Source organism: Allobosea sp. TAF32 (assembly GCF_052113585.1).
Lineage (GTDB): Bacteria > Pseudomonadota > Alphaproteobacteria > Rhizobiales > Beijerinckiaceae > Allobosea.
This window is the reverse complement of record NZ_JBFRDM010000007.1, coordinates 220,029-275,162: the sequence shown is the minus strand read 5'-3', so window position 1 is coordinate 275,162 and position 55,134 is coordinate 220,029. Positions and strand designations below refer to the sequence as shown.

Here is a 55,134-nt window from a genome sequence, read left to right as displayed (position 1 = left end):
CTTTCTGGAGACCTATCTCGCCGCCGTCTTCTTCATCGAACTGCCCTTCGGCCTGCTCTCGCCGGGCTCGACAGTGCTGTTCTCGGGCAAGCTCGCGATCATCCTGCTCTTCTATATCCGGGAAGACGCCGAGACGGTGCGGCAGCCGATCTACGGACTGCTGATCGGCAATTTCCTGATGGTCGCGCTGGTGGCGACCCTCAGGCTCTACGGCCCGCCGGTCACGCTGCCCGGCTACAATCCGGACCTCGTGCTGATCGATCAGATGGGCGCGCTGATGGTCTGGGGCACGACGCTGCTCTTCATCGATTCCATCGCGCTGATCCTGCTCTATGAGAGGTTGCGCCTGCTGCTGCCGCGATCGCTGGTTCTGCGCTCCTGCCTGAGCCTCGCGATCATCCTGACCTTCGATCAGGTCGGATTCTTCATAGGGCTGCATATGGTGACCGGCACGCCGCTCGGCGCGCTGTTCGGCGGCTGGGTGGCAAAGATGGGCGCAGCCGCGACCTATGCGATGCTGATGGGCCTCTATCTCAACCTGTTCGAACGCCGGACACCGGAACTCGCGCCGCAGCCGCTTTCAGACGTCTTCCACAAGCTGACCTACCGGCACAAATATGAGGAGCTGCTCGGCAAAAGCGGCCGCGATGCCCTCACAGGCGCGCTGACCCGTGAACGCTTCGAGACGCTCGGCCAGACCATTCTGGCGCGAGGCATCGCAACGCAGCGGCCCGTCAGCTTGGCGATCCTCGATGTCGATCACTTCAAGAGCATCAACGATCGCTACGGCCATGTCGTTGGCGACGAGGTACTCCGGCGCGTCGTGGAGTGCCTGCGCGCGGAAATCCGCAGCGACGATCTCATCTTCCGCTATGGCGGCGAGGAATTCGTCGTGCTTTGCGAGAACATGTCGCATCCCGCAGCGATGGTGTCAGCCGAGCGGATGCGGATCGCCGTCCACCGCACCTTGGCGCAGGAATTCGCAGGCGCCCCGACGATCAGCGTCGGCGTCGCCACCTTCCCCGACGACGCCAAGGATATTCGCGGCCTCGTCGCCCATGCCGATGCGCATCTCTACGAAGCCAAGCGGCAGGGACGCGACCGCGTGGTCGGCAACGAGACGCCGCCACAGGAGCTGAGCGCCTAGCGCCTGCGGAAACGGCAGCGCGTATGCCCGCCGCCCCCGTTTCTTATCGGAGCGTCAAAGAAACCGTCGCCAGCGGCGAGAGCTTCGTCACGACCTCGCCCTTTCCGGGCGAGAGCACGCCGCCGCAGAGGCTGCCGGTGGTGATGATCTGCCCGGCGCGCAGACTGCCGAGGTTATCGTGCTGGCGATTGGCCCAGGCCAGGAAGGGCACCATCGGATCGCCGTTGCCGTGGACGGCGGGCTGGTCATAGATCGTCACCCCGTTGAGCGAGATGAAGCAGCCGAGACCGGTGAGGTCATCGAGCGTCTTGATGTCGACCTCCGGGCCGAGGAAATAGCCGCCATGGCCCATCGCGTCGGCGAGCCAGAGCGGAAAGGCGACCTTGCCGTGCCAGTTGGCGAGGCGGCTCTCGACGATCTCGATGCCGAGAAAGGCCTTGTCGCAGCAGGCGAGCAGCTCCGCCCGCGAATAGGGCTGGGCCGGGCGGAAAGGCACGTCACGCACGAGCCGGAGCGCCAGTTCGATCTCGACGCGAAGCTCCGCCCCGATGGCGCCCTCGTAGACGTCGCCCGGCGCGAGATAGGGGCCGGGCATCAGGCCCGCGATCGCCGTGCCGTCCTCGGCGATGCCGACCTTCCACCCGGCATCCGGCAGGTTGAGCGCCCGAATGACGGCCGCCTGCGTCACGTGTCCATCAGCGATCGAATCCGGCACCGGCAGGGCTGCCGTCTCGATCAGGGAGCGGTCGCGGCGGGCCCGGACGAGCGCATCGCGCACGGTCTCGACAGTGGTCGGCATTGAATTCCCTCAGCATCGGGCAAGGCGGAGCGCCTTCGCCCTGCTAACGCAGCACCCAGAACGCGACAAGGCGCGCTGCGAAAAGGGGCCTATGCGATGGAACCTCCGGCCTTCTTCCCGGTTGCCGAAATATGACCTTGAAGCATCACCGTTTTCCGGGAGCGTTTGCGCTCGGCCTTGCCGGACTGGCGCTGGTCTCCAGTGGAATCGTCCGCGCTCAGCAGCCGATTCCCGCGCAGGACTTCGTCACGCAGACGGCGGTCGCCAACATGTTCGGCATGGAGTCCGCGACGCTCGCCCTGCACAAAACCAATTCCGCGGCTATCAAGGATTTCGCCCATCGCCTCGCCGACGATCATGCCGCGGCGACGAGCAGCCTGCGCCGCATCATTTCCAAGCGTTCCGACATCGCCCTGCCCGATCGCCCCGACGGCAAGCATCTCGACCTGTTGCGTGACCTCTCCGACAAACAGGGCGCCGATTTCGACAGGGCCTATGTCGATGCCCAACGCAGCGCGCACCGTGAATCGACCGTCTTGATGGAACGCTACGCCGGCGAGGGTGCCGACCCGGAACTGAAGAGCTTCGCCGCCCAGACGCTGCCGGTGTTCCGCGAACTTGAACGAAAGGCGAGAGAACTTCCGGCGCCATAGAATGGCCCGGCGTATCCGTCAGGCCTTGGATCGTTGGGCCGCATCGCGTTCGTAGACCGCGAGGAAGGCCTTGCCCATCAAGGAGCTTTCCGTCCCGATCAGAGTCCGAAGCACCTCGGCCCGGATCGCCTGAATCCGCCCGTTGTCCGGCGCGGCAGCGCCGGCAAGTTCAGCCAGTTCGACGGCCAGCCGTGTCTGCCCTTGCCCCGCAAGAACTTGGGCTCGCGCGGCCAATTTGTCCGCGCCTCCAGCGAGACCGGCCAGTTCGGCTGCCAGTTCCGCCGCGGGGGCGGGTTTGAGATGCGCCGCGCTCCCGTCAAACCAGCCTGCATAGAAGTGATAGATGCCCCGGACGAGGAACTCGGGATCGTCGTATTTCGCGAGGAGATAGGGCTTCGTGAGATATTCCGCAGGAACCTTCACGCCATGCAGGATCTCGTCGAGCGTGGCCCCCCGGTTCAGCAGCGCGAGCGTTTCGCGCACCAGGTGCTCAAGCGCTTCGGCACCGTCCTGGAGCATCTGCCTGGCCCGCTCCGCGCCGAAGACCACCGGCCCGTGCCCGGGGATCAGGATGTCGGGCTCGAGCTGCTCCATCCGCCGCAAGGCCGAGGCCCATTCTGCCGCATAGCGCTGGACCTTTCGCGGATTGCCGGCATTGGGGAAAACCCAGATCACGAAATCGCCGCTCGCCAGAACCCGGCGCTCGGGCAGCCAGACGAAGGTGGCGTCGTCCGTCTCCCCCCGGCCGTGGAAGAGCTCGATCCGCTCTCCGCCGATCGCGAGGGACAGCCTGTCGTCATAGACCTCGTCGGGACGGCGCTGGCCGATCGGATAGACGTAGCCGGGCTTGTCGAATTGCTGGCCCTGAACGAGGCTGTTGAAGCCGTGAGTGTCCTCGTAACGCTGCATGCGCCGCGCGACGTTGCGGTGGGCGACGATCCGCGGGCGCGGCCATCCTCGCGCATCCGCCTCCTCATCGATGACCTTGATGCCGCTGGTATGATCGATATGGCCGTGGGTGAAGATCACGGTATGGATTGGGCCATCGTCCCAGGAGCGGATGACATCCAAGGTCTGTTTGGCGGTGTCGGGCTTGGCGGTGTCGATCAGCACGAGGCCCTCCGCCGTGCGGATAGCCGTGACGCTACCGCAGAAATAGGTGGTGTGGACGGTGATGATGTTGTCGTCCACCTGCGTGATCGCGCCATGCGAAACCGCAGCGGTCCACTCTTCCATCGCGGCGGAGCCGTCCCAGAGGCGCTCGAACAACGGGTCCTGTTTCATGCGGGTTCCTCCGGCACAGCCATTCCTGTTTAGCACCATCGACCCGAGGCGACAGGCCGCCGGCGCCCCCTGCTGACAACCAGCGTCAGCGGCCCTCCTGACACCATCCCCGGCAAAGCGGAAACGCCTGCCCCACCCGGCCTCTTCGCCTCTGGACATCCCGGCCCAAAGCCCTGCAAGAAGCGAGCGGACGCCGCGGCTTGAAGATCGCGCGTGTGATGAGAAACGTTCGGGAGAAGCAGACAATGAAATCGCTCTGGGTCATGGCCGCACTCGGCGCCGCCCTCAGCCTGCCCGCGCAGGCGCAGGACAAGGTCAAGCTGGTCGACGTCATCGAATTGTCGGGCGCGGGCGCCGCCGCCGGCACCAACTGGAAGAACGGCGCCGACATGGCCGCCGCCGACATCAACGCCAAGGGCGGCATCCTCGGCAAGCAGGTCGAGATCGTCCATTACGACACGCAGACCAATCCGGGGAATACCCGCGCCGCCGTGCAGCGCGCCATCGACGAGAACGCCTATGCCATCCTCGGCCCGATCTTCTCGGGCCCGATCGGCGCCTCCATGCAGATCTCGCAGCGCGCCGAGATCGCCCAGATCGTCGGCGGCGAGGCGGCTGGGTTCACCCGCCAGGGCAACCCCTACATCTTCCGCACCTCGATCAGCCAGGCGGCGGCGATGCCGAAGATCGCCAAATACCTGAAGGACACCGTCAAGGCGGGCTCGATCGCCGTGGTCTGGGTCAATAATGACTTCGGCAAGGGCGGGCGCGACACCATCCTGCCCGAGCTGGAAAAGGCCGGCATCAAGGTCGCCGTCGACGTCTCGACCGAGCAGGGCCAGGCCGATTTCACCGCCGACGCGATCAAGGTGAAGAACGCCAATGCCGATGCCGTCTTCGTCTATCTGAACGAAGAGGAGAGCGCCCGCTTCCTGCGCGCCGCCAAACAACAGGGCATCACCAAGCCGATGATCGGCGAGACCACCCTGCTCGGCGCGAAGGTGCTGGAGCTGGCGGGTGACGCCGCCAACGGCGCGAAGGGCCATGTCGGCCTTTCCACCGACGCGCCGATCCCCGCATTGCATGAATTCGGCAAGCGCTACCGCGAGAAATACGGCTTCTCCTCCGACCATAACGGCGTGAAGGGCTACATGGCCGTGTTCATGGTGAAATGGGCTACCGAGAAGCAGAAGAAGCTCGACAAGAAGGGCGTAGCCGACACGCTGCGTGGCGCGACCATCAAGGCGAGCGAGGAGCCGGGCATCCTGATGGATACCGTCATCGAGCAGAACGGCGACCTCGACCGCGAGAGCTTCCTCGCCGAAGTCGTGAACGGCAAGCAGGTGATCAACACCACCCTGCCGCGGATCAAGCCGTAGCCACCGAACGTCATTCCCGGGCGGCGCGCTACGCCGACCCGGGAATCTCGTGACGAGAAGACTGGTTTCCGAGATGGCCGGGTCAAGCCCGGCCATGACGTTGCAGACCCGAACCCAGATCAGCCATGGCCGAATTCATCGCCTATCTCATCGCCGGCATCGCCACGGGCTCGATCTACGCGCTCGCCGCGATCGGCTTCACGCTGGTCTGGCAGACCTCGCAGACGATCAACTTCGCGCAGGGCGAGTTCGTCATGCTGCCGGCCGTTCTAATCCTGCTCGCGGTCAAGCTCTTCGGCCTGCCGCTCTGGGCCGGCGGCCTCATCGGCATCGCAGTCTTCCTGCTGGTCTTCGGTGCGGGCTTCAAGCTCGTCGTCGTCGATCCGATGATCAAGCATGGCGTGCTGCCGCTCGCCATCGCCACCATGGCGCTCTCGATCATCATGAAGGAAGGCGCCAAGGATGGTTTCTCGGCGGAGGCGCAGAGCTTCCCCTCGCTGGTCCCCACGGACATGATCAACCTGCTCAGCGTATCGATCTCGCTGCAGCATCTCGCGATCATCGTCGTCGCCTTCGCCGCCATCGGCCTGCTGCAATGGTTCGTCGGCAGCACGAAGCTCGGCCGGCAGATGCAGGCGACGGCGCAGAACCCGACCGTCGCGCGCATTCTCGGCATTCCCGTCGAGCGGATGGTGCTGCTCACCTTCCTCCTCAACGCAGGGCTGGCCGTCGTCGCCTCGCTGCTGATCTCGCCGATTTATCTGGCGAAGTTCTCGAATGGCGAGACCATCGGCCTCTTCGCCTTCATCGCGGCCATCGTCGGCGGCTTCAACCAGGTGCGCGGCGCGCTGGTCGGCGGGCTGCTGATCGGCGTCGCGGATTCGCTCGCGGCAGCCTACATCTCGACGCAGTATCGGCTGGCCGTGCCGCTCGTACTGCTCGTCATCATCATCCTGGTGAAGCCGGAAGGATTGATGGGCCGCAAGGAGGAGCGCCGCGTATGAGCGCCCCCGCCGTCCAGAATTCCGCGGCTTCGCGTCGCCCGGCCCGCCGGATCGATGCCGCGCTGATCGCGCTCGTCCTCGGCGCCGTCATCCTCTGGTTCGCCCCGGTCGGGATGGGCCGCTACGGCACCTATGTGCTCTCGCTCTGGCTGGTGATGAGCATCGGCGTGATGGGGCTCAACCTGACGCTCGGCTATGCCGGGCAGAGCTCACTGGCGCAGGCCGCCTTCATGGGGCTCGGCGCCTATGCCACAGCGATCCTGACCACGAAATACGGCGTGAGCTGGTACGCCGCCTTCGCGTTGTCGGGCCTGCTGACCTTCGCGGTCGGCCTCCTGCTCGGCTTCCCGGCGCTGCGGGTGCGGACACATTACCTCGCCTTCGTGACGCTCGCCTTCTCGACGCTGATCTGGCTGCTCATCCGCAACGAACAGTGGCTGACCGGCGGCGTCTACGGCATCTCCAACATCAACCGGCCTGATTTCTTCGGCATCAAGCTGTTCGGCGCGCTGGAATTCCACCGCTTCGTCGTGGTCGTCACGCTGATCTTGTCGCTGAAGCTGTGGTGGCTGGTGCGCTCGCCGTGGGGCCGCGCCTTCACGGCGCTCCGCGAGAATCCGGTCCGCGCCGCGAGTCTGGGCATCGATACGCGCGCCTATACGCTGCTCGCCTTCGCCATCGGCTCGGCCTATGGCGGCTTCGCCGGTTCGCTCTATGCGCCGCTGGTCGAGTTCATCGACCCCTCGCCCTTCTCGCTGTCGCAGAGCCTGTTCCTGCTGCTGATGGTCGTTGCGGGCGGCTCCGGCTATCTGTTCGGGCCCTTCGTGGGTGCGCTGCTCGGCGTCGTGCTGCCGGAATGGCTGCGCTTCGCCGGCTCGCTCTACCTCATCATCTTCGCGACGATCGTGCTCGCATTGCTGGTCATCTGCCCGCAGGGCGTCTGCGGCCTCATCGAGCGCGGCTGGCTCGCATTGCGGCGCAATACGGGAGGCGCCCAATGAGCCCGGTCCTCGAAGTCCGCGACCTGCACAAGGCCTTCGGCGGCATCAAGGCCGTGAACGGCGTCTCCTTCTCGGTCAGGGAAGGCGAAATCCTCGGCATCATCGGGCCGAATGGCTGCGGCAAGTCGACCCTGTTCAACTGCATCCTCGGCCAGCTCGAACCGACGCAAGGCGCCGTGAAGCTCGACGGTCTGGACGTCACCAACATGCGCCCGTCCGCGCTCAACCGGCTCGGCGTCAGCCGCACCTTCCAGCTGCTGCAGGTCTTCCCCGAATTGTCGGTGCGCGAGAACCTGATCCTCGCCGGGCAGGAGCATCAGGGCTCGATGCTCGGCCGCCTGTTCGGTGCGCACGATGCAGGTCTCTCCGACAAGGCCCAGCAGATGATCGGCTTCTTCAAGCTCGGGCATCTCGCCGAGGCCAAGGCGGGCGGACTATCCTATGGCCAGCAGAAGCTGCTCGACGCGGCGATGGCCTTCATGGCGGGACCGCGCCTCGTGCTGCTCGACGAGCCCGCCGGCGGCGTCAACCTCACCATGCTGGGCGACCTCAAGGAGCGCCTGCGCGCGATCAATGCCGAACAAGGCGCGACCTTCGTGGTGATCGAGCACAACATGGATTTCGTGATGAGCCTGTGCTCGCGCGTGATCGTGCTGGCCGAAGGCAAGGTGCTGGCGGAGGGCACCCCGGCCGAGGTGCGAGCCAACCCGGCCGTGATCGAAGCCTATCTGGGACACTAGGGAACGTCATGCTCGGGCTTGATCCGAGCATCTCCTGCAAGAGATGCTCGGGTCTGCGCTGCGCTTCACCCGAGAATGACGCGGAAGAGGGCGACAAGGAATGACCACCCCCATCCTCGAACTCGACGGCGTAGTCGGCGGCTATGGCGCCATGACCATCCTGAACGGCACCAGCTTCGCGGTGAAGCGGGGCGCGATCACGACCGTGATCGGGCCGAACGGTGCCGGTAAGTCGACCGTGTTCAAGGCGATCTTCGGGCTGCTCAAGCTGCGCGAGGGCCACATCCGCTTCGGCGGCCGCGACATCACCGGCTGGAACCAGCGCAAGCTGCTCGAAGCCGGCATCTGCTATGTTCCGCAGGGCCGCAATATCTTCCCGGAGCTGTCGGTGCGCCACAATATCGAGCTCGGCGCGGTCGCCGCCGGCTCCGGCATCATCGATATGCCGCAACGGCTGGAGGCAGCGCTCGACCGCTTTCCGGCGCTCAGGCGCAAGGCCGATGCGCAGGCCTCGACGCTCTCCGGCGGCGAGCAGAAGCAGCTGGAAATCGTGCGCGGCCTGCTGCTCGACCCCCAGCTCGTGCTGATCGACGAGCCCTCGATCGGCCTCTCCCCGCTGATGGTGCAGGAGACCTTCGGCATCCTCAGGGAGTTGCGCGCCAAGGGCGTCTCGATCCTCATGGTCGAGCAGAACGCCCGCTCGGCGCTGGAGATTTCCGACGAGGGGTTGGTGCTCGAACTCGGTCGCACGCGCATGCAGGGACCAGCGGCCGAAATCCTGGCGGATCCACGTATTGGCCAGCTCTTCCTCGGCGGCACGCTGAGCGAAGTGGCCTGAACGGCGCCCGAATATCCTCCTCGTCATTGCGAGCGCAGCGAAGCAATCCAGGGGGAGCGAAAGCGGCACTTTGACAGCGGCGCCCTCTCCTGTCGGGATGGCGCCGGATCACGAGACCGGAGCTTGCGCCATGAAGATTCGCGCCGCCGTCCTGAACGCGAGCCCGGTTGCGGCGCCTTATGCGCAAAGCCGCCCGCTTGGCATCGAGGAGCTCGACCTCGCCCCGCCCGGCCGCGACGAGGTGCTGGTCAGGGTCCGTGCTGCCGGGCTCTGCCATTCTGATCTCTCGGTCATCAACGGCAACCGCCCGCGCCCGGTGCCGATGGTGCTCGGCCATGAGGCCGCAGGCGAGGTCGTCGAGACCGGCGAAGGCGTCGATGACCTCAAACCCGGCGACCGGGTGGTGATGGTGTTCGTGCCTTCCTGTGGCCATTGCGCGCCCTGCGCCGAAGGCCGCCCTGCCCTCTGCGAGCCCGGCAATGCCGCCAATGGGCGCGGCGAGATGCTCGGCGGCGGGCGCCGGCTCTCGGCTCATGGCCAGCCGGTGCATCACCATATCGGCGTTTCCGCCTTCGCAGAGCATGCGGTGATCTCGCGCCGTTCGCTGGTCAAGGTCGAGGCCGATATCCCGCATGAGATCGCCGCGCTGTTCGGCTGCGCCGTTTTGACCGGGGTCGGCGCCGCCGTGAATACGGCGCGGATCAAGGCGGGCGAGACGGTTGCGGTTGTCGGTCTCGGCGGCGTCGGGCTCTCCGCGCTGCTCGGCGCCATCGCCTGCGGCGCCTCGCGCGTCGTCGCCATCGATCTCGCGCAGGACAAGCTCGATCTCGCACTGGCGCTGGGCGCAACCGATGCCTTCAAGGCCGATACGCCGGATGTGGTCGAGGCGATCAAACAAGCGACCAAGGGCGGCGTGGATCACGGGCTGGAGATGGCGGGCTCGGTCAGGGCGCTCGACCTCGCCTACCAGATCACGCGGCGCGGCGGCACGACCACGACCGCTGGCCTCGCCAATCCCGCCCATACGCTCGCGCTCTCGCCGGTGCGGCTGGTTGCGGAGGAGCGGACGCTGAAGGGCTCCTATGTCGGCTCCTGCGTACCTTCGCGCGACATCCCGCGCTTCATCGAGCTCTACCAGAGCGGAAGGCTGCCGGTGGACAAGCTCTGGACCAGTTCGGGCAGTCTCGACGAGATCAACGAGGGTTTCGACGCGCTGAACGAAGGCCGGACGATCCGGCACATTGTGAGGATGTAACGGGTCACTGCCGTCATGCTCGGGCTGGACCCGAGCATCTCTTGAAGGAGGAGGCTCCCGCGCCGTCCTCGGCCTGAGATTCTCGGGTCGAAGCTGCGCTTCGCCCGAGAATGACGGCTAGCCTCAGCCGTGCTTGTGCACGATGGTCTTGGTCACCGCGAACTCCTCGAGCGCGATGAAGCCCTTCTCGCGACCGTGCCCGCTCTTGCCGGTGCCGCCGAAGGGCAGTTCGATGCCGCCGCCGGCGCCATAGCCGTTGATGAAGACCTGACCAGCGCGGACGCGCTTCGAAACGCGCTGCTGGCGCCCGCCATCCTTGGTCCAGACCGCGGCGACGAGGCCGTAATCGGTGCCGTTGGCGGCCTTGATCGCATCTTCCTCGTCATCGAAGGGGAAGGCCGCGAGCACGGGGCCGAAGACCTCGTCCTGCTCAAGCCGGTTGCCGCGCGGCACCGGGCCGAACAGGGTCGGCTGCACATAGAAGCCGCCATTCGGCACGCCCTGCGCGATCTGGCCCTGCGCGATCACCGGGATGCCGGCCTCGCGGCTCTGGTCGATGAAGCTCTGGACGCGGCCGCGCTGCTTGGCGTTGATCACCGGGCCACAGTCGAGGTCCATCTCCGGCGTGCCGGCCCGGAGTTTGGAAAATTCCTTGGCGACCGCGGAGATGACGTCGTCATAGATCGACTTCTGCACCAGCAGGCGGCTACCGGCCGAGCAGGTCTGCCCGGTGTTCTGGACGATCGCCTTGCAGGCGATCGGCACCAGCGCGTCGAGATCGGCATCCTCGAAGACGATCTGAGGCGACTTGCCGCCGAGTTCCAGCGTGCAGGGGATGAGATGCTCGGCGCAGGCATGCTGCACCATCTTGCCGACCTCGGGCGACCCGGTGAAGGACATGAAGCCGATGCCGTGATGGGCGGAGAGCGCCGCACCCGCCTCATGGCCGCGGCCCGCAACGATGTTGATGGCGCCGTCGGGGAAGCCGACCTCGCTCGCCAGCTCCGCGAGGCGGAAGGCGGTGGCACAGGCATCCTCGGCCGGCTTCAGAACCACCGCATTGCCCATGGCGAGCGAGGCGGTGAGCGAGCGGCCGATCATCTGCGCCGGATAGTTCCAGGGCAGGATGTGGCCGGTAACACCATGCGGCTCATGGATGACGCTGACATGATATCCGTTCAGGAAGGGAATGACGTGGCCGTGTACCTTGTCGGCGGCGCCGCCATAGAACTCGAAATAGCGAATGGTGGCGTCGATATCGGCACGGGCCTGGCTCATCGGCTTGCCGGTATCGCGTGCTTCCAGCTTGGCGAGCTCGTCGAAATGATCCTGCACCTTGAGCGCAAGCTTCGAGATCAGGCGCCCACGCTCGGCTGCCGTCAGCTTGCCCCAGGCGCCGTCGAAGGCGGCGCGCGCCGCCGTGACCGCGGCGTCAATATCCGCGGCGTTTCCGCAGGCGATGCGGGCGAACTCCTCGCCGGTCGCGGGGTTCAGCTTGGCGATGGTTTCGCCAGTCTGGCCAGGCACATAGCGGCCATTGATGAAATGTTGATTCATGTTCGTTCCCGATCGCTCTGGCCGAAGGCGCAGCCCCGGCGGAATCGGCAGGCAAGCTGCCGGCTGGCGGCCTCCGACGCAAGGCGGTAGCGATCCGGGCTCCCCCGCGACAGGCGCAGGGCCGGGCTGCCAAGGCAGATTTGACAGCGCCGCAGGGCATCGTTCTCCTCTGCGCGCAATCGAAGGATGAGGTCCGGATCGACCATGACACAGGCGCTCGAAGGTATCGTGGTGGTCGCGCTGGAGCAGGCGGTGGCCGCCCCCACGGCGACCTGCAAGCTCGCCGATGCCGGGGCGCGCGTGATCAAGCTCGAACGCCCCGAGGGCGATTTCGCGCGCGGCTATGACGGCTTCGCCAAGGGGCAATCCTCCTATTTCGTCTGGATCAACCGCGGCAAGGAATCGTGCCGCGTCGACCTGCGACGACCAGAGGATCTGGCGCTGGTGGGGGCGATGATCGCCGGCGCCGACGTCTTCATCCAGAACCTTGCTCCCGGCGCTGCGGAGCGTCTTGGCCTCGGCAGCGCGACGCTCCGCCAGCGTCACCCGCGGCTGATCACTTGCGACATCTCCGGCTATGCGCCGGGCACGCCGCACGAGCTTCGCAAGGCCTACGACCTGCTGATACAGGCCGAATCGGGGCTCGCTGCGATCACCGGCACGGCCGATTCCGGTCCCTCAAGGATCGGCATCTCGATCGCCGACATCGCCACCGGCCAGGCGGCCTATGCCGCCATCCTGGAGGCGCTGCTGCGGCGGGCCCGCACCGGCGAGGGTTCCGCGATCGCGCTGTCACTCTTCGACACGCTCGCGGAGCTGATGAACGTGCCCTACATCACGCGCCGGCATGGCGGGATCGAGCCTGCGCGCATCGGCCTCGCCCATCCCTCCATTGCGCCGTACGGCGTCTTTTCGCTGCTCGATGGGGAGGTGCTGATTTCGATCCAGAGCGAGCGGGAATGGCGCGTCTTCGCCCGCGACGTGCTGGAGAGCCCGGAGCTTGCGAGTGATCCGCGCTATGCTTCCAACGTCCTGCGGGTCGGGGCTCGCGCCGCGCTCGACGGCGAGGTTCAGATACGCCTCGGCCAGCGCCGTTTCGCGGACGTCACCGCCGCGCTCGACCGGCATGCGATCGCCTATGGCACGGTCTCGACGGTCGGCGGTCTGATCGCGCATCCGGCAGCCACGGCTGTGCCGGTTCCGACCCCGAACGGCTCCATCGAGATGCTGGCACCGCCGGTCATCGTCGACGGCCGGCGCATCGCGATGCGGCGGGTTCCCGCGCTCGGCGAGCATGATGCGGCGCTGCGGGCGGAATTCGCCGGCGCCGTGACGGCGACCGCCATCTGATCCGCCGCTTTCAAGCGGGCGGGACGAAAGGCTGCGAAACGTCCCGCAACACCGGCAACACTTCGAGCGCGGCGGCATGCGCCGCCAGTGCCGGGATATCCTCCTCCGCGACCAAGCCCGGATGCGCCTCCCTGATGAAGCGCAACGAGACAGCGACGGCGATGTCGGCATGGCTCATCGAACCGCCGAACCAACAGGGAGAAGTGCGGCTCGCCCGGTCACGCTCGAGCGCAGCGAGCGTCGAGAGGATCTGGCCGCGGCAACGATCCGCCCAGACGGCCGAGACCTCCTCGTGAAGCCGCAACTCATAGAACAGGCTGACGGCCTTCTCGGCTGCGCCCATGGCGAGCGCGACGACGCCGAGAATGTGGCGGCGCCTCGGACCGGCACGCGGGCAAAGCGCGCGTTCCTCCCCGGCCAGCTCATCGAGGCAGTCGATGATGCTGACGCTGTCGAACAGGACCTCGCCATCATCGAGCGCCAGCGTGGGCACCCGCATCAGCGGGTTGAAGGCGCGGACCCGGTCGCCTTCGCCGAAAACGGACCAGGGCCGATGCTCGAAGGCGAGGCCATAGAGCGCCAGCGTGATGCCGACACGGCGAACGAAAGGCGAGTCGTACTGGCCGATCAGGATCATGGCGGGCCTCGTTCATCATGTTCCGAAACGACGACGGGGCCTGCATCTTTCCCCTGTCATGGGCTTGCCGCAATGCTACCGTCCTGCTCCGTTGCGCGAAGCGGGAGCAGGGCATGGCACAAGGTCGTCGGGCGCGAGGTCACTATCTCAACCGGCGCGAGACGCTGAAGGCCGGAGCCGCAATCGTCGCGAGCGCCGCCCTGCCCGCTTCCGCCCAGACGCCGGCGCGGCTCAAACTGCGGGTGCTTGAAACCACCGATCTCCACGTCAATGTCGTGCCCTACGACTATTTTCGCGACGGGCCGGACGACACCGTCGGCCTCGCCAAGACCGCGAGCCTGATCAAGGTGGCGCAGGGCGAGGCCAAGAACAGCCTGCTCTTCGACAACGGGGATTTCCTACAAGGCTCCTCGCTCGGCGACTATGTCGCCTACAAGAAGGGGCTGAAGGCCGGCGAGACCCATCCGATGCTCGCCGCGATGAACGCCCTGCCCTATCTCTGCGGCACCCTCGGCAACCACGAATTCAACTACGGGCTGGAGTTCCTCGATCACGGCCTCGCCAAGGCCGAATTCCCGCTGGTCTGTGCCAATGTCGAGCGGGTCGGCGGCGGGACACTGGCCGATGCCTGGCGCCTGTTCGAGCAGAGCTTCGAGGACGAGGCCGGAAACCGGCATGTGCTGCAGATCGGCGTGATCGGCTTCGTGCCGCCGCAGATCATGCAATGGGACAAGGCGAATATCGACGGCAAGCTCGTCGCGACCGACATCGTCGATGCGGCCGAGAAGCATATGCCGGACCTGCTCGATGCCCAGCCCGACCTCGTCATCGCCCTCTGCCACTCCGGCATCGCCGGTGGCGAGCGGCGCGGCATGGAGGAGAACGCGGCGCTGCATCTTTCGAAGGTCGAGGGCATCGACGTCATCCTGACCGGCCATCAGCATCTGGTCTTCCCCGGCGGCAAGGCCTTCGACGACATTGCGGGCGTGGATAACGTCAAGGGCGCGCTGAACGGCAAGCCGGCATGCCAGCCGGGCTTCTGGGGCTCGCATCTCGGCATCGTCGATCTCGAACTGGAGAAGCGCGGCGAGCGCTGGAGAATCGCGGATTTCAAGGTCGAGGCAAAGCCGATCTACGAGCGCACGCCGGACCGCAAGATCGTGCCCAAGGCCAGTGCGGAGCCGGCGATCCTGGCGACGGTGAAGGCCGACCACGAGGCGACGCTCGCCTATATGCGCGAACCGGTCGGCAGCACCGCCTCCCCGATCAACTCCTACTTCGCCCTGGTGACGGACGACCCGTCGATCCAGATCGTCGCCGAGGCGCAGATCGCCTATGCCAAGCCATTGATGGCGCAGACGCGTTGGAAGGACCTGCCGATCCTTTCGGCGGCGGCTCCGTTCAAATCGGGCGGGCGCGCCGGTCCGTCCTTCTACACCGACATCCCAGTCGGGCCGCTGGCCCTGAAGAACATCGCCGACATCTACCTCTACCCGAATACGGTGCAGATCGTGAAAGTCACCGGCACCGAGATCAGGGAATGGCTGGAACGCTCGGCCGGAATCTTCAACCGCGTCGATCCTGCGAAGACCGAGGAACAACCGCTGATCAACCCGGCCTTCCCGGCCTTCAACTTCGATGTCATCGACGGCGTCGCCTATCGGATCGACGTCACGCAGCCCTCCCGCTACGACAATGACGGCAAGCTCGTCGCACCGAATGCGCACCGCATCATCGATCTCGCCTTCGCGGGTCAGCCGATCGACGAGCAGGCCAGTTTCCTCGTCGTCACCAACAATTACCGCGCCTCGGGCGGCGGCAATTTCCCGGGCACAAGGACAACGGTCGTTCTGGAAGCGCCGGACCTCAACCGCGACGTCATCGTCCGCCACATCGTCGGGCAGAAGGCGATCGAGCCGAAGGCGGACGGCAACTGGTCGCTGGCGCCGCTGCCGGCGGGCGTCAACGTCACATTCACGACCTCGCCGGCAGCCGCCGGCAAACTGCCGGCGAGCCTGAAGGCCGAGCCCGCGGGTGAAAGTGCGGAAGGTTTCATGAAGTACCGACTGGAAGCAAAAGCCTGAATACTAAGCGTAATTTGCATAAATTATCGGCGAACCCGCAGAAATCACATACCGTTCCTTAATAGGTTTTTATCGAGAATGGAGCGTTCGTCGGGTCAATTCGGACCTGATGACAGGGCGCTCCCATGATCGTTGATGTTCATGAAAACGACATCGCGATGAAATCCGAACTGGTGGCAGCGCTTTACGCGACACCGGGCACGATTCTCATCGGCACCGTGACCGTCACGGCGGTCATGATCGCGGCCGGGCTTTTGACCGGCAACGACCCCACCTTCTATGCGATGGCCGCCGCCATGGTTGGTATCGGCTGCTTCCGCCACATTTCGCACCACCACTACAAATCCATCCACCTCGCATCTGCGAGCGTCGGCGATATCGACCGCCTCGAGAAGCTCGCGATGGCCGGTGCCTGGTCGACGGCCGCCTTGATCGCAGCCTTCGGTGCCTACGCGATCCTGCGCTACACCCATGATCCCGTCGCGGTGCTAGCGATCGCACAAACCATCGGTTATCTCGCCGGCATATCGGGGCGGAACAGCTCACGGCCGATGATCCCCCGCGTTCAGGTTCTCGCGGTTGCAGTGCCGTTCACGCTGGCCCTGCTCTGGACGAAGGACCCGGCCTATCTGGTCATCGCGCTATCGGTGGCGCTGACCGCCGTGCTGACGTTCTCCAGCGCGCAAGTGATCCATCGGATCTTCCTTGCCCGGCTGCGCTCGATGCGCGAGCTGGAGCATCTCGCCGTCAACGACACGATCACCAGCCTCTACAATCGCCGCGGCTTCATGCGCGAGATCCGGACCATGGCGGCGGCCGGCGGTCCCGTGACGTTGATCTCGATCGATATAGATCGCTTCAAGGGCATCAACGACAGCCTTGGCCACGATGTCGGCGACGCGCTGCTGAAGGCGGTCAGCGAGACGCTGATCGCGGAATTCGAACCCTGCGACATCGCAGCCCGCACCGGGGGCGACGAATTCATGGTCGCGACCACGCGCAGCATCGACGGCGCGACGGCGCTGGCGGCCAGGCTCGTCATGCTGCTCGCGAGCCAACGCTTCATCGGCGGGCGCTACATCACGGCGACGGCCAGCATGGGGATTGCGCCCGCCGGTTGCGCGCCCTCGATCGAGGAGGCGCTGAAATGCGTCGATATCGCGCTCTATCGCGCCAAGCTCGACGGCAGGAACCGCTTCGTCGTGTATACCGCCGCCATTCGCGACGAGCATGAGGACAGCCTGGCGCTCGAAACCGAACTGCGGGAGGGGCTGCGCCGCGGCGAGTTCGAGCTGCAATTCCAGCCGATCTACAATCCGCGCTCCGGCTCGGCGACGCTGGTCGAGGCGCTGCTGCGCTGGAACCATCCTCACCGCGGCATGGTGCGCCCCGATATCTTCATTCCGTTGGCCGAACGGACGGGCCTTATCACCGTGCTCGGTTCCTGGGCGCTCGGAGAAGCCATGCGGACCGCCCAGTCATGGCCGCGCAGCGTCGGGGTCAGCGTCAACGTCTCGGCGCGTCAGTTCGATCATGGCCACGATCTCGTCGGCACGGTCGAGGCGCTGATCCGGATGAACGGCATCGAGCCGGCGCGCCTGACCATCGAGATCACCGAGAGCTCGCTGATCGACGACCCCGCCCATGTCGTCTCCCGCCTGATCGCGCTGCGGAAGCTCGGTGTGCGGATCGCGCTCGACGATTTCGGCACCGGCTACTCCTCGCTGAGCTATCTGGCGCATCTGCCGATCGACACCATCAAGATCGACCAGGCCTTCACGCAGGAAGTAGGCACCTCGCGCAAGGCCGATTCGCTGATGAACGCGATCACCCAGCTCGCACACGACCTCGAACTGCGCCTGATCGTCGAGGGCGTGGAAACGCAGGAGCAGCTCGAAATCATCAAAAAGCATGCCGTCCATGGCATTCAGGGGTTTGTTTTCGCTCGGCCGATGACAGCGGAGGAATTGCTGCCCATGATCGGCACTCGTGTAGCGACGGGACGGACGAGGGCAGGACGCTCACGCTCCGGCTGGCGCAAGCCGGATCGCTTCAGCCAGTTTGCCTGAAACGCTCCGGCTGCAGACGCCCGCGCGAGCCGGAGGCCTTGGATGCAGCGCCCGAACTATCCGAGCGGGAAGGATCTGCTGAGCGCCGACGCCGTTTCGCGCTTCGACCTCGACGACATCATCGAACGCGCCGAGCGGCATCTGCGCGAGGAGGAGATGGAAAAGGGAGGGCTTCCGCTTCCAGAGCAGCCACCGGCGCCGCGGAGACGCCCGAAGGTGATCGCCACCCTGTTCGACCAGCGCAGCACGCGCACGCGGCTCGGCTTCCAGGCAGCGGCCGCCCGGCTCGGCCACCAGTCGATCGACGCCTACGACACCGATCGCAGCCGCATCGGCAACACCACCGGCGAATCCATCGAGGACCATATCCGCACCGTCGAGCTCTATAGCGACCTGCTCGTGGTCCGCTCGCATCTGGAGGACATGCCCTATCGCGTCGGGCGGCTGAGCTACCTGCCCGTCATCAACGCCGGCAACGGCGCCGACGAGCATCCGAGCCAGGCCCTCGTCGACATCTTTTCCATCCGGCAGATGCGCGGCGACATCGAGACGCTGAGCATCGCCCTGTCGAGCGATACGCGGGCGCGCTTCGCCGTCTCCTTCGTCAAGATGCTGCGGATCTGCCCGCCCAGGCGCTTCACCCTGTGCTGCCTGCCCGACGTGCCGATCAATCCGGCGATGCGCGAGGCGATGACCGTGCTCTCCGACCTCGGTACCGCGGTCGGCACCGTTCACGACATCCGCCACACGCTCGATCATGACGTTCTCAGCATCCAGATGCAGGATATGAGCAAATTCGCGCATGCCTCGCTCGGCACTGAGGCCGTCGATAAGGAAAAAGAGAGCGAGCCCTTCACCCTCACCGCCCGCAAGATCCTGGATGCCCGCTCTGACACTCTGATCCTCAACCCTCTCCCGCGCTTCTCGGAGCTCGACCCCTCATGCGACAGCCTTCCGAACGCAGGCTATTTCCGCCAGGTTCAGCTTTCGGTGCCGATGCGGATGGCCATCCTGGAGCGCATGCTGCTGGGCATTCCCTGGACCGGCCAGGCCGACAATTTCCGGCGTTCTTCGGGTGGATGAGCGCCTATCTCGCCTCCTACCTCGCCATCGCCGTGTCGATCCGCCTTCTCGCGGGCTATCTCACCATCATCGAAATCGGCCTGCTGCGCTCGATCGGCAGCCTGGCCATCGCCGGCTCGATCGTCTGGGCGAGCGGCAGCGGCCGGCAGCACGGCTTTCTGCCCGCGAAGCCGCGCGACGACATCCTCCGCAGCGTGCTGCATCTGGCCGGCTCGCTGGCGCTGATCTGGAGCCTGTCGCATCTGCCGCTGGCGCTGGTCACCACCATCGAGTTCACCGGGCCGCTTTTCGCGGGAGTGCTGCTGTTCCTGACGCTTCGCCGGCGACCGGGTACGGTCCCCGCGCTGGGCCTGGCGCTCCTCGCGAGCGGCATCAGCCTGTTGCTGCTGAAGCTGAATGCCGTTCCCAACAGCGACATCGCGATCGCAATCGCAGCCGTCGCCGTCCTGACCACCACCAACCTCATGCTGGCCAGCCTCGCCGCCAATCGCAGCACCTTGTCGATCGTGTTCCTGATGCATGCGATCCAGCTGCCGCTCTACCTGCTCCTCTGGCTCTTCGTCCCGGAGCTGTGGTCGCCGCCGCCGCAGCCCTATCGACTCGCCTTCCCAGCGCCGGAACTGGCGGTGATCGGCGGGGCCGTGCTGGCATTGATCGTCGGCGGCTTCGTCTCGCAGGCTGCGCTGGCCAATGCATCGCGCCACGGCACTCCGCTCCAGCTGTGCAGCGCCGACACGTTGCGCGTGCCGCTGATCACGCTGGCAGCCTATTTGATTCTGGCGGAGCTGCCGCCGAAAGATCTGCTTCTGCCGGGACTTGTGGTCCTGTGCGGCGTCATCGTCGCCAGCCTGCCGCAGCAGGCTGGCTCCCGGGTGCGCCGTGGTCTGAACGATATGCCCGGCCGGCTCTCGCGGGTCAGTTCGCGATCTCGAAGACCACGTTGACCTGCGTGCGATAGGCGTTCTCGCCGGCCGCCAGCGGCACGAAGGCATCGCTTGCCGCCATCTTCATCGGCCCGCCATAGGGCATCGGACGCGGCAGGCTCGACTGCTCCTCGATCGTCAGGATCCGGCCGAGCTTGATGTCGGCCGCTTCCGCCAGCGTCCTGGCCCGGGCGACGGCGTCGGCGACCGCGAGCTTGCGCGCTTCCGTCAGCGTCGGCTTGAGATCGTCCTTCACGAAGACGATGCCGCCGCCCTGGTTGACGCCCAGCGTCACCGCCTTGTCGAGGATGGCGCCGGCATCCGCCAGCTTGCGAACGCGAACGGTCAGACCATTGCTGACGGCGTAGCCGGTGATCTTAGGCTCGACATTCCGATCCTTGCCCGGCTGGGCGAAGCGCGGCTGGATGCTCAGGCCCGAAGTCTGCAGGTCGCGCTCGGCGATACCAGCCTCCTTCAGCGCCGCCAGCACCTGCTTCATCGCCTCGCTGCTGGCGGTGAGCGCGGCGCGCGCCGTCTCGCCCTCACGCAGCACCGTCAGGTTGAGGATCGCCATGTCGGGCGCAACGCTGACCTCGCCCTCACCCGTCACGCTGATGCGCGCAGGCTGCTGGCCGGGCGGGTTCTGCTGGGCCATCGCAGGGGCGGAGAGCAATGCGGCTGCGCCGACAAGCACGGTCCCGGCCAGAGCGAAGGCAAGGCGGTTCGACATGATGACTCCTCGTTCACGCCCGGCCTCCGTGGCCGGGCGCATCATCCGAGCAGGGACATCTTGTCGAAATTATCACGACGAGGCCCGCAAACCCCGCGGATGGAGCGTCCGGGAGGGCCGGGATGACGAAGCGCGAAGATGGACGAATTGTAACTTTGATCTGATACGCAGCTCTCCTACATTGTAGCGATTCTAATCTAGGAGAGAGTGCCTTTGACCTCCGTCCCGATCGCCGCTCGAGAATCCTATGACCCAATCGCGCGGTTTCTCCACTGGTCGATGGCGCTCCTGATCGTCCTGGCCTTCCTGCTCGGACTGACGATCGATGCCTTCCCCAGCACCTGGAAACGGGCAGCGATGGAGAGTCACAAGGCCATCGGCATCCTGCTGATCGTCTTGCTGGTCGCGCGCTGCGGGTGGCGTCTGACACATCGCCCGCCCGAACCGGAAGCGTCGTCGCCTCTCCTCGCGGTCGCGGCGCGCCTCGGTCATGCCGGCTTGTACGTGCTGATGCTCGTCGTCCCGGTGATCGGCCTCGTCTATGCGATCAAACGCGGGCAAGGGCTCGATCTCGGCCTGTTCAGCATCCCGCCCCTGGCTGCGCCCGCACCGCGCGCCGAGACGCGGCCCATTCGCGAATGGCATGAATGGGCATCATATACGCTCATCGCGCTGGCGGTGCTGCATGCGGTCGCCGCGCTCTGGCATCATACGGTCCGCCGGGACGATACGCTTCGCCGCATGTTGCCGCTTCGGTAAGGAGCCCCCCGCCCCCCCGCGCGCCCTATCGACATAAAGCGCCGATCTATCCCGTCGTCCGGGCATCGGATTTTCCGAACAGTGGCTTCCACTTTTCAGTCCGATGCTCTGACGTCACCCTTCCACCAGCCGGCGCGCGATGACCTGCGCCTGGATCTCGGCGGCGCCCTCGAAGATGTTGAGGATGCGGGCGTCGCAGAGCACGCGGCTCACCGGATATTCCAGCGCGAAGCCGTTGCCGCCATGGATCTGCAGGGCGTTGTCGGCCGCCGCCCAGGCGACGCGGGCGCCCAAGAGCTTGGCCATGCCGGCCTCGAGGTCGCAACGCCGCTCGGCATCCTTCTCGCGGGCGGCGAAATAGGTGAGCTGGCGCGCGATCAGGATCTCGGCCGCCATCATGGCGAGCTTGTCGGCGACGCGCGGGAAGGCGATCAGCTTCTTGCCGAACTGGATGCGCTCCTGCGCATAGCGCAAGCCGAGATCGAAGGCGCACTGCCCCACGCCGATGGCGCGGGCCGCCGTCTGGATGCGCGCCGCCTCGAAAGTCTGCATGAGCTGCTTGAAGCCCTGCCCCGGCACGCCGCCGAGCAGGTTCTCGCGCTTGACCGCGAAGCCGTCGAAGGCGAGCTCGTATTCCTTCATGCCGCGATAGCCGAGCACCTCGATCTCACCGCCGGTTAGGCCGGCGACGGGAAACGGATCCTCGTCGTTGCCGCGCGGCTTCTCGGCGATCAGCATCGACAGGCCCTTGTAGCCGGGTTCCGAGGGATCGGTGCGGACAAGCAGCGTCATGATGTCGGCGCGGACGGGATGAGTGATCCAGGTCTTGTTGCCGCTGACCTTCCAGACAGCATCCGCCCCCTCGCCTTCCTGCACTGCTTTGGTGCGCAGCGACGCGAGATCCGAACCGGTATTGGGCTCCGTGAAGACGGCCGTCGGCAGGACTTCGCCGGAAGCGATCTTCGGCAGCCAATGCTCCTTTTGCGCGTCAGTTCCGCCGCAGAGGATGAGCTCGGCCGCGATCTCCGAGCGGGTGCCGAGCGAACCGACGCCGATATAGCCGCGCGACAGCTCCTCCGAGACGACGCACATCGAGACCTTCGACAGCCCCATGCCGCCGAACTGCTCGGGGATGGTCAGGCCGAAGACGCCGAGCTCGGCCATCTTCTCGACGACCGGCAGGGGGATGTATTCGTTGGCGAGGTGCCATTCATGGGCGTGGGGCGTGACCTCCGCGGCGCAGAAGCGGCGCATCTCGGAGCGGATCGCCTCCAGCGTCTCGTCGAGGCCGGGATCGCCGACGCTGTGGGAACCGTCGCTCTGGCTGAACAGGGCGACGAAGCGGGCGCGGTTCTCCGGGGTGTTGCCCTCGGCGATCAGCGCCTCGGCCGCATCCGAGCGGGCGGCTGAAACAGCCTTCTGCGAGAGGCCGAGCGCCGACAGGCGCACGATCTCGCCCTGGCTCATCGGGATGCCGCCAAATATCTGGGCGGCGTATTCGCCGGCGCCGATCCGCAGAGCATAGTCCTCGACGGCGCCGTAGCGCTCCTCGGCCTGAAGGCGCTCGCCATAGGCCTTGAGTTCGCGCAGCGCCGTGACATAGGTCGCAAGCCAGGACAGCCCATGGGCGGCATGCTGCTCCGCCTCGAGCCGAGCCGAGGAAATCCGGCCGTCGACGAGCACTTTCTGCCGCACAGCGGCGACAGCATCCTCGAACAGCCCCTCGAAGCCCGGCAGCGCAGCGGCAATCAGCGCGACCGCATCGGCTCGAGCCTCGGTTTTAGCGGCGGTGTTGGCGCTCATCGTTTCGGCCTCCCTTTGTTGCGACGCAGCATAAGAGGAGTTCCGGTGAAACCGAAATCCTCCTTTTTGCGGAGGAGCCGGCAATGACCGCCAGCCTATTTGCGGCTGGCGAGCGCCACGCCGAGCACGGTCACCGCCATGCCGCCGATCTGAAACGGCGTCAGCGTCTCGCCGAAGAGCATCCAGGCTTCCACGGCGACCAATGCCGGCACCAGATAGAGAAAGGTCGCGATGCGCGAGACCTCGCCGCGGCGGATCATGAACAGATAAAGCCAGATGCTGCCGATCGACAGCACGATGACCGACCAGGCGAGGACCAGCAGCATGGTCAGGTTCCATTCGATCCGCATAGGCTCGAACAGAAAGGCGAAGGGCACGACGATCAGCGCCGCCGCCGTGTATTGGATCGCGGTCATCGTGCGCAGATCCCCGGAGACGATCCGCGCCTTCTGATAGAAGGACCCGAAAGTCACCGCGAACATGCCACCGATATTAATGAGCATCGGTGCGAGCACGCCCCAGAGCGCGGCCGGTTCGACGCCGGCGAGCTGCGGCTCCAGCACCAGCGCAATGCCGAGGAAGCCGCAGGCGATACCGAGCCAGCGGATTCCGGAAATCCGCTCTCCGACCAGGGCCGGCGCAAACAGCGCCGTCAGGATCGGCTGCAATCCCGCGATCAGCCCGGAGATGGCCGCCGGCAACCCGTGGCGCACGGCCCACCAGACACCGGCAAGATAGATGCCGTGCAGCAGGATGCCGGTGACGGCGATGTCCAGCACGGCGCGCCGCCCGCGCGGCCAGGGCGCGCTGGTCGCGAGCGCTATCGCGGTCAGGAGGGCGGCAGCGCAGGCAAAACGGACGACGAGGAAGGTCAGGGCATCGGCATAGCGCGCCGAATAGCCGGCCACCACCCAGCCCGTGGACCACAGGAAGGTGAAGAGCAGCGGCATCGCGCGCAGAAGCAGGGGCGGCATGGGAACCCGCGAGGCAAACGGAAACGGCCGTCTCTAGCCCGGTTCCGCCGGACGCGACAGGCCGTCAGCGCCGCCAGGCCATGCCGGAGCCGCCTGTCAATCCCGGTCCGGAGCGCCCGGCGGGAAGAGCTTGCGGTAGGGCCGCGCCTCGTCGACCGCACGAGCGACGGAAGGCCGGGCCAGGAGGCGGCCCCGATAGGCGCGGGCGTGGCCGAAGGCCGTGTCGATCTCATGAACCCAGTCGGCATAGAACAGTGACGGAGCAGCCGCGCAGTCGGCCAGGGTGAAAGCCTCACCGCAAGCCCATTCGCGCTCGGCCATCGCCTCGTCGAGCCAGCGATAGGCATCGTCGAGCTGCTCGCGCGCCTGCGCCATGCCGTAGGGATCGCGCTCGCCGTCCGGCCGCAGATGGTCGAGGACGATCTTCTGCATCGGCGTCATCACATAGTTGTCGAAAAAGCGATCCATCATGCGCGCCCCAAGCGCGGCCTTGGGATCATCCGGCAGGAGCCGAACCGGCCCCGGATGATGGAGGTCGAGATGCTCGATGATGACGCTCGATTCCGCGATGGTCGCGCCGCGATCAACGAGAACGGGGAAGCGCTTCAGCGGCCAGAGGCCAACCCATTCCGCCCCGGCCTCCGGATCATCCGGACCGAGCACCCGATAGGTGAAGGGCGTCCCGTTTTCGTAAAGCGCGATCAGCACCTTCTGGCTGTAGGACGAGAAGGGATGGGCGTAGAGCGTCAATGTCATGGCTTCCTCCGACCGCTTGTTTTTCGCAAGCAGTCTGTAGCCAAACCGATTTCGCTTTGCAACCGGATACGCGCGCCTAGCCTCCCAGCGCCTCGGCGACATCCTCATAAGTGCGCAGCCCCGTGCGCGGAGCATAGACCAGCACGGACATGTTGCCGGGCGCATGCTCGTTCTTCCACATCTTGTGGTGGGCGAGCGGAATCTTGTCCCAGGGGAAGACCTCGGACATGCAGGGGTCGATGCGCCGGTCGATCACGAACTGGTTGGCGGCGCTGGCCTGCTTGAGATGGGCGAAATGCGAGCCCTGGACGCGCTTCTGCCGCATCCAGACATAGCGGGCATCGAAGGTGATGTTGAAGCCGGAGGTTCCCGCGCAGAACACCACCATGCCGCCGCGCTTGGCGACGAGGCAGGAGACCGGGAACGTCGCCTCGCCCGGATGCTCGAAGACGATGTCGACATCCTTCTTGCCGGTAATGTCCCAGATCGCCTTGCCGAACTTGCGGGCTTCCTTGGTCCATTCGGCGTATTCGGGCGAATTGACCTTGGGCATCTGGCCCCAGCAGTTGAAGTCCTTGCGGTTGATCACGCCCTTGGCGCCGAGGCCGAGCACGTAGTCGCGCTTGGTCTCGTCCGAGATCACGCCGATGGCGTTGGCGCCGGAGGCCGCGCAGAGCTGGACGCCGAAGACGCCGAGGCCGCCCGAGGCGCCCCAGACCAGGACGTTATCGCCCGGCTTGATGGCGTGCGGGGCATGGCCGAAGAGCATGCGATAGGCTGTCGCCAGCGTCAGCGTGTAGCAGGCAGCCTCCTCCCAGGCGAGGTGCCGCGGCTTCTGCATGAGCTGGCGCGACTGCACCCGGCAGAACTGGGCGAAGGAGCCGTCCGGCGTCTCATAGCCCCAGATGCGTTGGGAGGGCGAGAACATCGGGTCGCCGCCATTGCACTCCTCGTCGTCGCCATCGTCCTGGTTGCAGTGAACGATGACCTCGTCGCCGACCTTCCAGCGCTTCACCTTGGAACCGACGGCCCAGACGATGCCGGCGCAATCCGAACCTGCGACGTGGAAGGGAGCCTTGTGGACGTCGAAGGGTGAGATCGGCTGGCCGAGGCCGGCCCAGATGCCGTTGTAATTGACGCCGCCCGCCATCACGAGGAGCAGCACCTCCTCCTCGCCAATCGTCCAGGTCGGCACGACCTCGACCTGGAAGCTCTCCTGCGGCGGCCCGTGGCGCTCGCGCCGGATGGCCCAGGCGTACATCTTTTCCGGGACATGGCCCAGCGGCGGCAGTTCGTCGAGTTCGTAGAGATCCTTGAGCGGATTAACGGCGGCCTGCGACTGCGACATGGTCGTCCTCCCTGCTCTCATCCGTCCTTGACTGAGCCTGGGCGCGTCCTGCGGATGTGGGTGCCGATCATGCACCATATGCTGCGCTGCGCCATTGATCTAAGGAATTACACCGCGGCGCAAAATTCCCTGCCTCAGCCAGCCGGAGCGCTTGCGTTTTCTTCACGCTTCCAGGCGATCTTCGGTGCCGGCGCGGCCAGGAGAAGAACCCATGCGCAGTCTGCTGATGATGGTCGGCCTGCCTGATCTGCCGATGCTTTCCGTCATCCTCATCGTCACGATGATCGTTCTGACCGTACTCCTGTTCGGCTGGATTTCCGACCTGCTGCTCGGGAATGCCGGCTTCGGGACGCTCTTTAACGCCGGGCTCATCCTGATCGGCGGCTTTGCCGGGGCGTGGCTGTGGCATCGCTTCGGCGTTCCGACGCGCCTGGACCCCGACGCCTTGCGGGCAGCGATCGCGCTCGCATCGGGCCTGTTCCTGCTCGTGGTCGCGGCCGTATTCAGGCCCTAGACGTCAGTCCGGCAGCGCGGCGGCGAAGCTGTTCAGATACTTCATGCCGGTGTCGCACAGGACGGAGACGATCGTCGCGCCGGCCCCGAGCCGTTCCGCAAGGCGCAGCGCCGCGACGAAGTTTCCGCCGGTGGACGTCCCGCAGAACAACCCCTCCTCCCGCGCCAGCCGCAGCGCCATAGCCCTCGCCTCTTCGGTCGAAACCGGCTCGATCGCATCGACGAGATCGGGCCGCCAGAGCGGCACGACATAGCCCGCGCCGACGCCATCGATCTTGTGCGCGCCGGTCGGGCCGCCCGAGAGCACGGCCGATTCAGCCGGCTCGACCGCGACCAGCGCGACCGACGGCGTCAGCCGGCGAAGCGCCTCCCCGGTCCCACGCAGCGAGGCGGCGGTGCCGACGCTCTGGACGAAGCCATCGATCCGGCCGCCGGTCTGCTCCCAGATCTCCCCAGCCAGCCTGTTATAAGCGGCGAGCTGGTCGGTGTTGCGCATCTGGTCGGTCCAAAAGGCCCCGGTCTCGGCCGCGATGACGCGTGCGGCTTCGATCATGTCCCGCGTCAGCTTCTCGGTCATCCGGCCGGATTCGCTCGGGATGATCGTCAATTCTGCGCCGAGCAGACGCATATGGGTGAGCTTCTCGCGGGCGAAAGCGTCGGAGGTCACGATGTGCAGCCGATAGCCTTTCACCGCGCAGACTTGGGCGAGCGAAACGCCCGTGCTGCCGCCGGTATATTCGACGACGCTGCCACCGGGTTGGAGCCGCCCATCTGCTTCGGCGGCCTCGATCATGGCGAGTGCCATGCGATCCTTCATCGAGCCGGTCGGATTCTCGCATTCAAGCTTCAGCAGAATGCGGGCGCCGTTCTCGGGAAGGATGCGGCGTAGCGGGAGCAAGGTGGTGCCGCCGATGCGGCTCAGAATATCGGCGGGCATGGCAGGCATCGGAAACCTCGCGATCGGCAGGCAGTTAGATGTATATGCAATTATTGTATCTGCATGTAAATTGCTGGCATGCGAAGACTGCACGGATTGCGGGAAGAGGTGCGCCAGTTGGCGGCGAGCTGCGCCGGGCTGACAATCCGGCAGGCCGCGCGGCGCGTGACGCGGATCTATGACGAGGCGTTGAAGGATAGCGGGCTGAGCGTCGCCCAGCTCGGCCTGATGGCGGTGATAGCGACGAACGAAGACGACCGGATGGCGGCATTGGCGGAGCAAGCCGGGCTCGATCCCTCGACACTCTCGCGAAACCTCCGCGCTTTGGAGCGCGACGGGCTGATCGAGATCGCGACTGTCGAGCAGGATCTGCGCCGCCGTGCGGTCTGGCTGACGGAAGAAGGAGTCAGGCGGCTAAAGGCAGCTCTTCCGGCCTGGCGAGGCGCACAGGCTCGCGTGACGGCGACGCTGCCTCCCGATCTCCTCCAGCGGCTTGCAGCGGCCAGCGCCGCGATGGCAGCGCCGGAAGACTAACGTCAGAGCTAAACGTCAGGCCTGGCCGCTGCGGCTGGCGGCGAGCATGTAATTCACGTCCATGTCGCGGGCGGCGCTCCAGCGGCCGGTCAGCGGATTGAAGACCACGCCAGTCTGCGTGCCCAGCGTGAAGCCGTTGCCTTCGATGGCGCCGCCAAGTTCGGCCGGGCTCACGAACTTCTCCCAGTCATGCGTGCCCTTCGGCAGCCAGCGCAGCACATATTCGGCACCGACGATGGCCAGCGCATAGGATTTCAGCGTGCGGTTGATCGTCGCCATGATCAGCAGACCATCAGGCTTCACCGCCGCGCAGCAGGCGGCGATGAAAGCCTCGACATCGGCGACATGCTCGACGACTTCCATCGCCAGCACGATGTCGAAGCGCTTGCCGGAGGCGACGACCGCCTCGATCGTCTCCTCGCGATAGTCGATGGTCAGGCCGCTCTTCTCGGCATGGGCGCGCGCGACGCTGACATTGGTCGGCGCCGGGTCGAGCCCGGTCACCTCCGCGCCGAGCCGAGCGAGCGGCTCCGACAGCACGCCGCCGCCGCAACCGATATCGACCAGAGTCAGGCCTTCAAGCGCCCGCATCCGCTTCGGATCACGGCCGAAATGCGCGCAGGCTTCGTCGCGGACATAGGCGAGGCGCACGGGATTGAACTTGTGCAGGACAGCCATGGGCCCTTTCGGGTCCCACCAGTCGCGCGCGATCGCATCGAAGCGCGCGACTTCGGCCGGATCGATCGTCGATCCCTTTCGCTCAGCCGCAGCCGCCATGAACCCGTCCCTCGTTTATGCGATGCCACATTGACACCGCGCCTGACGCCCGTCATCTACACCCGCCCCGCCGCCAGTGCGAGGGCGACGTTTCGACCCGGCTTTTCCAGCCGGGGACAGCTATCGAGAGCCCGAATACCGTCATGGCCCGTCTGGTGATGAAATTCGGCGGCACCTCAGTCGCCACTGTCGAGCGCATCAAGAACGCGGCGCGGCACGTCAAACGCGAGTTCGACGCCGGCAACGAGGTCGCGATCGTCGTCTCGGCGATGTCAGGCAAGACCAACGAGCTCGTCGCCTGGTGCAAGGAAGCCGCGCCGCTCTATGACCCGGCCGAGTACGACACCGTCGTCGCCTCCGGCGAGCAGGTCACCTCCGGCCTGATGGCGATCGTGCTGCAGGAGATGGGGCTGCCGGCCCGCTCCTGGCAGGGCTGGCAGATCCCGCTCTATGGCTCGGACGCGCATGGCTCGGCCCGCATCGAAGGCGTCGACGGCGCCGGCATCCTCGCCGGCTTCGACCGCAATCGCGAGATCGCCGTCTGCTCCGGCTTCCAGGGCGTCAACCCGCGCACGCACCGCATCGTCACGCTCGGCCGCGGCGGCTCGGACACCAGCGCGGTCGCGCTCGCGGCCGGCCTCAAGGCTGATCGCTGCGATATCTACACCGATGTCGACGGCGTCTACACGACCGATCCGCGCATCGTCCCGAAGGCCAAGCGCATGGACAAGGTCTCCTTCGAGGAAATGCTCGAAATGGCCTCGCTCGGCTCCAAGGTTCTGCAGGTGCGCTCGGTCGAGATCGCCATGACGCAGCGCGTGCCGACCTATGTGCGCTCCTCCTTCGACGACCCCGAAAACCCCAATCCTGGCACCCTCATCTGCGACGAGGACGACATCGTGGAACAGCAGATCGTCACCGGCATCGCCTTCTCCCGGGACGAAGCCCAGATCACCCTCCGGCGCGTGGCCGACAAGCCCGGCGTCGCCGCGGCGATCTTCGGCCCGCTCGCCGATGCCAACATCAATGTCGACATGATCATCCAGGTCGTCTCCGACGATCAGGCGACGACCGACATCACCTTCACCGTGCCGACTGCCGATTACGAGCGCGCCAAGACGCTGCTCGAGAGCAAGCACGATGTGATCTCCTACCAGGAGATCCAGGGCGCGATCGACGTCGTGAAGATCTCGGCGATCGGCGTCGGCATGCGCAGCCATGCGGGCGTCGCGGCCCGCGCCTTCCGCGCGCTGGCCGAGAAGGGCATCAACATCCGCGCCATCACCACCTCCGAGATCAAGTTCTCGGTGTTGATCGACGCGGCCTATACCGAGCTCGCGGTCCGCACCCTGCACTCGCTCTACGGCCTCGACGCCGCCTGAGCATTCCGGACGACGACCTAAAAAAGACGCCGCCGGCTTCACGCGAAGCCGGCGGCGTTTGCGTTTTGATCCGACCTTACTCCGCCGGATGCGCTGCGTGTTCCGGCTCGCGCTTGCCGAAGAACAGCCGGGTCAGCCCGTCCGAAAGCCTGTTCATGTAGAGGAACAGGACGGGCGTGATGAACAGCGTCAAGACCTGCGAGATCATCAGGCCGCCGACAACGGCGATGCCGAGCGGCTGGCGCAACTCGGCGCTCGCGCCGGCGCCCAGCGCGATCGGCAGCGTGCCCATCAGCGCCGCCAGCGTCGTCATCAGGATCGGCCGGAACCGCATGAGGCAGGCCCGGTGGATCGCCTCCTGCGCCGACGCGCCTTCGCGCAACAGCACGAGGGCTACGTCGATCATCATGATCGCGTTCTTCTTGACGATGCCGATCAGCATCAGGAGGCCGATGATGGCGATGACCGAGAGGTCCATGTCGAAGAGCCTGAGCGCCCCGAGCGCGCCGATCGCGGCCGAAGGCAGGCCGGTCAGGATCGTCAGCGGGTGGATGAAGCTCTCGTAGAGGATGCCGAGCACGATGTAGATCGTCAGGATCGCGCCCGCGATCAGCAGCCCCTGGTTGGCCAAGGAATCCTGGAAGGTCTTGGCAGTGCCGGCGAGCGTGGTCGAGAGCGACTTCGGCAAGCCAATCTGCTCCTTGAGCGTGTTGATGCGGTTGACGCTGTCGCCGAGCGCCACGCCGGCCGGCAGATTGTAGGAAATCGTCACGGCGGGGAGCTGGCCGAGCTGGTTGACCGTGAGCGGGCCGGCCGTCCGCTCGACCCGGGCGACGGCACCGAGCGGGACCAACGTGCCGTTCTTGGCGCGCACCCGAATGGCGTTCAGATGCTCGGGCGTCCAGTGCTCGTTGGGATTGAACTCGACGACGACGTTGTAGTTGTCGCCGGTGGTGTAGATCGTCGAGACCTGCCGGACGCCGAAGCCCGAATAGAGGGTCGAACGCAGGATGTCGGCACCGATACCCAGCGCGTTGGCCTTGTCGCGGTCGATCGTCAGCGTCGCCTGCAGGGCGTTGTTCTGGAGATCGGTCGTGACGTCGGCGAAGATTGCACGATCGCGGCTCATCGCATCGGCGAGCCGCAGAGCCCAATCATTCATCAGCGCCTGGTCGAGCCCCTGAATGACGAGCTGGTACTGGCTCTTCGAGGCGCGTGCGCCGATGTTCAGGTTCTGGACCGGCACCATATAGGTGTTGATGCCCGCCACCTGTCCGAGATCGCGCCGCAGCGAGGCGAGCACCTCCTGCAGCTTGGGGCGCTCGTCCAGCGGTTTCAGCTCGACGAAGAGACGCCCGGCGTTCAGCGCGCTGCCGCCACCGCCATTGCCGCCGACCGACGAGGCGACATGCGCGACATAGGGCGACTTGCGAAAGATGTCCGCAACCTCAGACTGCAACTTCAGCATCGCATCGAACGAAATGTCCTGACGGGCTTCGGTCGAAACCTGGAGCTGGCCGATATCCTCCTGCGGAAAGAAGCCTTTCGGCGTCGTCTGCAGCAGCCAGACGGTGCCGGCCATCGTGAGAAAGAACGCGAGCAGCATCAGCGGCTGAAAGCGCAGGCAGAATTTCAGCCCACGGTCATAGCCCGCCAGCACTGCATCGAAGCCCTTCTCCAGCCAGCGGCCCAGCATGTTCTCTTCATGGTGCTCGGAGTAGCCCGAGAGCAGCCGCGAGCACAGCATCGGGGTCAGCGTCAGCGAGACGAAGGCGGAGGCGAGGATCGCGACCGTCACCACCACCGCGAATTCGTTGAAGATGCGGCCGATGACGCCGCCCATGAGCAGCACAGGGATGAAGACGGCGACCAGCGACAGCGAGATGGAGATAATGGTGAAGCCGATCTCGCCGGCGCCCTTCAGGGACGCCTCATAGGCCGAAAGCCCATCCTCCTCCATGTGCCGGACGATGTTCTCCAGCATGACGATGGCGTCGTCGACCACCAGGCCGACCGAGAGGGTCAGCCCGAGCAGCGAGATGTTGTCGATCGAAAAATCCAGCATGTACATCGCGGCCAGCGTCGCGATGATCGAGATCGGCACCGCCACGGCGGGGATGAAGGTCGCGGCGATCCGGCGCAGGAAAACGAAGATCACCATGATCACGAGCGCGATGGTGAGCAGCAGCGTGAACTGCACATCCTCCACCGCCTGGCGGATCGAGGTCGAGCGGTCGTTGAGCAGGGAGAGCCCGGCTGCGGCCGGCAGCTGTTCCTGGAAGGTCGGGATCATCGCCTTGACGCGATCGACGACTTCGACGGTGTTCGCGTCGGGCTGGCGTTGCACCGCCAGGACAATCGCCGGCATGCCGTCATAGGTGCTGCGGGTCTGGGTGTTCTCGACGGAGTCGATCACCTTGGCGACGTCGCCCAGCCGGACCGGCTTGCCGGAGCGCGTCGCGATGATGACGTTGGAAAACTGGGCGGCATTGGCGAGCTGGGTCTGCGCCTGGATGGTGAGCTGCTGGGCCGTGTTCTGGAGGGTGCCGACCGGCGTGTTGGCATTCGCGGCCGTGATCGCAAGTTGCAATTCGTCGAGGCCGATGCCGCGCGCCGCCAGCGCGGTCGGGTCGATCTGGATGCGGACCGCGTATTTCTGGCTGCCCCAGATCAGCACCTGGGCAACGCCTTCCACGGTGGACAGCGCCGGCGAGATGACCTGCTGGGCGAAGGCGTCCAGCTGCGACAGCGGCACGACATCGCTCTTCAGCGCCATCAGGATGATCGGCGCGTCAGCCGGGTTCACCTTGCGATAGCTCGGCGGCGTCGTCATCTCGATCGGCAATTGCCGGAGGGTGCGGGTGATCGCGGCCTGCACGTCGGCGGCGGCGGCGTCGATGTCGCGGTTCAGCACGAACTGGATGGCGATCGAGGTCGCGCCCTGCGAGTTCGTGGTCGAGATCGAGTCGATGCCGGCGATGGTGCCGAACTGCTTGACCAGCGGCGTCGCGATCGAGGTCGCCATGGTGTCCGGCGAGGCGCCGGGAAGCTGGGCGGAGACGTTGATGACCGGAAATTCGGCGCGCGGCAGCGCTGCGACCGGCAGGAAACGCCAGGCGAACAGGCCCGCCAGCACCAGCGAGACCGACATCAGGATGGTGGCGACCGGATGCCTGATGCAGAAGGAGGAAATGTTCATGAGCGCGCGCCCTCGGCCACCGGCGTGCTGGCCGGCGGCTTCTCGCTCGTTGCGGCGCGCTCGCGCACCCGCGTCCCCTGCTTCAGCCGCATCTGGCCGTCAATGACGACTCGCTCCCCCGGAGCGATCCCCTCGGACACCGCCGTCTTGTCGCCATCGCTCAGCGCGACCTTGATCTGACGCAGATCGACGGTCGAGTCAGGCTTCACCACGAAGGCATAGGGGCCCTTCTGCCCGGTCTGAACCGCCACCGTCGGAATCACGGCGATGCCCATCAGCGTTTCCGGGACGATCTCGACATCGACATACTGGCCGGGCCAGAGCGTGAGATCGTCATTGGCGAAGGCTGCCTTGGCCGTGATCGTTCCCGATGTCATGTCGACGGTCGAATCGACGAAGTTGAGCTTGCCTTCCGCCGGCGGACGGCCGGTATTCGGCACGCGGGCCGTCACCGCTATCGGTTTGGCGGCCGCGAGCGCGGCCTGCAGGGTCGGCAGCTCATGCTCCGGCATGGCGAAGGTCACGCGCAGCGGCTTCATCTGGGTGATGGTCAGCAGGCCCGTGCCGCTATTGTTGTTGCTGGCGTTGACGAGATTGCCCGGCGTGACCTGGACGGCGCCGATACGTCCGTCGATGGGGGCCGTGATCCGCGTATAGCTCAGCTTCAACCGGTCCGCGTCGAGCGTTGCATGGTCGCCCTGGATGCTGGCGGCGGAGCTGCGCTCGTCGGCGATTGCCTGGTCGACCTGCACCTGCGTGCCGGCATTGCGCGCCAGGAGCTGCTTATAGCGCTCGAGATCGGCGAGGTTGCGCGTATGGGTCGCCTCGTCGCGCGCCAGCATCGCCTCGTCCTTGGCGATCTGAGCCTTGATGTCGCGATCATCGAGGGTGAAGAGCAGATCGCCGGTCTTGACGAACTGCCCGTCTGTGACGTGCTGCTGCATGATCTGGCTGTCGATCCGCGAGCGCACGAGCACGCTCGCAGGCGTCTCGACGAAGCCGATGGCGCGCTTTCGCACCGGGAAATCGACCTGGACTGCCGCGGCGGAGGCGATCGCGACGGGCGCGCCATCTGCACGCCCGCGCGCCGCCTGCGCGTTTTCCGAGCCGTGCGAGCGCCAATACCAGACGCCCGCGGCCGCGGCCGCGACGAGCATCAGCCCGGTGACAAAACCTGAACGCTTCATGTTCGCCCCACTCGTTCAGGCGGTCTGGCCGGCGGAAGCCGGCATCTGCATCTTGTCTTCCCGCTGGGGGCGGGTCTGTTCACGGATCGTGGCCAGCGTATCCAGCGCGGAAAGGATCGATCTTTCCTCCACCCCGCCAAGAACCTCCTGAGCAATCGCGGTGCGCACCTCATCGAGGTCGTCGACCAGCGCCCGGCCCTCCGGCGTCAGGTAAAGGCGATAGGCGCGGCGGTCGGCCGGGTCCTCGCGGCGCTCGATCAGGCTCTGCCCCTGAAGCCGGTCGAGCAACCTTGCGAGCGAAATCGGCTGCAGATCCATCTGCTCGGCCAGTGCCGCCTGGTTCAAGCCTTCCTGCCGCCGCAAGCGGGACATCACGCCCCATTGCGCCCGCGTCGTACCGTGCTGGCGCGCACGCTGATCGACATAGGTCCGCAGCAGGCGGGAGGTTTCGACAAGCTGGAACATGAATTCCCGCCGCAGTGGTCGCTTCATACAGAATCTCCGGAACGTAAGCCTGCTTATCGTATGCCAGATTACGGCGGTTTCGCGGTCGCACAATGTCGAACGCGGAATCGTGAGCAGTGCCGCAGCGTGGCGCGCATCCGATTTGCAAGGCTTGCTCTGGCCTCACGGGGGAAAGCGCTTCTAGACTGCGTTCCAACCTTCCCTCTTTGAGAAGCCTTTCCGACATGAGCCAGCTCTTCAGCCCCTATCAGCTCGGCAGCCTCACGCTCGCCAACCGCATCGTCATCGCGCCCATGTGCCAGTATTCAGCGAAGAACGGCTGCGCGACGGACTGGCACACCATCCATCTCGGGCATCTCGCGCTTTCCGGCGCGGCGCTGCTCATCATCGAAGCCACCGCCGTGGAGCCGGACGGGCGCATCAGCCCGTTCGATGTCGGCTTGTGGTCGGACGAAACGGAAGCAGCGCTGGGCAAGGCACTGGAAGCCGCCCGCTCCTGGTCCGACATGCCGATCGCGATCCAGCTCGGCCATGCCGGCCGCAAGGCCTCGGTGGCGCAGCCCTGGAAGGGCGGCGGCCAGCTCGGCCTCGACGAGGGCGGCTGGCATGTGCATGGGCCTTCGGCGGTCGGCTTCGAAAGCTATCCGCGCCCGCCGCGCGCCCTCACCCGCGATGACATCGCCCGTCTCATCGAGGCATTCGCGGATTCGGCGCGGCGGAGCGTCCGGCTTGGACTCGCGGCGATCGAACTGCACGGCGCCCATGGCTATCTGATGCATCAATTCCTCTCGCCGCTCTCGAACAAACGCGAGGACGAGTATGGCGGCTCTCTCGAAAATCGCATGCGCTTCCCGCTGGAGGTCCTCGACGCTGTGCGCTCGGTGGTGCCGGCTGGCTTCCCTTTGGGCTTCCGCATTTCGGGGACCGACTGGGTCGAGGGCGGCTGGGATGTCGAACAGAGCATCGCCTTTTCCATGGCAGCCAAGGCACGGGGCGCCGACTTCATCCACGTCTCCAGCGGCGGCCTGTCCACGGCCCAGAAGATCCCGCTCGGCCCGAGCTATCAGGTCCCGCTGGCACGGGCCGTGAAGCAGGCGACCGGGCTTCCCACGATCGCCGTCGGCCTGATCACGGAGCCGGAGCAGGCCGAGGCGATCATAGGCACTGGCGAGGCCGATCTCGTCGGGCTGGCGCGCGGCATCCTCTATGACCCGCGCTGGCCCTGGCACGCCGCGGCGGAGCTGGGCGCCAGCGTCAAGGCGCCCGACCAGTATCTGCGCTCGCAGCCCCGGCAGTATTCCAAGCTGTTCGCCTGACCAGCATCCCCCTCGTCATTCCGGGCTTGCCCCGGAATAACGGCGCATTTCCATGCAGAACGATCCCCCGTTCAAGGACGCCCATGACCGCCTATTCCGACCTCGCCGCCCATTTCGGCCGCATCGCCGCGCTCTCCAACGCCATCGGCATCCTGCAATGGGACAACGACACGATGATGCCCAAGGGCGCCGCCGAAACGCGGGCCGAGAGCATGGCGCTGCTGCATGTCATGCGCCACGGACTGGCGACCGACGCCCGCATCGGCGGCTGGCTCGCGGATGCCGAAAGCGACGACAGCCTCAGCGCCTGGGAGAACGCCAATCTGCGCGAGGTCCGGCGCGTCTGGACGGTCGACACCGCGCTGCCCACCGATCTCGTCGAGGCATCGAGCAAGGCGATCTCGGCCTGCGAGATGCGCTGGCGCCAGGCGCGGGCGGATTCCGACTTCGGCGGCCTGCTGCCCTATCTCGGAGAGGTACTGAACCTGCAGCGCCAGATCGGCAAGGCGAAGGGCGAGAAGCTCGGCGTCTCGCCCTATGACGCGCTGCTCAACGACTACGAGCCCGGCGGCAGCTCTGCGAAGATCGACGCGCTGTTCGACGACCTCGCTGCCTTCCTGCCCGGCTTCACCCAGGACGTGATGGCGGTGCAGGCGCGCCGGCCGGCCCTGCCGGCCCTCGAAGGCCCCTTCCCCACCGAGACACAGCGGGCGCTCGGCCTGAGGCTGATGTCGGCTTTGGGCTATGATTTCGAGCGCGGGCGCCTCGATATCTCGACACACCCGTTCTGCGGCGGCGCCGACAACGATGTCCGCATCACCACGCGCTACGACGAGGCCGACTTCACCAAGGCTCTGATGGGCGTCCTGCACGAGACCGGCCACGCGCTCTACGAGCAGGGCCGGCCGCAGGGCTACATGAACCAGCCGGTCGGCGCGGCGCGCGGCATGAGCGTCCATGAGAGCCAGTCGTTGCTGATGGAAATGCAGGCCTGCCGCTCACGTCAGTTCCTCGCCTTCGCCGCCCCGCTGATGCGGGAGAGTTTTGGGGGTCATGGCCCGGCATGGGAAACCGAGGCGATGTGGCGCCGCTATACCCGCGTCGAGCCCGGCTTCATCCGCGTCGATGCCGACGAGGTCACCTATCCCGCCCATGTCATCCTGCGCTACAGGCTGGAGAAGGCGCTGATCGCCGACGAGATGCCGCTGGCCGAAATGCCCGCCGCCTGGAACGCCGGGATGAAATCCCTGCTCGGCGTCACCGTCCCGGACGACCGCGTCGGCTGCCTGCAGGACATCCACTGGCCGTCTGGCGGCTGGGGTTATTTCCCGACCTATACGCTCGGCGCGATGACCGCGGCCCAGATCTTCGACGCAGCCTGCCGGGCCGAGCCCGCTATCCTGCCCGGCATCGGCAAGGGCGATTTCAGCCCGCTCGTCGGGTGGCTGCGCGCCAATATCCACGGCAAGGGCTCGTTGCTCTCGACCGACGATCTGCTCACCGAAGCGACAGGCCGGCCGCTCGACGCCTCGGTCTTCAAGGCGCATCTGCGCCGTCGCTATGTCGAGGAGGTGTGACGGCCGCGACGTTTCCCGTCATGCTCGGGCTTGCCCCGAGCATCTCGTGATATGCGGGGTCCCTGGCCTCCTCCGGCAAGAGATCCCCGGGTCTGCGCTTCGCTCCGCCCGAGAATGACGCCCGTTGAAAGGATGGCCGTTTCTCGATTCTCCTCAGCGGTTTGAGCAAGTCGGCTGCGACGAAACGCGAATCCCTTAAACCAGAACGGCCGGTCCTTACGGACCGGCCGATGCTTTATCGGAAGAGTGTCGGCTCAGCGCTCGATCATCTTGTTCCAGCGGCTGTTCCACTCCGGGCGCTTGGCGTTGATCGCGTCCCAATCCAGCACCACGGCAGTCTTCATGTTGGTGTGGAAGGCCTCGAGCTTCTTCTCGGCGTCCGCCGTTTCGGCCTTGGCCTGCGGGTTCGAGGGCACGACATTGCCGGCCGCCAGCGCCTTCGACTGCGCCTCGGGCGAGAGCAGGTAGGCGGCGAGCTTCTGCGCCAGCTCCTGCTCCGAATTGTTCGCGATGACGCACTGCGCGACCATCAGCACGACCGAGCCTTCTTTCGGCTGGGCGTATTCGACCGGGATGCCCTTTTCCTTGAGGGTGGCGACGGCGGTCGGCGTCAGCGGGAAGATCGCGGCCTCGCCAGTCTGGACCATCTCGGAGATCTTGGCCGAGTTGGGGATGAACTCGAGCACGTTCTTGCCGATGGTGTCGCGGAATTTGCCGAAGCCCGGCTCGACATTGGCCTCGGTGCCGCCCTGGATGCGGTTGAACATCAGGAAGGCGTGCAGGCCGAAGGACGAGGCCGAGGCCGACTGGAAGACGACCTTGTCCTTGAACTTGGGATCGGCGAGGTCCATCCAGGAGGTCGGCGCCGCCCAGCCCTTCTCGTCGAACATCTTCTTGTTATAGGCGAGGCCGGTCATGCCCATGTCGATGCCAACCGCCATGTCGTCCTTCATGCGGGCGCCCTTGTCGAGCTGAGCCAGCCCGGGGCTGTCCTTCATCTTCTCGCAGAGGCCGGCGCCGATGGCGCGGACCATGACACCGTCATCGAGGAACATGATGTGCATCTGCGGCTTGTCCTTGGCCGCGGTCGCCTTGGCGAGGATGTCCGAGGAGGTGCCGGGCACCACCACGATCTTGACGTTGTTGGCCTTCTCGAAATCCGGGAAGACGGCCTGGGTGAAGGTTCGCTCGAAATTGCCGCCGTTCATGCCGACATAGAGCGTCTTGGTCTGGGCGAAGGCGCTGCCGGCAGCGGTCAGCGCGAGCGCGGCGACGGTACCGGCCAAGGCGGTGCGACGAGTGATCATGAGTGGGCTCCCCTGCTTTGCGGCTCTGATTGCGAACGCGCATCCGAGCCGTGGCTGATGCGGTCCTGACCCGCCGGCCCGGAAGGCCGGCTGAAACGGGCGATGGAAAAGGCTTCGATCGGCGTGGAGGTGCGGCCATCGCGGACAAGCTCGGCCAGCACCTCGCCGACGCCGGGCGCGATCTGGAATCCAGCGCCGGTGAAGCCGAAGGCGTGGATCAGGCCGGGCGTGGTGCCGCTGAAGCCGATCACGGGATTCCGGTCCGGCATCGACGCCTCGGTCCCCGACCAGAAGCGGATCGCCTGGGCATGGCGCAGCACCGGGAAGATCTCGGCCGTGCGGTTCATGATCGCCAGCGCCCCAGCGCCGCGCGGACGCGAGAAATCGGCATCGTCGAGCGGCAGGGCGCGTTCGCCGCCGACGACGCAATTGCCGCGCTCGACCTGCCGGGCATAGATGCCGCCGCCCTCCATGCCGATATTGACAGTCATCACCGGCGCCAGCGGCTCGGTGACGATCATCGAAGGGTAGATGCGCGAGAGCGGCACCGGCTCGCCGAAATCGGCAGCGAAGCGATCGGCCCAGGCACCAGCGCTATTGATGACGATGCTGGCCGTCAGGCTGACGCCCTCGCCGGCCTCCAGCGCGAAGCCCTCGCCGTTGCGCGCGATGCCGGTGACCGGCGTGTTCTCCAGCACATGCGCACCGGCACGCCGGGCGGCGCTGGCGAAGGCCGCCGAGACGAGACGCGGATTGGCATGGCCGTCGCCGGCACAGAGCGAGGCACCGAGGATGCTGCCGTCGATCCAGGGGAAGCGCTCGCGCAGGCCGTTATGGCCGATGAGTTCGAGGCCGAGGCCCTGATCGGCAACCTCGGCCGCATAGGCTTCAAGGGACGCCATGTCGCCCTCGCTGCATGCGAGCTTGAGATGGCCGGAACGCAGGAACTCGCCGTCGATGCCGATCAGTTCCTTGAGGCGTGGCCAGACGGCATGGGCACGTTGCGACAGCGGCAGCTGCTCGCGCGGGCGGCCCTGCCGGCGAACGCCGCCATAATTCACGCCGCTGGCCTGCGCGCCGCAGAAGCCCTTGTCGAGCAGGGCGACGCTGAAGCCCATATTGCGCAGGGCCAGCGCCGCCGAAGAGCCGACCAGACCGCCGCCGACAATGGCGACGTCGATGTCGAGATGCCGGTTCATTCTGCCGCCTCCGGCAGCTCGGCCGCCAACTGCAGGGCGAGCGGGATCGGCTTTACCGGAGCCTGCGCCCTCAGCCTGCCGATGGCAGCGATGGGCTTGCCCGTCGCGGCGGCCAGCACCTCGGCGGAAGCCGCAGCGCACATCCGCCCCTGGCAACGGCCCATGCCGACACGGCTCACCGCCTTCAGCCGATTGATCTCGCTGATGTCCAGTCGGCTCGCGGCCTCTCGCACCGTCCCGGCGGTGATCTCCTCGCAGCGGCAGAGCGTGGTGGCGTCGTCGATCGCCCCCGCCCAATGGGCCGGGAAGGGAAAGGCAGCTTCGAGCACGTCGCGCAGCCGGCCGATGCGGGCAAGCTCGGCTTCGAGCGCAGAAGCACGCGTCTTATCGAACGCCAGGCCGCTGTCTTCCAGCAGTGCCAGCGCAGCACGCTCGCCGGCCCGTTCCGCCGCATCGGCTCCGGCGATGCCGGCGCCATCACCCGCGAGATAGACGCCCGGGACCGAGGCGCGGCCGGCGGCATCCCGTGTCGGCAGCCAGGCACGATCGCGCTCATTGAAGCGGAAGGCGCAACCAGCGAGATCGGCGAGTTGCGCCTCGGAACGGAGCGCAAGGCCGTAGCCGACGCCGTCGCAAGCAAGGCGCCGCTCGCGGCCGCCTTCGCGCCAGGCGACACCGGAGACCCTGCCCTCGCCCTCGATGCGCAAGCCCTCGATGCCGGTGCGGATGGCGACGCCCCGCAGACGCAGCTCAGCGACGAAGCGCATTCCACGCAGCACGATACCGGGATCGAGCGGCAGGGCCTTGAGCAGGTTGAGCTTGGCAGAGCTGGGGGCGGCGTCGAGCACCGCCGCGACCTCCACACCGGCCTTCATATACTGCCAGGCGACGAGGTAGAGCAGCGGGCCGGAGCCGGCGAAGACGATGCGGCTGCCAATCGCGCAACCCTGCGCCTTGAGTGCGACCTGCGAGCCGCCGAGTGTGAAGACGCCGGGCAGCGTCCAGCCGGGGATCGGGAGGACACGGTCGGTGGCGCCGGTCGCGAGGACCAGTCCGTCATAGGTGGCCCGGCGGGTCACGCCGGCAACTGCGATGTCGGCGGTGCCGTCGCGCAGGTTCCAGAGCAGTGCCTGCGGCCAGTAGTCGATTTTGCCGTCGAGCGCGGCGAAGGCGGCGTGAAGCCGCCCGGCCTTGCCTGCCTCGGAGCCGTAAAGGTCCTTGGTCGAGCGGCCATCCTGCACAAGGCGCTGCCGATAGATCTGGCCGCCGCAGGCAGGCGCCTCGTCCACCACCAGCGGGCGCAGGCCGGCGGCGACCAGCGCCTCGGCGGCCCGAATGCCGGCTGGCCCAGCGCCGATGATCAGGGGTTGCGGACGCGTGCTCATGCCGCCCTCCCGACGCCGGTCACGATCCGCATTCCCGGCTGCAACGGCGTCGTGCAGGCGCGCAGGCGCTCGCCCGTCTCGGTGGTGACCCAGCAATCCTGGCAGGCGCCCATCTGACAGAAGCCGGCGCGCGGCTCACCGCTGAACTCGGTGCGGCGCAGGCTGTCGACGCGGTTCAGGATCGCACTCAGCAGGGTGTCGCCGGCCCGGCCCTCGCAGGGCTCGCCATCAAGGGTGAAGGCGATGGCTGCATGATCCTTGCGGGTGATGCGATGGAGCAGCGGCTGCTTCTGGTTCGAAGACATGGCGATCACTTCTGACCGACGAGGATCTTGTCGAGCCCGAAGGCGCGGTCGAGGATCAACATGGCGCCAGCCGTCAGCGCGATCATCAGGGCCGAAACCGCCGCCATCATCGGGTCGATCGACTCCGTCGCGTACATGTACATCCGCACCGGCAGCGTTACCGTCTGCGGCGAGGTGACGAAGATCGACATGGTCAGTTCGTCGAAGCTGTTGATGAAGGCGAGCAGCCAGCCACCGGTGATGCCGGGCAGGATCATCGGCGCGGTGATGCGCCGGAACACCGTCCAATGCGAGGCGCCAAGCGTCATCGCCGCCTGCTCGGCGCTGCGGTCCATGCCCGACAGCCCCGCCATGACCAGGCGCATCACATAGGGCGTGACCACGATGACATGGGTGACGACTAGCCAGGCGAAGGAGCCAGTCGCGCCGATCAGGGCGAAGAGACGCAGGAAGGCGACGCCCAACACCAGATGCGGAATGATCAGCGGCGAGAGGAAGAGCCCGTTCAACGCATCGCGGCCGGGGAAATGGTAGCGGTCGATGGCGAGCGCGGCGGGCACCGCGAGCGCGACGGAGAGCGTCGCGGCCAGCGTCGCCAGCCACAAGCTGTTGTGGAAGGACGGCACGAAATCGGGGTGTTTGAAGATCGCCTCGAACCAGCGCAGCGAGAAGCTCGTGGTCGGGATCGAGAGCGTGTTCTCCGGTGTGAAGGCGACGAGGCAGACGACGACGAGCGGCGCCAGCACGAAGGAGACGACGAGGCCGTGGAAGAGAAGCGCGACGGGACCGTTGCGATGCATGGCGCGTCCCCTCAGCCCAGAGCCCGGCGGGCGCGCGTCTCGACGAGACGGTTGTAGCCCAGCATGATGACGAGGTTGGCGGCGAGCACGATGATCGCGATCGCGGCGCCCAGCGGCCAGTTCAGCTCGGACATGTATTCGTCATAGACCAGCGTCGCCGCCATCTTGAGGCGCCGGCCGCCGAGCAGGCCGGGAATGGCGAAGGCGCTGGCCGAGAGACCAAAAACGATCAGGCTGCCGGAGAGCATGCCGAGCGAGACCTGCGGCAGCACGATCCGGCGCAGCGCCGTGAAGCGCGAGGCGCCGAGGCTCCAGGCCGCGGCCTCGACCATCGGGTCGAGCTTCTGCAGAGACGTCCAGACCGGGATGACCATGAACGGCAGCATGACGTGGACGAGCGCGATCACGATCGCGGTCTCGGTGTAGAGCAGCCGGACGGGATTCAGGCCCAGCGACTGTAGCGCCTGGTTCAGCAGGCCGGCGGAACCGAGCAGCATGCTCCAGCCGAAGGCGCGGACCACCACCGAGACGAGCAGTGGGCCGATGATGACGAGCAGGAAGATCGAGCGCCAGGGATCGCCCATGCGCGCCAACACATAGGCCTCGGGTGCGCCGATCACGGCGCAGATCAGCGTCGTCAGCGCAGCCAGGCGAAGCGTGCGCCAGAAGATCGTGAGGTAATAATCGTCGGATGCGACGGTCAGGTAATGCTTGAGGGTGAAGCTGTCCTGGATGCCCGTGGTGTGATCATAGGCATGGAAGGACAGGATCACAGTCAGGATGAGCGGCAGGACCACCAATCCGAGGAACAGCAGCGTCGCCGGCGAGACGAGCAGCCATGGTGCCAGACCGCGCTGCCCGGTCATGCCGCCGCTCCCGCAGTCGCGACGACGGCACTGTCCGGCTGCCAGTGGAGCGCAACGCTTTCGCCTTCGCCAGCCGGCTCGCCACCCTGGTTCGGCGCCGAGACCAGGATCGGCCCGACCGGCGTCTCGACATTGAGGAGCCAATAGCTGCCGAGGAAGAAGCGGCTGGTGACCCTCCCGTCCAATAAACCCTGGCCGGCCGGCTTGAGCAGGATCTTCTCGGGCCGCAGCGTCAGGATAGCCGCAGAACCATCGGGCAGGCTCGCCGCCTCGCTGGGCAGCGCGACGCCGCCGGCCTCGGCCCTGCCCGCGCGCCAGACCGCATCGATGCGGTTCATCTTGCCGACGAAGGAGGAGATGAAGGCCGTCGCCGGGCGCTCGTAGAGGCGATAGGGCGCGTCGATCTGCGTCATGCGCCCCTGCTCCATCACCACGACGCGGTCGCTGATCGAGAGCGCCTCGGCCTGGTCGTGCGTGACCATGATCGTGGTCGTGCCGACGCTGCGCTGGATGCGGCGCAATTCGAACTGCATCTCCTCGCGCAACTTGGCATCGAGATTGGAGAGCGGCTCGTCGAGCAGCAGCACCGGCGGCTCGATGACGAGCGCGCGGGCGATGGCGACGCGCTGGCGCTGGCCGCCCGAGAGCTGACGCGGATAGCGCTCGGCAAAAGGCGCGAGATGGACGAGGCCGAGGATCTCCTTGACGCGCCGGTCGCGCTCGGCCTTGGCGACCTTGCGCATCTCCAAGCCGAAGGCGACGTTCTCAGCCACCGTCATATGCGGAAAGAGCGCATAGCTCTGGAAGACGATTCCGAGACCGCGGCGGCTCGGCTTCTCGCGGGTGATGTCGCGTCCGTCGAGGGTGATCGCGCCCTTGGTCGGCTCGACCAGCCCCGCGATCATCTGCAGCGTCGTCGTCTTGCCACAGCCGGAAGGGCCAAGCAGCGAGACGAACTCGCCCTTGGCGACGCTGAGATCGACATCCCTGACGGCGGTGAAGTCGCCGAAGACCTTGCTCAGCGATTGCAGCGTCAGGAAGCCCATGAACACCTCGATCGGCAGGCTTTCCGTTCGCCGGAAAAGCCGGACTGCGATGGCTCCAAGCAAAGGGAGACGACACAAATTCGTCAATCTTCAATTCCGCATTAGAGAATTTATGTTGACAAAATTTCTCTATGTAGAATTTTTATTGCTCCATTTCTCATCTGATTTTCTCAAATGCAAGCTGTCGACGAACCCGTTTCCTCGCTTCGCCGCGCGCTGGGGCTGTTGCGCATCCTGTCGAAGGGCGCTGGCGACGGCATGCGGCTGAAGGACATCGCGGAGGCTGCCGGCTGCGGCCAGCCGACGGCGCATCGCGCGCTGCGCGACCTGATGGCGGAGGGCTTCGTCGAACAGGCGGCGGGCGGCAAGCGCTACCGGCTCGCGCTCGATTTCTTCGTGATCGCCGCCCGCGCCGGACAGGCCGGTGGCCTGCGCGAGCTCGCCCGGCCCGCGCTGCTGCGGCTCTCGGCGACGCTGAGCGACACGATCTTCCTGCTCGTCCGCAACGGCTATGACGCGGTTTGCCTCGACCGGATCGAGGGCCCCTTCCCGATCCGCTCCTTCACCGGGGACATCGGAGGCAAGGTGCCGCTCGGCATCGGCCAGGGCAGCCTCGCCATGCTGGCCCATCTGCCGGAGGACGAGCGCGAGGCAGTGATCCGCTTCAACATGCCCCGCCTGCTCGATCGCGGCTTCTTCGATGAGGCCGCGTTGCGGAACGCCATCGCGACGGCCCGTGCGCAAGGCTCGGTCAATCTCAACACCGGCCTCATCCCTGGCATGGCCGGCGTTGCCGTGCCGGTCTTCGATGCGCGGGGGCGCGTCGTCGCGGCGCTCAGCGTCGGCACCCTCGCCGAGCGGCTGCGCGAGGACCGGCTGCCGAACGTCATCGCCATGCTACGCAGCGAGGCGGAGGCGCTGGGCGCCAAGCTCAATCCCTTCGACGTCGCACTGCGCTATCCCTCACGCAGCCTGAGCACGCTGGCGGGCTGACGGCGCCGGGCCGCCATGCGGCTTTCAGGCTTGCATCGCGGCGATGGAAGCGGGATGTCGGGGCGAACTCCTCTCGGATGGTAGCCTGTCATGACCCAGACCAAGCCCGCCCCCCGCATCGCCATCACCTATTGTTCGATGTGCAACTGGATGCTGCGCTCGGCCTGGCTCGGCCAGGAGCTGCTCTCGACCTTCGGGCAGGACCTCGGCGAGGTTGCGTTGATCCCGCGCACCGGCGGGATCTTCCAGATTCATTACGACGGCGAATTGATCTGGGACCGCAAGGCCGATGGCGGCTTCCCGGATTCCAAGGTGCTGAAGCAGCGCGTGCGCGACCGGCTCGACCCCGAGCGCAGCCTCGGCCATGTCGACGGCCACACGATGTCGGCGGAGGCGGAGAGCTGAAGCGCTGCCTCGCCGTCATGGTCGGGCCTGACCCAACCATCTCGGACACCAGCGCCTTCTTGTCATGCGATTCTCGGGTCTGCGGTTCGCTCCGCCCGAGAATGACGCCTGTCAGGCGAGGCGCCCGCGCGTCGCCGCGACCCAGGCCTTCAGGCGCCCCTCGGGATCGGCATTCAGCGTGATGTCGGTCACAGCTGCGACGATGTCGGCGCCGGCCTCGAAGACCCCAGGCGCGCGCTCCAGCGAGATGCCGCCGATGCCGACCAGCGGCAGATCGCCGATACGGCGCTTCCATTCGCCCAGCCGCTCCAGCCCCTGCGGGCCGAAGCGCATCTGCTTCAGAATCGTCGGATAAACCGGACCGAGCGCGACATAATCGGGCTTTGCCGCCAGCGCGCGTTCCAGCTCGGGCTCGTCATGGCTGCTGATGCCGAGCCTGAGCCCCGCCTTACGGATCGCATCGAGATCGGCCTCGTCGAGATCCTCCTGGCCGAGATGGATGAAGTCGCAGCCCTCGGCGATGGCGAGCTTCCAGTAATCGTTGACGACAAGCACGCAGCCGGCCGCGGCGCAGAGCGTCTTCGCCCGCGCGATCTCGCGTGCGACTTCGATCTCGGAACGATCCTTGACGCGCAGTTGCACCAGCTTGACGCCGAGCGGCAGCATCCGCTCCAGCCAGTCGGCGCTTTCGAAGATGGGGTAGAACGGATCGAGCTTCATGCGAGAGCAGACTTTCAGGCCAGGAAGGCTTTGCCCATGACGGGGGTGGAAGGAGCGGCCATGTCGCGCGCTTCGATCGGCTGCGCGGCGAAGGACTGGCGGCCGGCACGGATGGCAAGCGCGAAAGCCTCTGCCATCGCGGCCGGATCGCCCGCCTTCGCGACGGCGGTGTTGAGCAGGATGCCGTCATAGCCCATCTCCATCGCCTGCGCGGCGTGGGAGGGCAGGCCGATGCCGGCATCGACGACGAGCGGAATGTCGGGGAAGTGCTGGCGCATGCTGCGCAGGCCGTAGGGGTTGTTGAGTCCCCTGCCCGATCCGATCGGCGCGCCCCAGGGCATCAGCACCTCGCAGCCGGCATCGAGGAGGCGCCCGCCGACGACGAGGTCCTCCGTGGTGTAGGGAAAGACCTTGAAACCGTCATCGGCAAGGATGCGGGCCGCCTGGACCAGCGCGATCACGTCCGGCTGCAGCGTGTCGTCCTCGCCGATCACCTCGAGCTTGATCCAGTCGGTCCCGAAGACCTCGCGCGCCATCTGCGCGGTGGTGACGGCTTCCTTGACGGTGAGGCAGCCCGCCGTATTCGGCAGCACCCTGACGCCGAGCTCGCGGATCAGCGCCCAGAAGGCCTGACCGGCACCGCCGGCCGATTCCCGGCGCAGCGAGACGGTGACGACCTCGGCGCCCGAGCGCTTCACCGCCTCGGCCAGGATGGCGGGCGACGGATATTGCGCCGTGCCGAGGAAAAGCGGGTTCTGCGGCGCGAAGCCATAGAAGGATGCCATCTCAGCCTCCCTGCATCGGTGCGACGATCTCGATGCGGTCGCCCTCGCTCAAGGCGACGTCAGCCCGCTTGCGCGCCGCCACGAAGTCTCCATTCACCGCCGTCGCAACGATGCGGTCGGCAAAGCCGAGCTCGGCCAGCGCCTCGGCCAGCGTCTTCGCCGCGATCTCCTGCGGCGCGCCGTTAAGCAGCAAGGTCATGCAGCATCTCCGGTGTTGCTTGCGGGTTTAGCACGGCCTCCGCCGCCATCCGCGCCATGGCGGGGCTGAGCAGGAAACCGTGGCGATAGAGCCCGTTGACATGGATCACGCGGCCGCGGCGCGTCAGCCGCGGCAGGTTGTCGGGAAAGGCCGGGCGGGCATCGGTGCCGATCTCGACGACCTCCGCTTCGCCGAAGGCGGGATGCAGCGCATAGGCCGCGCCGAGCAGCTCCAGCATGGCGCGGGCGGAGATGCGGCTGCGCTCGCTGCTCTCGATCATCGTCGCGCCAACCATGAAGAGGCCGTCTGCGCGGGGCACGATATAGAGCGGGATGCGCGGATGCAGCAGCCGGACGGGCCGCGACAGCTGGATCTCGTCGCTCCGGAGGAGCAGCATCTCGCCCTTGACTCCGCGCAAATCGGGCAGGACATCGCGCGCCGCCAGCCCGCGGCAGTCGAGGACGATATCGGCATCGAGATCGGCCGGCTCGACCGTACTGCCGAAATGAAGGGCGGCCCCATTTGCGACGAGGCGTTCGGCCAGGGCTGCTATGGCTTGGCGCGGATCGAGATGCGCCTCGGCGGAGAAGAACAGGCCGCGCGAGAAGCGGCCGGCGAGATCGGGCTCCAGCCCGGCGATGGCCTCGCTGTCGATCTCCTCGAAATGGTCGGTGCGCTGACCGAAGCGGCGCAGCTCCGAACGGTCCCGGCTCGGCGCAACCACGAGCGTGCCGTTGCGAGCGACGCCGCCGGCATGGCGCTCCCACCAATCGGCCGCCTGCTGCCCGAGCCGAATCACCGGTTCTTCGGCGCTCTCGCCCTCGCACCAGGGCGCGAGCATGCCGCCGGCATACCAGGAACAGGCTTCGGCGCCGATACGCGGGCCGCGTTCATGCAGGACGACCTGCACACCCCGCGCCAGCAACTCGGTGGCACAGGCCAGACCGACGACGCCAGCGCCGACCACAGCGGCTGTCAGGACTGAGTGAGGACGTTCTGGCGTCATGCTTTCCCTGCTTCCGGGAAGGCAGCGGCCTGAGGCGCGAGCGAGGTGTCTGCGAGCCGAAGACCGTTCCCTTCGCCGGCATTACCCGGATCAGGTGCGATGGGTTGGCGCGAGCCACGCCTCTCAGCCTTTCGGCACCCCAACGGACAGCGCCAATTTAATGGCAGCGCCGCCGGGGAGCAAGCGGAGCCGGCGCAAGGCTCCGTTGCGGCGGCCTCGCACCTCCCGACCACGCCCTTCGCACGGGAGTGATCGGGAGGTGCGCCCGCGCGAATACACAGGTCGCGCGAAGGAAGTTGTCGGCGAGACTTGTCAAAGGCCTCTGCAATCGGGCATAGAGCCTCTCGCCGGAGACGTGGCCGAGAGGCTGAAGGCACTCGTTTGCTAAATGAGCATACCCCACAAGGGTATCGAGGGTTCGAATCCCTCCGTCTCCGCCATTTCCCCTAAGCCCTTGAGTGTCCTGAAAAAGCGTTGTTCCCCAACGGCTTTTCACATACCTCTGCTACAAATCTTGCTACAAAATCGCTCTGGCAGAGGGCACGATGGCCGGCAAAATCAGGAACCTGCTCCCCCGGAATGGCCGATACTATGCTCGGCTAACGGTGCCCGCTCCGCTTCGCCCGATCGTAGGTAAGCGGGAACTGACTGAGCCCTTGGGGGCCGACCGCACCGTCGCGATTCGCCTGCTCTCTTCTGCGATCCATCGCATGCAGATGGAACTTGATCAGGCCCGCGACCGCGTGACAGCCCTCAACCCTGCCGCACCGTCCCGCCGCCGCCCCATGAGCGTTCGGCAGATGGCCCTCGCCCACTATGGCCGGGAGCTTGAACAGGACGATGCGGCCCGGAGCCTGCCGACCGGCTATGATCCGGCACACGCGGCGATGTTCCGCCCGACCTACTTTTACGCGCTTAAGAGGGCGGCGAGCGGTGGCGCTGAAGATGACGAGCTTGCCGCCCTAATCCAATGGGCCGTTGACGAGTTCGCGAATGATGGCAGCCCCGTTCCGGTCAAGGGCACCGAGGAATGGCGAACGCTCGCGCGGATGCTCGCCGGCGTGAAAGCCGAGACGATCGAAAACCAGAACCGGCGCGACCGTGGCGAGCCGGATGGTCCTGCCAAGCATCCAATGCTGATCCCGGCGACGGAACTCCCCTCGACTGTCGCCGAGGCGAAGCCGGCCTATCGGATCACCCGGCAGGACGTGCTGGCCTACAAGAACGCCCTGCTCGAAACCTCTGCGAACTATACGAAGCGCTTCCCCGACAAGACGCTCCCCGAAGCGATCCGGTCGAACAAGGCTCGCAAGGAGCCCTTCCCGACGCTCAACGCCACAACCATCAATGACAAGTGGCTATCCCGGCTCAGCGCCATGCTGACGTGGTGCGTCAACAACAGCGTCATTCCCGACACCCCCGCGAAGGGCGTCCGCGTCGATCAGAGCAATCGCGATCCTGACGAGGACCGCGACTATTTTCGCGAAGCCGACCTCCAGAAGATACTCGCCGCGCCCCTGTTCGATCCGTCGCCGAAGCTAACTGAAAAGCGTTGGGCGATGCTCATCGCGCTCTATAGCGGCATGCGCACATCGGAAAATTATATAGGATATTATACCTATTATAGGCTTTCGATCTTGATGAACTGACATTCATGTGTCAGAATCTTCGCCGTTGAGTTGGTGAAGGTCGAGTTGTGTTCCGCGAGTTAGTCGGCAGCGTAAAGAAGTCGCTTCGTTTCGGATTTGAGAGGAAGTCGATTCCCCTTTCTGATCCCGTCGTGGCTGAGCTATTCGGCGCGCTGCCGACTGCTTCTGGTGTTTCGGTTACTGCGCATACCGCCCTCAAGGTTCCCGCAGTTCTTCAGGCCGTGCGCCTGATTGCCGAAACTGTCGGCTCGCTTCCTTGCAAGCTCTATCGAGACGCTAACGGCAGCAAGGAGGCTGCAAAGGATCACACCGGCAACCGCCTCGCGCACAACCGCGTCAATGGCGTTGCGGATCACGTAGACGATGCCGCTCACCACGCGCCGGTCATCCACCCGTGGCACGCCATGCGAGAGCGGAAAATACGCCTCCATCTGCGCCATCTGACGCTCGCACAGCAGAAAAAAATCATCCATCACAGCATCCTCCCGGACACCGTGAATCACAGATCGATCCAAATTGGCAGGTCCTGAGCCTAGATTGCCCGGTTCTCCGCCAGATCATCGGAGTCTGCGATCAGGCGATCTGGCGATTCAGCGTACCGTCTTCTTGTCCCGATTTTCCCGGGAACCGCAATCCGCGTCTGCGACGCACGGCGCTGCGGCGGTGCACATTTGACCTGTCTCATATGGATGCTCCGGAAAATCGCTCGAGGCGGACGCTCCGTACCGGCTGCCAGGTCTCGATGATGCGCCTTCGGTCCTGCGCGGTGTCGAGCGGCAGGCTCAACCCGGCGGGATAGGCTGCGTAGCGCCCGCACCGAGCGACCTTTGAACCATGACGCTGTCGGACCATTTGCCATAGCGATAGGCGACCGCCGGCAGCAGGCCGACGCGGGCGAAGCCGAAGCGCTCGTGCAGCGTCAACGACGCCGTGTTCTCGGCGTCGATATAGCCGATCATCTGGCGGAACCCGGCGGCGGCGCAGGCGTCGATAAGGGCCTGCATCAGCAGCCGCCCGACGCCGCGGCCGAGATGTTCGTGATGGACGTAGATCGAATGCTTCACCGTGAAGCGGTAGGCCGGGCGTTTGCGAAACAGCACGACATAGGCATAGCCGACGACGTCGCCGCCCCGCGTCGCCACCAGATGCGGCAGCCGGCGGTTGCGCAGGTTCTTGCGCCGGTCGCGCAGATCGTCGGGCTCCGGCGTGCCGGTATCCTCGACGCCGGCCTCGATGCCGCGGCGGATATGCCGGCGATAGATCGCCAGCATCGGCTCGACATCGGTATCGCGCGACGGGCGGATGAGGATGGGGAGGTCGCTCTCCATGGTTTGTCGCGACCTCAGCCCTGGGCCTGCTCGCTGACGACATAGGTGTGGAGGCGCACCTGGCCGGCGGCATCGACCTCGCGATAGATGCCCTGAATCTCGACATCGAAGCCGGGAAAGGCGTTGAAGCTCGCCTCGAACATCTTGAGGTAGTCGATCATCGGCTTGGCCCGCGCGCAAAGCCTTTCGCCCGGGACGATGGTGGCGATGCCCGGCGGATAGACGACGAAAGGCGTCACCGCGATGCGGTTTTCGATGGCCCCGATCGGCAGGTAGTCGACATCGTTGCGCACAAGGCAGCGCGCCGCGTCATGCGGCGACATCGCCATCTCCGGCAGATGCTCGGGCGAGAACTGCCGGTTCTGCAGCCCGCTGACGTCATGGTCGCGGAAGAAGCGGTGCATCTCGCCGCAGAGATCGCGCAGCCGCACGCCGGCATAGCGGCCCGGCCGGCGGCGGGAGAACTCGGGGATGGCCTCCTCGAGCAGCGCGTTGTCGTCATGCAGCTTCTTGAAGGCGACGAGACCGCTGATCAGCGTGCCGGCCTTGCTCGCCTCGACGCCCGGCGTCAGCAGAAAGAGGAGCGAATTCAGGTCGTTCTTCTCGGCGACGATCCGGTTCTCGCGCAGGAACTGCGCGACGACCGGTGCGGGAATGCCGTGCTCGGCATAGGTCCCGCTCTCGCGGTCGAAGCCAGGCGTCAACAGGGTCAGCTTGTTGGGGTCGGTCATGGCGAAGCCCGACTCCATCCGCGTGAAGCCGTGCCAACTCGCATGGGGCGCGAGCTGCCAATAGGCCGGATTGCTTGCGAGCTGGTCGGTCGCGACCATTTCCCAGGCGACATCATGGACGGCGCCCTCGCGCGAGGCGTCGGCGATGCTGACCCGATCCGGCACGAAGGGCTCGAAGAACCAGCGCCGCTCGGGCCTCGTCTCCTTCTCCTCGAATTCGCGCCTGACCGCCCGGATCTTCTTGCGGAGCTCGATGCCGAGCCGGATCGTGTCGTCCCAGAGCACCTCTCCGGAACGGCCCTTCATCATCTGCGCGCCGACGTCGAGCGAGGCGAACAGCGGATAGAACGGCGAGGTCGAGGCATATTGCATGAAGCTCTCGTTGAAGCGCCGGTGCTCGACGCGCCGCTTCTGGCCCCTGATATGCCGATCCTTCATGTGGATCTGGGACGCCTGGCTGAAGCTCGCGAGCTGCTTGTGCGTCGACTGGGTCGCGATGATGCCGGGGGACTCCGGGCCGAGGCCGGAGAGGCCCATGGCGAAGCGGCCCGCATAGAGCGGATGGAACTTCATGAAGCCGGCCCAGGCTTCGTCGAAGAGGATGTAGTCGCAGAGGTGGCCGATCCGGTCGAGGATCATCTGCGCGCTGTGGATCGTGCCGTCATAGGTGCACTGTTCCACCACTGCGACCCGGAACGGGCGCGGCTTCCTCCAGGCGTCCGGGTCCTTGATAAGCGGATTGGTGCGGATGCGCTCGCGCAGCGCCTCCTCGTCGAAGCTCTCCCAGAGCATCGGGCCGATCAGCCCCCAGGCGTTGCGCGCGGTCGGGATATAGACCGGAATGCCCCCGGCGATCAGCAGCGCGCCGTGATGAGCCGCCTTGTGGTTGTTCCGGTCGAACAGCACGAGGTCGCCGTCCGAAACCAGCGCGGCGAGCGCGACCTTGTTGGAGGTCGAGGTGCCGTTCAGGACGAAATAGGTCTTCTCCGCCCCGAAAATTTGCGCCGCTTCCTTCTGCGCCTTCAGGGCCGGCCCCTCATGGGTCAGCAGGTCGCCGAGATCGAGCACGGAATTGTCGAGGTCGTCGCGGAACACAGCCTCGCCGAGATGCTCCATGAAGACGCGTCCGATCGGGCTACGGCTGTAGAAGACGCCGCCATTGTGTCCCGGGCAGGTCCAGAGATGGTTGCCTTCCTCGGCATAATCGACGAGCGCGCCGAAGAACGGCGTCTTCAGCGTCTCGGCATATTGCTTGAGACGGCTGATCAGGCTCTTGGCGATGAAGGGCGGGGTCTCCTCCGAGAGGAAGATATAGCCGTCGATGAAATCGAGCACCTCGACCGGTACGTCCTCGAAGCGCTTGCGGCGGATGAGCAGGATGATCGGAAAATCGAGGCCGCGCCGGCGCATCAGATTGATCAGCGCGGCAGTCTTGCCCTCAAGACCCTTCTTGCCCCAGTCGACCACCATGCAGCCGATGGCGGCATCGGTCTGGACCGCGATCTCGGCATCTTCGAGCTTGCGCGCCTTGACGACCTCGAAGCCCGAGCGCTCGATCTCCTCGATGATTTGGTTGAAGCGGATCCCTTCGAGATCCTCGGCATCGAAATTCGGCGTCGCGAACAGAAAGGTGAAGCGCCTGAAATAATCCATGCCGTCTCCGCTGGCGTGAACTTACGACACTGAGTGAGTCTTGCGACAATCCGGCGACCAACGATGCAACTGCATCAGCGAGGTCCCGGTGCCCCATCTTTCCCCGGAATTCAGGCCAAAGATGCGCAGCCCCGGCCGGAACGTCGGCTGGCCCGATCCCGTCTCGCCGGGGACTGTAGCAGATGGTGGTCTGCTGTCGCTGCAGCGCCAAGCCGGTTTGACGCGGCCGCATTTCCGCCCTAATCGTCGCCGCGACGGTTCCTTCACGGGATCAAAAGGGAACGCGGTGCGGGCGAATTTCTGCCCCATGCCGCGGCTGCCCCCGCAACTGTAAGCGGCGAGCCTTTCGCCAGACGCCACTGGGACCTCGGACCTGGGAAGGCGGCGTGAAGGCACCGACCCGCGAGCCAGGAGACCTGCCGTCAACCGTGGTCACACGCGAACACGTTCGGACGGGGTGCGCCGATCGCTGATTAGACTGTTTGCCGCCTCCCGCGCGGCCGATGGGAGATCGCGTTCGCGGTGACGTGCCACTGACGTCAACCGCCCGAGGTCTCCATCGTGAACGTCTTCTCTCCAGCCGCAGGACGCGGCCGCCTGCTGCTTTCCGCCTCCCTTCTCGCCCTCGCCTGCTCTGCCCCTGCCCTGGCGCAAAGCGACGCCGGCCCGGTCGCGCTCGACGAGATCGTGGTCAGCG

The 55,134-nt window shown here is 66.1% G+C and carries 51 protein-coding genes, 1 tRNA gene and 2 riboswitches (2 of these 54 running past the window's edge); of the genes, 24 read left to right on the top strand and 28 right to left on the bottom strand.

Going from position 1 to position 55,134, the window contains the following annotated elements:
• A protein-coding gene (locus AB4Z16_RS16695) for a GGDEF domain-containing protein (protein ID WP_441512476.1) crosses the window boundary here: on the top strand, positions 1-1,147 show its 3' portion. 122 nt of this gene lie to the left of the window's left edge; 1,147 of the gene's 1,269 nt are visible here — the last part of the coding sequence; its start codon lies off the left edge, out of view; it ends in the stop codon at positions 1,145-1,147.
• Positions 1,148-1,190: 43 nt separating this feature from the next.
• Here the strand turns inward: AB4Z16_RS16695 and AB4Z16_RS16690 are convergent, their stop codons facing one another.
• Positions 1,191-1,946, bottom strand: coding sequence for a hypothetical protein (locus AB4Z16_RS16690; protein WP_441512475.1), 756 nt, complete (start codon positions 1,944-1,946; stop codon positions 1,191-1,193).
• A 131-nt stretch (positions 1,947-2,077) separates the two neighbouring features.
• On the opposite strand from AB4Z16_RS16690, the gene AB4Z16_RS16685 reads away from it, so the two are divergent.
• Entirely contained in the window at positions 2,078-2,599 is a 522-nt protein-coding gene (locus AB4Z16_RS16685; RefSeq protein ID WP_441512474.1) for a DUF4142 domain-containing protein, read from the top strand.
• 18 nt (positions 2,600-2,617) lie between these two features.
• Here AB4Z16_RS16685 and AB4Z16_RS16680 read toward each other — a convergent pair whose 3' ends face one another.
• Positions 2,618-3,883 carry an alkyl sulfatase dimerization domain-containing protein gene (locus tag AB4Z16_RS16680; RefSeq protein WP_441512473.1) on the bottom strand — a complete coding sequence of 422 codons (1,266 nt, stop codon included), beginning with the start codon at positions 3,881-3,883 and terminating at the stop codon, positions 2,618-2,620.
• A gap of 245 nt (positions 3,884-4,128) precedes the next feature.
• Here AB4Z16_RS16680 and AB4Z16_RS16675 point away from each other — a divergent pair, with 245 nt between their 5' ends.
• From AB4Z16_RS16675 to AB4Z16_RS16650, 6 genes are all read left to right on the top strand, one after another.
• Entirely contained in the window at positions 4,129-5,262 is a 1,134-nt protein-coding gene (locus tag AB4Z16_RS16675) for an ABC transporter substrate-binding protein (protein ID WP_441512472.1), read from the top strand.
• Between the two features lie 125 nt (positions 5,263-5,387).
• Positions 5,388-6,266, top strand: a complete 879-nt coding sequence (locus AB4Z16_RS16670) for a branched-chain amino acid ABC transporter permease (RefSeq protein WP_441512471.1) — start codon at positions 5,388-5,390, stop codon at positions 6,264-6,266.
• Positions 6,263-7,267 (top strand): branched-chain amino acid ABC transporter permease, encoded by a 1,005-nt coding sequence (locus AB4Z16_RS16665; protein WP_441512470.1) that lies wholly within the window; start codon positions 6,263-6,265, stop codon positions 7,265-7,267. Before AB4Z16_RS16670 ends, AB4Z16_RS16665 begins: the two co-directional genes overlap by 4 nt.
• Positions 7,264-8,007, top strand: a complete 744-nt coding sequence (locus tag AB4Z16_RS16660) for an ABC transporter ATP-binding protein (RefSeq protein ID WP_441512469.1) — start codon at positions 7,264-7,266, stop codon at positions 8,005-8,007. The genes AB4Z16_RS16665 and AB4Z16_RS16660 overlap by 4 nt, the downstream gene beginning before the upstream one ends.
• Before the next feature lie 100 nt (positions 8,008-8,107).
• Entirely contained in the window at positions 8,108-8,845 is a 738-nt protein-coding gene (locus AB4Z16_RS16655; protein ID WP_441512468.1) for an ABC transporter ATP-binding protein, read from the top strand.
• Positions 8,846-8,975: 130 nt separating this feature from the next.
• Positions 8,976-10,100 (top strand): zinc-dependent alcohol dehydrogenase family protein, encoded by a 1,125-nt coding sequence (locus tag AB4Z16_RS16650; protein ID WP_441512467.1) that lies wholly within the window; start codon positions 8,976-8,978, stop codon positions 10,098-10,100.
• A 123-nt stretch (positions 10,101-10,223) separates the two neighbouring features.
• On the opposite strand, the gene AB4Z16_RS16645 is transcribed toward AB4Z16_RS16650, so the two are convergent.
• Positions 10,224-11,657, bottom strand: coding sequence for an aldehyde dehydrogenase family protein (locus tag AB4Z16_RS16645; protein ID WP_441512466.1), 1,434 nt, complete (start codon positions 11,655-11,657; stop codon positions 10,224-10,226).
• A gap of 204 nt (positions 11,658-11,861) precedes the next feature.
• Between AB4Z16_RS16645 and AB4Z16_RS16640 the strand changes: the two genes are divergently transcribed.
• A complete protein-coding gene (locus AB4Z16_RS16640; RefSeq protein ID WP_441512465.1) occupies positions 11,862-13,007 on the top strand; it encodes a CaiB/BaiF CoA transferase family protein in 1,146 nt (381 codons plus the stop codon).
• A 10-nt stretch (positions 13,008-13,017) separates the two neighbouring features.
• On the opposite strand, the gene AB4Z16_RS16635 is transcribed toward AB4Z16_RS16640, so the two are convergent.
• Positions 13,018-13,644 (bottom strand): glutathione S-transferase family protein, encoded by a 627-nt coding sequence (locus tag AB4Z16_RS16635; RefSeq protein ID WP_441512464.1) that lies wholly within the window; start codon positions 13,642-13,644, stop codon positions 13,018-13,020.
• 113 nt (positions 13,645-13,757) lie between these two features.
• Here AB4Z16_RS16635 and AB4Z16_RS16630 point away from each other — a divergent pair, with 113 nt between their 5' ends.
• From AB4Z16_RS16630 to AB4Z16_RS16615, 4 genes are all read left to right on the top strand, one after another.
• The gene (locus AB4Z16_RS16630; RefSeq protein ID WP_441512463.1) at positions 13,758-15,728 is read left to right on the top strand and encodes a bifunctional 2',3'-cyclic-nucleotide 2'-phosphodiesterase/3'-nucleotidase; all 1,971 of its coding nucleotides are present in this window, start codon (positions 13,758-13,760) and stop codon (positions 15,726-15,728) included.
• 158 nt (positions 15,729-15,886) lie between these two features.
• Entirely contained in the window at positions 15,887-17,797 is a 1,911-nt protein-coding gene (locus tag AB4Z16_RS16625) for a putative bifunctional diguanylate cyclase/phosphodiesterase (RefSeq protein WP_441512462.1), read from the top strand.
• Positions 17,798-17,839: 42 nt separating this feature from the next.
• Positions 17,840-18,880: an aspartate carbamoyltransferase gene (locus AB4Z16_RS16620; protein WP_441512461.1), complete on the top strand. Its 1,041-nt coding sequence runs from the start codon at positions 17,840-17,842 to the stop codon at positions 18,878-18,880.
• The gene (locus AB4Z16_RS16615; protein WP_441512460.1) at positions 18,877-19,824 is read left to right on the top strand and encodes a hypothetical protein; all 948 of its coding nucleotides are present in this window, start codon (positions 18,877-18,879) and stop codon (positions 19,822-19,824) included. Before AB4Z16_RS16620 ends, AB4Z16_RS16615 begins: the two co-directional genes overlap by 4 nt.
• Here AB4Z16_RS16615 and AB4Z16_RS16610 read toward each other — a convergent pair.
• Positions 19,796-20,533, bottom strand: coding sequence for an SIMPL domain-containing protein (locus AB4Z16_RS16610; protein ID WP_441512459.1), 738 nt, complete (start codon positions 20,531-20,533; stop codon positions 19,796-19,798). The genes AB4Z16_RS16615 and AB4Z16_RS16610 overlap by 29 nt on opposite strands.
• A gap of 213 nt (positions 20,534-20,746) precedes the next feature.
• Between AB4Z16_RS16610 and AB4Z16_RS16605 the strand changes: the two genes are divergently transcribed.
• Entirely contained in the window at positions 20,747-21,292 is a 546-nt protein-coding gene (locus AB4Z16_RS16605) for a cytochrome b (protein WP_441512458.1), read from the top strand.
• Between the two features lie 114 nt (positions 21,293-21,406).
• Here AB4Z16_RS16605 and AB4Z16_RS16600 read toward each other — a convergent pair whose 3' ends face one another.
• The 4 genes from AB4Z16_RS16600 to ccrA all read right to left on the bottom strand — a co-directional run bounded on the left by AB4Z16_RS16600 (position 21,407) and on the right by ccrA (position 26,173).
• Positions 21,407-23,095 carry an acyl-CoA dehydrogenase family protein gene (locus AB4Z16_RS16600; protein WP_441512457.1) on the bottom strand — a complete coding sequence of 563 codons (1,689 nt, stop codon included), beginning with the start codon at positions 23,093-23,095 and terminating at the stop codon, positions 21,407-21,409.
• A 95-nt stretch (positions 23,096-23,190) separates the two neighbouring features.
• Entirely contained in the window at positions 23,191-24,069 is an 879-nt protein-coding gene (locus AB4Z16_RS16595; RefSeq protein WP_441512456.1) for a DMT family transporter, read from the bottom strand.
• Positions 24,070-24,165: 96 nt separating this feature from the next.
• Positions 24,166-24,825 (bottom strand): glutathione S-transferase family protein, encoded by a 660-nt coding sequence (locus tag AB4Z16_RS16590; protein WP_441512455.1) that lies wholly within the window; start codon positions 24,823-24,825, stop codon positions 24,166-24,168.
• A gap of 76 nt (positions 24,826-24,901) precedes the next feature.
• Positions 24,902-26,173, bottom strand: coding sequence for a crotonyl-CoA carboxylase/reductase (ccrA, locus tag AB4Z16_RS16585; protein ID WP_441512454.1), 1,272 nt, complete (start codon positions 26,171-26,173; stop codon positions 24,902-24,904).
• Between the two features lie 211 nt (positions 26,174-26,384).
• Here ccrA and AB4Z16_RS16580 point away from each other — a divergent pair, with 211 nt between their 5' ends.
• The gene (locus AB4Z16_RS16580) at positions 26,385-26,687 is read left to right on the top strand and encodes a hypothetical protein (protein ID WP_441512453.1); all 303 of its coding nucleotides are present in this window, start codon (positions 26,385-26,387) and stop codon (positions 26,685-26,687) included.
• A 3-nt stretch (positions 26,688-26,690) separates the two neighbouring features.
• Here the strand turns inward: AB4Z16_RS16580 and AB4Z16_RS16575 are convergent, their stop codons facing one another.
• Positions 26,691-27,632 (bottom strand): PLP-dependent cysteine synthase family protein, encoded by a 942-nt coding sequence (locus AB4Z16_RS16575; protein WP_441512452.1) that lies wholly within the window; start codon positions 27,630-27,632, stop codon positions 26,691-26,693.
• 69 nt (positions 27,633-27,701) lie between these two features.
• On the opposite strand from AB4Z16_RS16575, the gene AB4Z16_RS16570 reads away from it, so the two are divergent.
• Complete coding sequence (locus AB4Z16_RS16570; protein WP_441512451.1) at positions 27,702-28,157, top strand: MarR family winged helix-turn-helix transcriptional regulator; 456 nt, start codon at positions 27,702-27,704, stop codon at positions 28,155-28,157.
• Between the two features lie 15 nt (positions 28,158-28,172).
• Here the strand turns inward: AB4Z16_RS16570 and ubiG are convergent, their stop codons facing one another.
• Positions 28,173-28,934 carry a bifunctional 2-polyprenyl-6-hydroxyphenol methylase/3-demethylubiquinol 3-O-methyltransferase UbiG gene (ubiG, locus tag AB4Z16_RS16565; RefSeq protein ID WP_441512450.1) on the bottom strand — a complete coding sequence of 254 codons (762 nt, stop codon included), beginning with the start codon at positions 28,932-28,934 and terminating at the stop codon, positions 28,173-28,175.
• Between the two features lie 143 nt (positions 28,935-29,077).
• Between ubiG and AB4Z16_RS16560 the strand changes: the two genes are divergently transcribed.
• Entirely contained in the window at positions 29,078-30,316 is a 1,239-nt protein-coding gene (locus AB4Z16_RS16560) for an aspartate kinase (RefSeq protein ID WP_441512449.1), read from the top strand.
• 76 nt (positions 30,317-30,392) lie between these two features.
• On the opposite strand, the gene AB4Z16_RS16555 is transcribed toward AB4Z16_RS16560, so the two are convergent.
• The 3 genes from AB4Z16_RS16555 to AB4Z16_RS16545 are packed head-to-tail and all read right to left on the bottom strand — an operon-like array spanning position 30,393 to position 35,194.
• Entirely contained in the window at positions 30,393-33,515 is a 3,123-nt protein-coding gene (locus AB4Z16_RS16555) for an efflux RND transporter permease subunit (RefSeq protein ID WP_441512448.1), read from the bottom strand.
• The gene (locus tag AB4Z16_RS16550; protein WP_441512447.1) at positions 33,512-34,702 is read right to left on the bottom strand and encodes an efflux RND transporter periplasmic adaptor subunit; all 1,191 of its coding nucleotides are present in this window, start codon (positions 34,700-34,702) and stop codon (positions 33,512-33,514) included. The genes AB4Z16_RS16555 and AB4Z16_RS16550 overlap by 4 nt, the downstream gene beginning before the upstream one ends.
• 15 nt (positions 34,703-34,717) lie before the next feature.
• A complete protein-coding gene (locus tag AB4Z16_RS16545) occupies positions 34,718-35,194 on the bottom strand; it encodes a MarR family winged helix-turn-helix transcriptional regulator (RefSeq protein WP_441512446.1) in 477 nt (158 codons plus the stop codon).
• A 197-nt stretch (positions 35,195-35,391) separates the two neighbouring features.
• On the opposite strand from AB4Z16_RS16545, the gene AB4Z16_RS16540 reads away from it, so the two are divergent.
• Both AB4Z16_RS16540 and AB4Z16_RS16535 read left to right on the top strand, forming a co-directional pair.
• Positions 35,392-36,483 carry an NADH:flavin oxidoreductase/NADH oxidase gene (locus AB4Z16_RS16540; RefSeq protein WP_441512445.1) on the top strand — a complete coding sequence of 364 codons (1,092 nt, stop codon included), beginning with the start codon at positions 35,392-35,394 and terminating at the stop codon, positions 36,481-36,483.
• A gap of 83 nt (positions 36,484-36,566) precedes the next feature.
• Entirely contained in the window at positions 36,567-38,060 is a 1,494-nt protein-coding gene (locus AB4Z16_RS16535) for a carboxypeptidase M32 (protein WP_441512444.1), read from the top strand.
• Between the two features lie 254 nt (positions 38,061-38,314).
• Here the strand turns inward: AB4Z16_RS16535 and AB4Z16_RS16530 are convergent, their stop codons facing one another.
• The 7 genes from AB4Z16_RS16530 to AB4Z16_RS16500 are packed head-to-tail and all read right to left on the bottom strand — an operon-like array spanning position 38,315 to position 44,968.
• Positions 38,315-39,367 carry an ABC transporter substrate-binding protein gene (locus tag AB4Z16_RS16530; RefSeq protein ID WP_441512443.1) on the bottom strand — a complete coding sequence of 351 codons (1,053 nt, stop codon included), beginning with the start codon at positions 39,365-39,367 and terminating at the stop codon, positions 38,315-38,317.
• Positions 39,364-40,566 (bottom strand): NAD(P)/FAD-dependent oxidoreductase, encoded by a 1,203-nt coding sequence (locus tag AB4Z16_RS16525; protein WP_441512442.1) that lies wholly within the window; start codon positions 40,564-40,566, stop codon positions 39,364-39,366. Before AB4Z16_RS16525 ends, AB4Z16_RS16530 begins: the two co-directional genes overlap by 4 nt.
• The gene (locus AB4Z16_RS16520) at positions 40,563-41,951 is read right to left on the bottom strand and encodes an FAD/NAD(P)-dependent oxidoreductase (protein ID WP_441512441.1); all 1,389 of its coding nucleotides are present in this window, start codon (positions 41,949-41,951) and stop codon (positions 40,563-40,565) included. Before AB4Z16_RS16520 ends, AB4Z16_RS16525 begins: the two co-directional genes overlap by 4 nt.
• Entirely contained in the window at positions 41,948-42,256 is a 309-nt protein-coding gene (locus tag AB4Z16_RS16515) for a (2Fe-2S)-binding protein (RefSeq protein WP_441512440.1), read from the bottom strand. Before AB4Z16_RS16515 ends, AB4Z16_RS16520 begins: the two co-directional genes overlap by 4 nt.
• A 5-nt stretch (positions 42,257-42,261) precedes the next feature.
• Complete coding sequence (locus tag AB4Z16_RS16510; RefSeq protein WP_441512439.1) at positions 42,262-43,056, bottom strand: ABC transporter permease; 795 nt, start codon at positions 43,054-43,056, stop codon at positions 42,262-42,264.
• A gap of 11 nt (positions 43,057-43,067) precedes the next feature.
• Entirely contained in the window at positions 43,068-43,922 is an 855-nt protein-coding gene (locus tag AB4Z16_RS16505) for an ABC transporter permease (protein ID WP_441512438.1), read from the bottom strand.
• The gene (locus tag AB4Z16_RS16500; protein WP_441512437.1) at positions 43,919-44,968 is read right to left on the bottom strand and encodes an ABC transporter ATP-binding protein; all 1,050 of its coding nucleotides are present in this window, start codon (positions 44,966-44,968) and stop codon (positions 43,919-43,921) included. The genes AB4Z16_RS16505 and AB4Z16_RS16500 overlap by 4 nt, the downstream gene beginning before the upstream one ends.
• A gap of 174 nt (positions 44,969-45,142) precedes the next feature.
• Here AB4Z16_RS16500 and AB4Z16_RS16495 point away from each other — a divergent pair, with 174 nt between their 5' ends.
• Both AB4Z16_RS16495 and AB4Z16_RS16490 read left to right on the top strand, forming a co-directional pair.
• Positions 45,143-45,961, top strand: a complete 819-nt coding sequence (locus tag AB4Z16_RS16495) for an IclR family transcriptional regulator (protein ID WP_441512436.1) — start codon at positions 45,143-45,145, stop codon at positions 45,959-45,961.
• Positions 45,962-46,051: 90 nt separating this feature from the next.
• Positions 46,052-46,366 carry an Rdx family protein gene (locus tag AB4Z16_RS16490; RefSeq protein WP_047580587.1) on the top strand — a complete coding sequence of 105 codons (315 nt, stop codon included), beginning with the start codon at positions 46,052-46,054 and terminating at the stop codon, positions 46,364-46,366.
• A 111-nt stretch (positions 46,367-46,477) separates the two neighbouring features.
• On the opposite strand, the gene AB4Z16_RS16485 is transcribed toward AB4Z16_RS16490, so the two are convergent.
• The 4 genes from AB4Z16_RS16485 to thiO are packed head-to-tail and all read right to left on the bottom strand — an operon-like array spanning position 46,478 to position 49,049.
• Positions 46,478-47,086 (bottom strand): thiamine phosphate synthase, encoded by a 609-nt coding sequence (locus tag AB4Z16_RS16485; RefSeq protein WP_441512435.1) that lies wholly within the window; start codon positions 47,084-47,086, stop codon positions 46,478-46,480.
• Between the two features lie 14 nt (positions 47,087-47,100).
• Positions 47,101-47,871, bottom strand: a complete 771-nt coding sequence (locus AB4Z16_RS16480) for a thiazole synthase (RefSeq protein ID WP_441512434.1) — start codon at positions 47,869-47,871, stop codon at positions 47,101-47,103.
• A gap of 1 nt (position 47,872) precedes the next feature.
• Entirely contained in the window at positions 47,873-48,070 is a 198-nt protein-coding gene (gene thiS, locus AB4Z16_RS16475) for a sulfur carrier protein ThiS (RefSeq protein WP_441512433.1), read from the bottom strand.
• Complete coding sequence (gene thiO / locus AB4Z16_RS16470; RefSeq protein ID WP_441512563.1) at positions 48,054-49,049, bottom strand: glycine oxidase ThiO; 996 nt, start codon at positions 49,047-49,049, stop codon at positions 48,054-48,056. Before thiO ends, thiS begins: the two co-directional genes overlap by 17 nt.
• A 77-nt stretch (positions 49,050-49,126) precedes the next feature.
• A riboswitch (TPP riboswitch) is annotated at positions 49,127-49,228 on the bottom strand.
• 197 nt (positions 49,229-49,425) lie between these two features.
• On the opposite strand from thiO, the gene AB4Z16_RS16465 reads away from it, so the two are divergent.
• Together AB4Z16_RS16465 and AB4Z16_RS16460 are read left to right on the top strand one after the other, a co-directional pair.
• Positions 49,426-49,516 (top strand) — tRNA-Ser (locus AB4Z16_RS16465).
• Positions 49,517-49,621: 105 nt separating this feature from the next.
• Positions 49,622-50,725 carry a DUF6538 domain-containing protein gene (locus AB4Z16_RS16460; protein WP_441512432.1) on the top strand — a complete coding sequence of 368 codons (1,104 nt, stop codon included), beginning with the start codon at positions 49,622-49,624 and terminating at the stop codon, positions 50,723-50,725.
• 140 nt (positions 50,726-50,865) lie between these two features.
• On the opposite strand, the gene AB4Z16_RS16455 is transcribed toward AB4Z16_RS16460, so the two are convergent.
• The 3 genes from AB4Z16_RS16455 to AB4Z16_RS16445 form a co-directional block, all read right to left on the bottom strand.
• Entirely contained in the window at positions 50,866-51,198 is a 333-nt protein-coding gene (locus AB4Z16_RS16455) for a hypothetical protein (protein ID WP_441512431.1), read from the bottom strand.
• A gap of 309 nt (positions 51,199-51,507) precedes the next feature.
• Entirely contained in the window at positions 51,508-52,053 is a 546-nt protein-coding gene (locus tag AB4Z16_RS16450) for a GNAT family N-acetyltransferase (RefSeq protein WP_441512430.1), read from the bottom strand.
• Positions 52,054-52,067: 14 nt separating this feature from the next.
• Positions 52,068-54,437 carry an Orn/Lys/Arg family decarboxylase gene (locus tag AB4Z16_RS16445; RefSeq protein ID WP_441512429.1) on the bottom strand — a complete coding sequence of 790 codons (2,370 nt, stop codon included), beginning with the start codon at positions 54,435-54,437 and terminating at the stop codon, positions 52,068-52,070.
• 238 nt (positions 54,438-54,675) lie between these two features.
• Positions 54,676-54,875: riboswitch (cobalamin riboswitch) on the top strand.
• Between the two features lie 123 nt (positions 54,876-54,998).
• Here AB4Z16_RS16445 and AB4Z16_RS16440 point away from each other — a divergent pair.
• Positions 54,999-55,134 carry the beginning of a TonB-dependent receptor plug domain-containing protein gene (locus tag AB4Z16_RS16440; protein ID WP_441512428.1) on the top strand. It continues 1,805 nt past the right edge of the window, so the window shows 136 of its 1,941 coding nt (coding positions 1-136); the start codon lies at positions 54,999-55,001; its stop codon lies off the right edge, out of view.

Coding starts and splice junctions, on each gene's coding strand:
- AB4Z16_RS16690 (WP_441512475.1), bottom strand. CDS start 1,946: ATGCCGACCACTGTCGAGACCGTGCGCGATGCGCTCGTCCGGGCCCGC.
- AB4Z16_RS16685 (WP_441512474.1), top strand. CDS start 2,078: ATGACCTTGAAGCATCACCGTTTTCCGGGAGCGTTTGCGCTCGGCCTT.
- AB4Z16_RS16680 (WP_441512473.1), bottom strand. CDS start 3,883: ATGAAACAGGACCCGTTGTTCGAGCGCCTCTGGGACGGCTCCGCCGCG.
- AB4Z16_RS16675 (WP_441512472.1), top strand. CDS start 4,129: ATGAAATCGCTCTGGGTCATGGCCGCACTCGGCGCCGCCCTCAGCCTG.
- AB4Z16_RS16670 (WP_441512471.1), top strand. CDS start 5,388: ATGGCCGAATTCATCGCCTATCTCATCGCCGGCATCGCCACGGGCTCG.
- AB4Z16_RS16665 (WP_441512470.1), top strand. CDS start 6,263: ATGAGCGCCCCCGCCGTCCAGAATTCCGCGGCTTCGCGTCGCCCGGCC.
- AB4Z16_RS16660 (WP_441512469.1), top strand. CDS start 7,264: ATGAGCCCGGTCCTCGAAGTCCGCGACCTGCACAAGGCCTTCGGCGGC.
- AB4Z16_RS16655 (WP_441512468.1), top strand. CDS start 8,108: ATGACCACCCCCATCCTCGAACTCGACGGCGTAGTCGGCGGCTATGGC.
- AB4Z16_RS16650 (WP_441512467.1), top strand. CDS start 8,976: ATGAAGATTCGCGCCGCCGTCCTGAACGCGAGCCCGGTTGCGGCGCCT.
- AB4Z16_RS16645 (WP_441512466.1), bottom strand. CDS start 11,657: ATGAATCAACATTTCATCAATGGCCGCTATGTGCCTGGCCAGACTGGC.
- AB4Z16_RS16640 (WP_441512465.1), top strand. CDS start 11,862: ATGACACAGGCGCTCGAAGGTATCGTGGTGGTCGCGCTGGAGCAGGCG.
- AB4Z16_RS16635 (WP_441512464.1), bottom strand. CDS start 13,644: ATGATCCTGATCGGCCAGTACGACTCGCCTTTCGTTCGCCGTGTCGGC.
- AB4Z16_RS16630 (WP_441512463.1), top strand. CDS start 13,758: ATGGCACAAGGTCGTCGGGCGCGAGGTCACTATCTCAACCGGCGCGAG.
- AB4Z16_RS16625 (WP_441512462.1), top strand. CDS start 15,887: ATGAAATCCGAACTGGTGGCAGCGCTTTACGCGACACCGGGCACGATT.
- AB4Z16_RS16620 (WP_441512461.1), top strand. CDS start 17,840: ATGCAGCGCCCGAACTATCCGAGCGGGAAGGATCTGCTGAGCGCCGAC.
- AB4Z16_RS16615 (WP_441512460.1), top strand. CDS start 18,877: ATGAGCGCCTATCTCGCCTCCTACCTCGCCATCGCCGTGTCGATCCGC.
- AB4Z16_RS16610 (WP_441512459.1), bottom strand. CDS start 20,533: ATGTCGAACCGCCTTGCCTTCGCTCTGGCCGGGACCGTGCTTGTCGGC.
- AB4Z16_RS16600 (WP_441512457.1), bottom strand. CDS start 23,095: ATGAGCGCCAACACCGCCGCTAAAACCGAGGCTCGAGCCGATGCGGTC.
- AB4Z16_RS16595 (WP_441512456.1), bottom strand. CDS start 24,069: ATGCCGCCCCTGCTTCTGCGCGCGATGCCGCTGCTCTTCACCTTCCTG.
- AB4Z16_RS16590 (WP_441512455.1), bottom strand. CDS start 24,825: ATGACATTGACGCTCTACGCCCATCCCTTCTCGTCCTACAGCCAGAAG.
- ccrA (WP_441512454.1), bottom strand. CDS start 26,173: ATGTCGCAGTCGCAGGCCGCCGTTAATCCGCTCAAGGATCTCTACGAA.
- AB4Z16_RS16580 (WP_441512453.1), top strand. CDS start 26,385: ATGCGCAGTCTGCTGATGATGGTCGGCCTGCCTGATCTGCCGATGCTT.
- AB4Z16_RS16575 (WP_441512452.1), bottom strand. CDS start 27,632: ATGCCTGCCATGCCCGCCGATATTCTGAGCCGCATCGGCGGCACCACC.
- AB4Z16_RS16570 (WP_441512451.1), top strand. CDS start 27,702: ATGCGAAGACTGCACGGATTGCGGGAAGAGGTGCGCCAGTTGGCGGCG.
- ubiG (WP_441512450.1), bottom strand. CDS start 28,934: ATGGCGGCTGCGGCTGAGCGAAAGGGATCGACGATCGATCCGGCCGAA.
- AB4Z16_RS16560 (WP_441512449.1), top strand. CDS start 29,078: ATGGCCCGTCTGGTGATGAAATTCGGCGGCACCTCAGTCGCCACTGTC.
- AB4Z16_RS16555 (WP_441512448.1), bottom strand. CDS start 33,515: ATGAACATTTCCTCCTTCTGCATCAGGCATCCGGTCGCCACCATCCTG.
- AB4Z16_RS16550 (WP_441512447.1), bottom strand. CDS start 34,702: ATGAAGCGTTCAGGTTTTGTCACCGGGCTGATGCTCGTCGCGGCCGCG.
- AB4Z16_RS16545 (WP_441512446.1), bottom strand. CDS start 35,194: ATGAAGCGACCACTGCGGCGGGAATTCATGTTCCAGCTTGTCGAAACC.
- AB4Z16_RS16540 (WP_441512445.1), top strand. CDS start 35,392: ATGAGCCAGCTCTTCAGCCCCTATCAGCTCGGCAGCCTCACGCTCGCC.
- AB4Z16_RS16535 (WP_441512444.1), top strand. CDS start 36,567: ATGACCGCCTATTCCGACCTCGCCGCCCATTTCGGCCGCATCGCCGCG.
- AB4Z16_RS16530 (WP_441512443.1), bottom strand. CDS start 39,367: ATGATCACTCGTCGCACCGCCTTGGCCGGTACCGTCGCCGCGCTCGCG.
- AB4Z16_RS16525 (WP_441512442.1), bottom strand. CDS start 40,566: ATGAACCGGCATCTCGACATCGACGTCGCCATTGTCGGCGGCGGTCTG.
- AB4Z16_RS16520 (WP_441512441.1), bottom strand. CDS start 41,951: ATGAGCACGCGTCCGCAACCCCTGATCATCGGCGCTGGGCCAGCCGGC.
- AB4Z16_RS16515 (WP_441512440.1), bottom strand. CDS start 42,256: ATGTCTTCGAACCAGAAGCAGCCGCTGCTCCATCGCATCACCCGCAAG.
- AB4Z16_RS16510 (WP_441512439.1), bottom strand. CDS start 43,056: ATGCATCGCAACGGTCCCGTCGCGCTTCTCTTCCACGGCCTCGTCGTC.
- AB4Z16_RS16505 (WP_441512438.1), bottom strand. CDS start 43,922: ATGACCGGGCAGCGCGGTCTGGCACCATGGCTGCTCGTCTCGCCGGCG.
- AB4Z16_RS16500 (WP_441512437.1), bottom strand. CDS start 44,968: ATGGGCTTCCTGACGCTGCAATCGCTGAGCAAGGTCTTCGGCGACTTC.
- AB4Z16_RS16495 (WP_441512436.1), top strand. CDS start 45,143: ATGCAAGCTGTCGACGAACCCGTTTCCTCGCTTCGCCGCGCGCTGGGG.
- AB4Z16_RS16490 (WP_047580587.1), top strand. CDS start 46,052: ATGACCCAGACCAAGCCCGCCCCCCGCATCGCCATCACCTATTGTTCG.
- AB4Z16_RS16485 (WP_441512435.1), bottom strand. CDS start 47,086: ATGAAGCTCGATCCGTTCTACCCCATCTTCGAAAGCGCCGACTGGCTG.
- AB4Z16_RS16480 (WP_441512434.1), bottom strand. CDS start 47,871: ATGGCATCCTTCTATGGCTTCGCGCCGCAGAACCCGCTTTTCCTCGGC.
- thiS (WP_441512433.1), bottom strand. CDS start 48,070: ATGACCTTGCTGCTTAACGGCGCGCCGCAGGAGATCGCGGCGAAGACG.
- AB4Z16_RS16460 (WP_441512432.1), top strand. CDS start 49,622: ATGGCCGGCAAAATCAGGAACCTGCTCCCCCGGAATGGCCGATACTAT.
- AB4Z16_RS16455 (WP_441512431.1), bottom strand. CDS start 51,198: ATGGATGATTTTTTTCTGCTGTGCGAGCGTCAGATGGCGCAGATGGAG.
- AB4Z16_RS16450 (WP_441512430.1), bottom strand. CDS start 52,053: ATGGAGAGCGACCTCCCCATCCTCATCCGCCCGTCGCGCGATACCGAT.
- AB4Z16_RS16445 (WP_441512429.1), bottom strand. CDS start 54,437: ATGGATTATTTCAGGCGCTTCACCTTTCTGTTCGCGACGCCGAATTTC.